The organism is Burkholderia sp. BCC0044 (assembly GCF_902832955.1).
Taxonomy (GTDB): domain Bacteria; phylum Pseudomonadota; class Gammaproteobacteria; order Burkholderiales; family Burkholderiaceae; genus Burkholderia.
The window spans coordinates 172,148-227,521 of sequence record NZ_CADFDO010000002.1; the positions used below are offsets into that span (position 1 = coordinate 172,148).

Sequence of the window (55,374 nt, forward strand, 5' to 3'; positions counted from 1 at the left end):
CGTTCGACACGAGATTGCGCACGATGCGTTCGATCAGCACCGGATCCGAGTGAACCACCGCGCGGCACGGGATGCGCGTCAGCGCGATGCCCTTGGTCCGCGCATCGAGCAGGCAGTCGTTGCAGACGTATTCGAGCACGGTATCGATCGCGAACGGCCGGCAGCGCGCTTCGACGCTGCCGGCGTCGAGCCGCGACAGGTCGAGCAGCGCGGCGAACAGACGGCCGAGCGCATCCGACGAGCGCTCGATGCGCTCGACGAGCCGCTGCCCTTCCGGCGGCAGCGGGATGCCGTGCAGTGCGCCGATCAGCAGATTCAGCGCATGCGCGGACTGGCGGAGATCGTGACTGGCCGCCGCGAGGAATTGCGATTTCGCGAGATTGGCTTCATCGGCGAGCTTCCGCTGGCACCGGAGATCGATGGCGAGCCGCTCGATCCGTTCATTCTGCATTTGCAGATCGTCCGCGGTGCGTTCCGCACTGAAACGCAGCCGGATGTTTTGCGTTGCGGCGCGGTTCGCCTGCCGCCCGAGATAGCCGACCACGCAGGCGATCAGCAGCATCATCGGCGCGGTGGCCTGCTGGATCGCATTCGGCGAAACGAGCGCGGCGCCGATGGTCGGGAGGGTGGCCGGCAGCAGAAAGGCGATGAACGCCGGGAAGTACGTACTGAGCCCCGGGATCGCGCCGGCCACCATGCTGAAGGTCGCGAGGATCACGAGGCTCGCGATCCCGAAGTCGGCGCCCGTCGCGAGATGAATCGATGCCCATCCCCAGCCCATGCCGGCGGCCGTGCTGAAGGCCAGCAGCCAGCGGGCCCAGCGTTGCCAGTGATCGACGGACGTCGGCGACCGGCGGTAAAGGCGCGACAGGAAAAACTGGCCCGCCGAACACGCCGCGATGTAGATCATCCACGCAGGGCCGGACACGGGGGCCGGCTGGCCGAGCGCGTCGATCGAGAGGGTCGCGGAAACGGCAAGCAGCGTCCCGCCGATCACGTAGGGCGTGACGGCGTCGTAGACGATCCTGACCTGCTCGGAGGCTATCTGGTCCTGCGACTGCATGTGCGCTCACTGAGATCACGGCGGACTGCTGCGGGGAGTATCGGCGTGCCCGGCACAGGCGCGTATTCCCGTAGCACAAGCATAGTCGCTGCGAGCACGGAGACGCCGTATTTTTTTCTGAAGCCGGAAAAATATACGGACTGCGAATTGATCGGCAACCGCGGTGTTCAATGTGTTCGTATCGGGTTGCATTGTGTTTCGGTGGTGTTCAATCCGTTACACGGATCCCGGCGGGCGGCGCGGACCGGTCGACGGGCTCGCGCATCGCTGACCGGCGGCGACGAACCGCGCACGCCGGCGTTCACGCATGCAACGCCAGCCCCTTCACCGCCTTGTCGACGGCCTTCTTCGGCCCGTGCAACGCCAGGCCGACCAGATCGGGATTGTCCGCATCCTCGGCGCGAAACGCCGCGCGGTTGGCCGCATCGTGCCCGGTCGAAAACATCGCGCGCACGTAGGGCACGATCGTCAGTTCGCGCGACAGCGCCTGCCGGTGCGCGGCCTGCAATCCGTTCAAGTCGGCCGCGAACACCAGCATCGGCTGGCCGAGCATCCGGCCGTAGCGGCGGCCGGCCGCATCCTCGTAAGGCTCGCCGAGTGCGTCGGGCGCGCCGGCCGCGACGCCCGTCGCGAGAAATGCGACGACATTGAGTTTCTGCCACGCGGCGAGATCGTCGCGCACGATCAGCGCTACTTTGGTATCGAACATGCTTGCTCCTGGTTGGAGCGCCCATGATCGGACGTCGTGCGCGATCAGTCTGGAACGTTTGTGCAGAGTTGTCGGTACGCGGCCGGCGTGATCCGGTACGCACGGCGGAACCAGCGGCCGAGGTGGCTCTGGTCGGCGAAGCCGACGTCCGCCGCCGCCTGCGCGGGCGTGCGGCCGGCGGCCAGCAGCTTGCGCGCGGCGCGCAGCCGCAAGCGCACGAGGTATGCGTGCGGCGACGTGCCGAACGCGCGCTGGAACATCCGCGTCAGCCGGAACCGGTCGATGCCGGCGACGCTCGCGAGTTCGTCGAGGCCGATGTTGCCGTCCATGTGCTCGTGCAGCAGGTCGCGCACGCGTGCGATCGCGGGCGGCACGACGCTGCTTTCCAGCGTGAGCGGGCCGCCTAGCTGGCTGCCGAGCCGCGTCAGCAGACGATCGAGCGTCTGGTCGCGCGCGAGCCGGCCTTCGTCGTCGTGGATCGCGAAGAAGGCGTTCCGGATCGCGTCGACGAGGCTGCGATCGTCGACGAGCGTATGGCCGAACGTGGCTTCGACGCCGCCGAGGCCCGGCAGGTCGAGCCGGCGCGCGGCGCGCTCGACCCATGCTTGCGGCAGGTACAGCATCCCGTACGTGAAGCCGCCGGCTTCGGGCGCGTGGCCGTCGTGCATCGCGCCCGGCTCGATCAGGATCGCGCGGCCCGGCACGCTCGTATGCAGCGAGCGGTGACACTGGAAGCGCTGCACGCCCTGTTCGGTGAAGCCGACGAGCATGTCGTCGTGATCGTGCGCATCGTACGCATGGCCGTTGAAATGCGCGTGCAGGCTTTCGATGCCGGTTTCCGCATCGCGGCGCGCGACGAGCCAGTGGTCGGTCGTGCCGACGACCTTGGCGCCTGTCGTCATCGGGTGCCTCGTATGTCGTCGTCGCGTGACGGAACGGGGTGGCTGGTGGCGGCACGGGGAAGGCGAGTGCGATTCATGATTCGCTCACCGTCGCCTGTTCGTCGCGCGCATATTGAGCGGGCGGTCGGCCGACATGCCGCGCGAACGCGACGCTGAAGGTGCTCGCCGAGCTGTAACCGACGCGTGCCGCGATTTCCGCGATGCGGCCTTCGTTGCGGCGGAGCAGATCCTTCGCGAGCGCCATGCGCCACGTGAGCAGGTATTCCATCGGCGCGACGCCGACCGCGCGGCTGAAGCGCTCGAAGAACGTCGAGCGCGACAGCGCGGCTTCCTTCGCGAGTTCGACGATCGTCCACGGGTGCGCGGGGCGTTCGTGCATCCGGCGCAGCGCTGCCGCGAGCCGGCTGTCGGCCAGCCCGCGCACGAGGCCGGGCGATGCGTGCGTGCCGGTCGTGAATCGCATCGCCTCGATCAGCAGCACTTCCAGCAGGCGCGCCAGCACGATCTCGCGGGCAGGCCGCTGCGCGCGCGATTCGTCGCGCACCAGTTGCACGAGCGTCGTCAGCCGCGGCTCGCCGCGCACGTGCACGAAGCGGGGCAGCAGCGACACGAGCAGCGCCGCGTCGGGCGAACCGAAGCTGCAGTTGCCGGCCATCATGCGCGTGTCGACCGGGTTCGCGGGGTCGCCGATCCGGTATTCGCCGTGCTCGAGCATGACCGGCGGCGCGGTGTCGACGCCCGGCGGCGGCGGTTCGAGGCTCGACATCGCGACGCCGTAAGCCGCCGGAATCAGCATGAAATCGCCGGCCAGCAGCTCGATCGGCGCGTGCCCGTCGATCGCGATCCGGCAGCCGCCGTCGAGGACCGCGCAATAGAACGGCTCGCCGGCGACCGTGCGATTGATCGCCCACGGGCTCGCGCCGCGCACGTACTTCGCGTATCGCGCGCCGGGTTGCAGCAGCGTCACGACTTCGGTCAACGGGTCGATCATTGCCGGACTCTCGCAAAAGAAAAGCGGATTGTCGATTGTAGCGAATACGGCTCCCGCCATCTATCGTACGAACACATGCTCAACACACCCGAGGAGTTCGCATGAAGACCGTACTGATCACCGGCTGTTCTTCCGGCTTCGGCCTCGAAATCGCGCGGTATTTTCTGGCGCGTGACTGGCAGGTCGTCGCGACGATGCGCAAGTCGACCGACGACGTGCTGCCGCCGTCGGCGCGTTTGCGCGTGCTGCCGCTCGACGTGACGGACGCGGACAGCATCCGCGCCGCGATCGACGCCGCCGGCCCGATCGACGTGCTCGTCAACAACGCGGGCTTCGGCGCGGCCGCGCCGGCCGAACTCACGCCGCTCGACACGGTGCGCGCGCTGTTCGACACCAACACGATCGGCACGATCGCGGTGACGCAGGCCGTGCTGCCGCAGTTTCGCGCGCGCGGCGCCGGCGTGGTCGTGAACGTCACGTCGAGCGTCACGCTGAAGGCGCTGCCGCTGGTCAGCGCGTATCGCGCGAGCAAGGCGGCGGTGAATGCCTATACCGAATCGATGGCGGCCGAGCTCGAACCGTTCGGCGTGCGCGCGCATCTCGTGCTGCCGGGCCGCGCGCCCGACACGCGTTTCGCGGACAACGCACGGGGCAACATGCACGGCTTCGAGCACGAAGCGTATGCGGACTTCGTCGGCAAGGCCGTCGCGCGGATGCTCGATGCGTCGGGGCCGATCACGCACGCGCAGGACGTCGCCGAAGCCGTGTGGCGCGCGGCGACCGATCCGTCGAGCCCGATGCGCATTCCGGCTGGCGCCGATGCGCAAGCGTGGGCGGCGGAAGCGGGTTGAACGAGAGGGAATCCGTCGCGCCGGCTGGTTGAACCGGTGCGACGGACCGAGTGGCGCGGTGAAGCGCGTTAAAGCGCGCGGCTAATCGCCTGCTCCAGCAGCGACAGGCCGAGGTCGATCTCTTCGTCGCTGACGGTCAGCGGCGGCGCGATCCGGAACACGCCGCCCATGCCAGGCAATTGCACGATGTTCATACTGAGCCCGAGATTCATGCACTCGCGCGTGATCTTCGCGCCGAGGCCGTCCGCCGGCTCCTTGGTGCGGCGATCCTTGACGATCTCGACGCCGAGCAGCAGCCCGCGCCCGCGGACGTCGCCGATGCAGTCGAAGCGCTCCATCAGGTCGAGCAGCCCGCGCCGCAGGCGGTCGCCCATCGTGGTCGCGCGCGCGACGAGGCCGTCGCGCTGCACGACGTCGAGCACGCGCAGGCCGACCGCCGCGGGCAGCGGGTCGGACACGTGCGTCGTGTAGAACAGGTAGCCGAGCTCGTGCGCACGTTCCTCGATGGCCGCGGACGTGACCATCGCCGCGAGCGGCAGCCCCGCGCCGAGCGTCTTCGACAGCGTCAGGATGTCGGGCGTCACGCCGTCGCGCTGGCACGCGAACATCGTGCCGGTGCGGCCGACGCCCGTTTGCGCCTCGTCAAGGATCAGCAGCATCCCGCGCGCCTCGCACTTGCGCTTGAGCGCGGCCATATAGCCTTCCGGCAGCTCGATGATCCCGCCCGAACTGAGGATCGGCTCCGCGATGAACGCGGCGAGGTTGCCGCTCGACTGGCGGTCGATCAGGTCGAACGCGTAGTCGAGTTCGGCGAGCGGGTCGTACGCGCCGTTGCGCTCGAAGCGCGGCCGGTACGCGAACGGCGCCGGAATCGCGAACGAGCCGACCGACGCCGGGCCGACGCCTTTGCGGCCCGCGCTGTACGTGGCCGACGCGGCGGCGCCCGTCATCCCGTGCCAAGACTGCGCGAAGCCGACGATCTCGTACTTGCCGGTGACGAGCTTCGCCATCCGGATCGCCGCCTCGTTCGACTCCGCGCCGGTGCTGAGCAGCAGCGCGCGGTCGAGCCCGGCGGGCGTGATGTCGGCGAGGCGCGTCGCGAGATCGACGACCGGCCGCGACAGCATCCCGCTGAACAGGTGATCGAGCTTGCCCGCGTATTCGCCGATGACGGACACGATCTCCGGATGACTGTGGCCGAGCACCGCGCTCATCTGGCCCGATGTGAAATCGAGGATCGCGCGGCCGTCGGCGTCGTAGACGAAGCTGCCTTTCGCGCGCTCGACGATCATCGGCTCGAACGTGCCGCCGTAGCGGACCAGGTGCTGCCTGGCGTTGCGCCAGAAGGTTGCGTCGTCGTTCAGGGACATCGGGCGTCTCCGGAGCAAAGGGCAGGGATCGCTTGCAGTCTAGGCGCGCGTCTGGTTTGATGGAAACGAATAGTTCTAATGCAAGCTAGAAAGGAGGCTAATACCTTGGCGCTTTCGCTCGAAATCGACCTGCTGCGCTCGTTCGTCGCGATCGCCGAGGTGCGCGCGCTGAGCCGTGCGGCCGCGCGCGTCGGCCGCACGCAATCCGCGCTCAGCCAGCAGATGAAGCGGCTCGAAGCGGCCGTCGACCAGCCGCTGTTCCAGCGTACCGGCCGCGGTGTGGTGCTCACGCATCCGGGCGAGCGGCTGCTCGTGCATGCGCAGCGCATCCTGAGGCTGCACGACGAGGCGATGGCCGACCTGTGCGGCACGGGGCTGTCGGGGACGATCCGGTTCGGCTGCCCGGACGATTACGCGGAAGTGTGGCTGCCGTCGCTGCTGCGGCAGTTTTCGAGCCAGCATCCGCAGGCGATCGTCGAAGTCGTCTGCGGGCCGACGCCGCGGCTCGTCGAACACCTGGAGAAGCGCGCGGTCGATCTGGCGATGATTTCCGTGCCGGACGACGGCGCGACCGACGACATCATTCGCCGCGAGCAACTGGTCTGGATCGGTTATCCGGGGCTCGAACCCGCGCATTTCGATCCGCTGCCGCTCGCGCTGTCCGACCGCGATACGCTCGATCACCTCGCGGCCTGCGACGCGTTGCATCGCGCCGGCCGCGACTATCGCGTCGCGTATGCGAGCAGCAGCCTCGCCGGGCTGATCGCGCTGGTGCGCTCGGGGCAGGCGTTCGCGGTGATGACGCAGACGGCCGTGCCGGCCGATCTCGCGATCGTCAACGGCGATCCGCACCTGCCGCCGTTGCCGGCTGTGGGCATTACGCTGCGGTTCGACCGGAAGCGGCCGTCGCACCTGACGGCTGCATTCGCCGACCATATCCGGCAGACGCTGCCGTTGCTTTGATGGTCGATGCGAATCAGTCGACCATCGACGACGCCGACACCTGTGTGCGGCCACGCCTGCCGGCGATCCGCGTCCGCATCGCGCACGCGGATCGCCGCCTGCATGCCCGACAGTTTCAGTTCGGTTTCCTGATATTCGTTGACCGGCTCGGACTCGGCGACGATGCCGCAGCCCGCGAACAGCGTCGAGCGCGCGATCGTCGTCGGGCGTCGCATCAACCGCGGCTCAACCGCCGCGCAGCCACCAACGCAACGGCAAGCAGCACCGCGACATACGCGGCGACGCCCGCCCACGCGCCGCGTTGCCAGAACGCGCCGCCGACCGAGCCGAGCACGCTCGACCCGACGTAGTAGGCCAGCAGATACAGCGAAGCCGCATGCCCCTTCGCGGCGCCCGCGAGTGCGCCGACCCAGCCGCTCGCGACCGAGTGCGCGACGAAGAAGCCGATCGTCACGAGCACGATGCCGACGACGATCGCGACGAGCGAGTGCGACAGCGTCAGCGCGAGGCCCGCCGCGAACACGACGATGCCGCTGACGAGGACCGGCGCCCGCCCGAGCCGATCGGCGAGTGCGCCGGCGCTCGATGACGACACCATCCCGAACAGGTACGCGCCGAAGATCAGCCCGCATGCGGTCGGGCTCAGGTTGAACGGCGCCGCCATGAGCCGGAACCCGGCGTAGTTGTAGATCGTCACGAACGCGCCCATCACGAGGAAGCCGAGCGCGAACACGAACGGCAGGCGCGCGTGGCGCAGTTGCGCATGCCACAGCCGCAGGTGGTGACGCAGCGTCAGGTCGGTGCGCTTCACGAAGCGTCGCGAGGCCGGCAGCAGCATCACGAACGCGAGCGCCACGAGCAGGTCGACGACGCCGATCGACAGCATCGCCGTGCGCCACGAGAAGTGCTCCTCGAGCGCGCTCATCCCGATCCGGCCGATCATGCCGCCGAACGCGGTTCCGCCGACATAGAGCCCCATCGAGAAGCCGAGCCCGTCGGCGGCGATTTCTTCCGCGAGATAGGCCATCGCCACCGCCGGTACGCCGCCCAGCGCGAAGCCTTCGAGCGCACGCCAGAGCAGCAGCAGGTGCCAGTTCGGCGACAGCGCGGCGAGCAGGTTGAACAGCGCGGCCAGCGTCATCGACGCGAACATCAGCCCGCGTCGCCCGACCCGCTCGGACAGCGCGCCGGCGCACAGGATCGACACCGCGAGCAGCCCGGTCGACAACGACAGCGACAGCGAACTCGACGCCGCGCCGACGTTGAACTCGCGGGCGAACGCGGGGAGCAGCGGCTGCACGCAGTACAGCAGCGAGAAAGTGGAAAAGCCGGCGAGGAACAGTGCGAACGCGATGCGCTTGTACGCGGCCGAGCGCGGCGACACGCCGGCCGGCAGCGCATCGGGCGCGCTGTTCTGCGTGCCGGGGACGGAGGGGGAAATCGAAGCGGAGGACATGGAGGCACTCGATGTGCGACGGAATACACGAATTCTTGCGCACGGTCATGTATATGTCCAATATATGAAATGAACCGCAGCAATATGTTTCAACACTGGCTGACAAGCCAGCCCGACTCACACCGCGAGGTCACGTCACGTATGGAACTCCGGCATCTCCGCTACTTTCTGGCCGTCGCGGCCGCATCGAATTTCACGAAGGCCGCCGACGCGCTCGGCATCGGCCAGCCGCCGTTGAGCCAGCAGATCAAGGCGCTCGAGAACGAACTGGGCGTGGAACTGTTCAAGCGAACCGCGCGCGGCGCCGAGCTGACGCTGGCAGGCGAGGTCTTCGCGGAAGAGGCGCGGCGCGTGCTCGACGATGCCGAGCGCGCGGCACGGGCGGCCAGGCGCGCCGCGCGCGGGGAAACCGGGCATCTGCGGGTCGGCTTCACCGGGACGGCCGCGTTCAATCCGAAAGTGTCGGATCTGATTCGCCGCTTTCGCGAGGCGTTTCCGGATGCAGAGCTGACGTTTCAGGAAGCGACGTCGGGCGTGCTGCTGGAGGCGCTGGAGGCCGGGCGCCTCGACGTCGTGATCGTGCGGCCCGAGCGCCGCGTGGCCGCGACGCTGCGGGTATCCGATTGGGACGAGGAGCCGATGTTCGTCGCGCTGCCCGTCGCGCATCGGCTCGCGCAGCGTCGGCGCATCGATCTGGCGGAACTCGCCGACGAGTCGTTCGTGCAGGTGCCGCGCGCGGCCGGCGCCGCGCTGTTCGACGATATCGTCGCCGCGTGCAAGGCTGCCGGGTTCGAGCCGCGCATGGGGCAACCGGCGCCGCAGATCGCGTCCGCGGTGACGCTGGTGGCGGCCGGCCTCGGCGTGTCGGTCGTGCCGAAGGCGATCACGCAGGTGCAGGTGCCCGGGGTCGTGTACCGGCCGTTCGCGGGCAACCGGTTTCGCGCCAGGCTCGCGATTGCGTCGCGCTGCGACGAGCCGTCCGCGGTGGTGCGGAATTTTCTGCTGCTCGCGTAGCGGACAACAAAAAACCCGCGAAGCCGTGTGCTGTCGCGGGTTTCGGAAATGCTGGAATGCGAGGAAAACGCATCTGGTGCCGACGGCGAGACTCGAACTCGCACAGCTTTCGCCACTACCCCCTCAAGATAGCGTGTCTACCAATTTCACCACGTCGGCACTGCAAGGGGCGCAATTCTAACGTCACCTTTCGCGTTTGTGAAGGGGGTATGACAAGGTCGTGTACTGACATGCAATCGATCCCGGTAGAATTCGTCCGATCGACCCGACGGGTCCCCGCAACCGCCACCCGTTTTCTCCCCGTGACCCACACCCTCGAACAACTGCAGGCCGGACAACTGTCGGGCGCGCGGCAACTCAAGCTCGCGTGCGGATTGACCGAATTTCCGCGCGAGATCTTCGATCTGGCCGACACGCTCGAAGTGCTCGACCTGACCGGCAACGCGCTGTCCGCGCTGCCGGACGACCTGCCGCGGCTGCATCGCCTGCGCATCCTGTTCGCATCGGGCAACCGCTTCACCGCCTTCCCCGACGTGCTCGGCGCGTGCGAACGACTCGACATGATCGGCTTCAAGGCGAACCGGATCCGCACCGTGCCGCGCGGCGCGCTGCCGCGTGCGCTGCGCTGGCTGATCCTGACCGACAACGCAATCGACGAACTGCCGCCCGATATCGGCGACTGTGCGCGGTTGCAGAAGCTCATGCTTGCCGGCAATCAGCTGCGTGCACTACCCGCGGAAATGGCCGCGTGCCGCGCGCTGGAATTGGTGCGCCTGTCGGCGAACCGGCTGGACGCGCTGCCCGACTGGCTGCTGCACCTGCCGCGTCTCGCGTGGCTCGCCGTTGCCGGCAATCCGTTCGGCGCGGCGCCGGAGGCCGCGGCATCCGCCGGGCCGGACGTGACGGAGATCGATTGGGCCGAGCTTTCATGTGAACGGAAACTGGGCGAAGGCGCGTCGGGTGTCATTTATCGCGCGCAGTGGCATGCGGAGCCCCAGTCGCCGCGGACGGTCGCGGTCAAGCTGTTCAAGGGCGCGGTGACGAGCGACGGCCTGCCCGATTGCGAAATGGCCGCGTGCCTGCATGCCGGCCGTCATCCGAACCTGATTCCGGTGATCGGCAAGCTGCGCGGGCATCCGGACGGCACGCACGGCCTCGTGATGGAGCAGGTCGATCCCGCGCTGACGAACCTCGCCGGGCCGCCGAGCTTCGCGTCGTGCACGCGCGATGTCTATGCCGCCGATGCGACATTCGAGCCGGCGCAGGCATTGCGGATCGCGCACGGCATCGCGTCGGTCGCCGGCCATCTGCACGCGCGCGGCATCATGCACGGCGACCTGTATGCGCACAACATCCTGCACGACGGCGCAGGCGGCGCGTTGCTCGGGGATTTCGGCGCGGCGTCGCTGTACGACGTGAACGAGCGCACGCGCGGCGCGAGGTTCGAGCGGCTCGAAGTGCGCGCGTTCGGCTATCTGCTCGGCGAGTTGCTCGAGCGCTGCGAACCGCACGCCGGCGCGCTCGATGCGCTGGCGGCGGCGTGCGTGAACGAGGACGTCGACGCACGGCCGTCGTTCGACGAGATCACGGCCGCGCTGGCCGCTCGCATGGGCTGACGGGTGGCGCGGCTTACGCCTGCCGCGCGGTCAGCAGCTTGATGCCGAGCCCGACGAACAGCAGCCCGCTCGCACGCTTGAGCGCGCGCACCGCACGGCTCATGCCGACGCCGCGATGCAGGCGGCGCACGCCGGCCGAATAGACGCTGTGAACGACCAGGACCGTGCACGCGATCGTCGCGTACATCACGACGAACTGCAGCGCGAGCGGGCGGTCGTGCACGATGAACTGCGGCATGAACGCGGAGAGAAAGATCATCGTCTTCGGATTGCTGCCCGACACGAACAGCGCTTCGCGGAACAGCTTCCGGCGATCGGGCACGGCGATCTCCGCCGCGCCGCTCGATGCGGCGGCCTTGCGGTCGCCGCGCAACTGCCGGATACCCAGGAAGATCAGGTACGCGGCGCCGATCACCTTCATCGCGACGAACAGCGGCGGCATCGCGGCCAGCACCGCGCCGACGCCGAGCGCGACGAGCACCACCACCACGCCCTGCGCGACGAGGTTGCCGGCGATCGTCGCGGCGGTGCCGTGCGCGCCGTAGCGCACCGTGTTGCGGAGCACGAGCAGCACGTTGGGCCCCGGCGACAGCGTCGTGGCGAGATAGGCTGCGGCAAACAGCATCCAGGTCTGAATGGACATGCGGCGCTCCGAGAGGCGGTTCCGGCGGTTGGGATGAAGCGATGATGGCACGCCAATAAGGGCGCGGGCCGCCGCCGGAACCGTGCGGTCGCGACGCGTCAGCGCGCGTCGCGCATGCAGTACGCGGGAATCGACGGCGGCGTATCGATGGCGGCCGGCCGCGTCATCCACGCGATCCATGCGGCCCATAACCCGCAGGCGAGCAGTACCGCGACATTCAGCGGCGTCCGGTAGCGGACGATCAGGTCGGCCAGTGGCAGGCGGTTTTTCAAGTGCGTCTCCTTCGGTCGTGAGGCCGGCGGCGTTACTGGCCGGCGTAGGTCGGCGCCTTCGCGTCGCAGGTCACGGGCACGGTCGAGCCGTCCGCGAAGTGCAGCCGGAGCGGCACCTTTGCACCGGGCGCGACGGCCTTGCGCGGCTCCTCCAGCATCACGTGATAGCTCTTCGGCTTGAACGTCAGCGTGCCGTGTGCGGGCACGACGACCGAGTCGACGTGAACCATCTTCGCGGTGCTGCCGCTCGTCTGCGTTTCATGCACCATCGCCATCCCGTATGCGGGCGTGTCGATACCGGTCAGCGTCGCGGGCGCATCGCCGTCGTTCTTCAGCGTGAAATAGCCGGAAGACGGCACCGTCGCCGGCATCGTGCGGATCCAGCACGCATCGGCCTGGATGGCGGGCGCGGCGAACGTGGCGGACGCGTGCAGCGCCAGCGCCAAGAGCAGGGCGGTCGGAATCGAGCGTTTCATCGTTTTTTCTCCTTATCGGGTGCGATGCCGAGGGCATCGATGCGAATGCGATCGGCACGAAGCGCCGATGCGCATCGCGTGCGTGACATGCGTTACTTCAGCGTGAATGCGTAGCGGCCGTGCGTGCGATGGCCGTCGCTGGCCACCGCGATCCACGCGACCGTGTAGGTGCCGGGCTTCAGGCTCGCCAGTGCGACGTGCATCCGCTTCCGGTTGCCGGCGTCGACGGCCGATTTCCCGTCGACGACCGATTGCCCTTGGCTGTCGGTCACGGCGATCGAGCTGAACGCGGGCTCGAGCGCCTCGCCGAAATCGATCGTGACCGCGTGCGGCGCGCTCGACAGCGTGGCGTTGGCGGCCGGGTCCTGCGTTTTCGGGAGCGCATGCGCATACGCGGCGTGGATGACGACGAAGCCGAGTGCGGCGAGTGCGCCGCGAACGAAAGTGACGGTTTTCATGGCTGGATGAGCGAGTGACGAATCGGATGGAAAAGACGGATTCGACGGACGGCCGCGCGAGCGGCATCGAGGTCGGCGGCGCTCGGCGCGGACGTGCGAGGCCGGACATTCGCATGCGGGCGAATGCCGGCACGGCAATCCGAACCGGTGGCGGCCAACCGTGCGCCCGGCACGACGCCGTGCGCAGCAGGGTGAGACATGATCGTCCTTCGAAACGTGACACGTCGCGCACGCGGGCAGCGTGCGCGGGCTGCACGGATGCGCTACGGCATCACGTGCAATGACGACGGATCAGGACGCGAATGGCGGGGCGCGCGGTTGCGCGGCCGTGAGCGGCAGCGCGCGGCGCAGGCTTTCGAAGCGGGTTGCCGCGCGATGCTCGATCGTGTGCACGTGGGCCGCGAACGTCAGTTCGGGGGCGGGCAGCGCGGGCGTATGGGCAAGCAGGCTGCAGTAGCCGCATGCCTGCAGATGGGCCTGCAGGCTTTTCGTCGGCGCATCGGCGGAGCGGTCGCCGGCAGCCGGCGCGGCCGAACAGTAGCCGGCCAGCAGCGCGTCGACGCGCCCCTGCGCGGTCAGCGCCTGCGAGATCGTCGGCGCGAGCGCCGTCATCAGGATGGCGAGCATCCCGATCAGACTGCCGATCTTCCGGAGACGACGACTCAGCATGCGATGCGCGGCGGCGGGTGGACGACGATGCGGGCGATTATGCCACGCACGTCGGTTCGCCGGTCGGCACCGACGTGCGGCGTAGCGGCGCGCTATGCATGCAGCGCCAGGTACTTCGCGATCAGCGTCATCTGCGCGGCCCAGCCCTGGTCGTTCATGTCGCGCGCCGTCGCGCGACGCGCCTCGATCAACTGGTCGAAACCCGTTTCGGTGACCGTAAGCAGCGTGCCGCCGGCTTGCGCCGCGAGCGTGAAGGTGACGAGCGTCATCGGCTCGGACGCGTAATCGAAATCCGGATCGATCGCGAACGGATGCCAGCGAAAAGAGAACAGTTGCTGCGGCTCGATGCGGTCGACGACGATTTCGAACACAGTGCCCGCGTAGGGCTCCTGCGCCTTGGCGACGTCGTCGTCGACGCGGGTCGGCGTGATGCGGCCGAACAGCGGCTGGCCGGCCTCGAACGGGCCGTCGAACGACACGCCGAACCACTGGCCGAATTCGCCGGAATTGCTCACGGCTGCCCACACGCGGTCGGGCGACGCGGCGAGCAATGTCTGTTTTTCGATGCGATCGGTTTGCTGGACCATCATGATCTCCATGCAGGATCGAGCGTTGCAGGACGACGCGCGCGGCCGCACGCCGCGTCTAGTCGAGCATGACCGCGTCGGGCACGTCGAGCACGAGGTCCGACGTCGCGACGGCCACGCACGGCAGCGTATAGCCGTCGGCCTTTTCGTCGCGGCTGAGCCCCGGCCATTCGATCGTGTAGCGTACGCTGCCGCTGACGATCCGGCAAAGGCAGCTTCGGCACGTGCCGTTGCGGCACGAGCGCGGCAGCGACACGCGCGCGAACGCGGCGGCTTCGAGCACGGTCAGCGCATCGGGCGCGTCGAAGGTCGCGCCGAGCGGCTCGATGCGCACGACGGGCGGGTGGTCTGGATCGGTCATGACTGAAGCGGGCGGTGGTTCGGCGGCAACGCGCCAAGCATACCCGAAGCCGCCGCGGCGGCCGACGGCCGCCAGCCGTGGGCGTCAGTGCCGCCGCAGATACCGGTACACGGTATTGCGGGCGAGGCCGAGCTCGCGCGCGGCCGCCGATACGTTGCCGCCATGCCGCGCGAGCACCGCATCGATCATCGCGGCCTGATGGCTTTGCAGCGTCGTGCCTTCGCGCTTGCCGGCCGGCGTGGCTGCTTCCGGCATAGCCGGCGCATCGTCGCAGTCGAGCCAGAAATCGTCGGGCAGATGCGCGAGCGTGATCTCGGCTTCGTCTTCGGCGAGCATGCCGGCCGTGCGCAGCACGTTGGTCATCTGCCGCAGGTTGCCGGGCCAGCGGTGGCGGGCGAACGCGTCGAGCACGTCGGCCGCGAGACGGCGCGGCATCGGCTCGCTGCGTGCGAGCCGCGCGAGGATCCGCTCGACGAGCGCCGGCAGGTCGGTGCGTGCGGCGAGCGCCGGCAGCGTGACCGCGAGCCCGTTGATCCGGTAGAACAGATCCTCGCGGAACGTGCCCTCCGCGATCATCGCGCGCAGGTCGCGGTGGGTCGCGCACACCACCCGCACGTCGACCGGCACCGCGCGTGCGCCGCCGAGCGGCATCACCGCGCGCTCCTGCAGCACGCGCATCAGCCGCACCTGCTGCGCGAGCGGCATGTCGCCGATTTCGTCGAGAAACAGCGTGCCGCCGTCGGCCTGCGCGATCTTGCCGGGGCTGCCGCGCTTGCGCGCGCCCGTGAACGCGCCGTCTTCATAGCCGAACAGCTCGGCCTCGATCAGCGAATCGGGCAGCGCCGCGCAGTTGACCGCGACGAACGGGCCGTCCGCACGCGGCGACGCCTGGTGCAGCGCGCGGGCGAGCCATTCCTTGCCGGTGCCGGTCTGGCCGAGGATCAGCAGCGGCAGGTCGCGCCCGCGGATCTTCGCGACGCGTTCCAGGACGGCGGCCATGCGTGCGTCGCCGGTGTCGAGCGTCGCGAACGTGATCGCGTCGGGGTCCGGCGCACGCACGCGCGCAGCCGGTGCGGGCGGCGTGACCGCGACGGTCGTTTTCTGCGCTTCGGGGAATTCGCAGCGGGCGAGCACGCGCACGCCGGTCGACAGCGTGAGGCGGAACGTGGCGCCCGGCGCGCGCGCGGCTTGCTGCGCGAGCTGGCCGAAGCGCATGCCGAACAACGCGTCGCTGGCCTGATGCTGCAGCGCGTCGAACGATGCGCCGAGCTGGAATTGCGCGCTGCGGTTCGCGGCGATCAGCCCGCCGTCGGGGCCGAATGCGACGAGCCCGGCGAACAGCGAATCGACGCAATCCTCGTGGGCGTGAAAGCGCAGCCGCAACGCTTCGCCGCACTGGTTCGCGAACAGGTGGTTCTCGATCAGCTGCGCGGACATCCGCACGAGCGCGAGCGTATGCGGGCTGGCGCCGCGCGGGTCGCCGCTCACGTCGAGCGTGCCGAGCGTGCGGCCGAACGGATCGACGATCGGCGCGCACGCGCAGGTGAGGATGTGGTTCGCGCGCAGGAAGTGCTCGGACCCGTGCACGACCACGGCCTGGCCCGACGCGAGCGCGGTGCCGATCGCGTTGGTGCCGCGTGCGCCTTCGGCCCACGACACGCCGTTGCACAGCGCGACGCGGTTGGCTTTCTCGATGAAGTCGGCGTCGCCGATGCTGTGCAGGATCACGCCGTCGGCGTCGGTCAGCAGCACGAGGCTTTGCGTCTCGGCGATCTGCGCGTGGAGATCCTCCATCACCGGGCGGGCGTGCGAGAACAGCGTGTGGTTCGTGTCGAGCAGTGCGCGCAGCGCGACGCGCGACAGCGGCGCGAAATCGGGGCGTTCGTGCGCGCGCAGGCCGACCGCGGTCGAACGCGCATGCGCCTGCGCGAGCAGGTCGGTACGCCCCGCGGTGGCGGGCAGCACGAAGGGTTGCGGCATGGTGTGTCTCCTGTTCCCGGGGCCGTCGGGCGACCGGATCGGAATCGGCGGCGGAGTGCGTCTCCGCTCGCGGCGCACCATTCGGCGCGACAGCCGTCCGTCCGGGCACGCATCATCATACAAGCGCCACGTGCGATGCGCGACTGCCAACAAAATCCCCTTGCTTTTAAGCGCCCGCCTGCAATGATGGAAATGGAGCACGCACGCGCCGTGTTCCGCAGTGCAACATGCATGCGACGCGACATGCATCCGTTCGGGAGACGCATCATGGTTCGAGCGGAACTGAGAGTCGTGCTGGCGGCCATCGCCACGTTCATCATGCTGGGCGGCATTGCCGTGGCGATCCACGGATTGCTGTTCGATCTGACCGATGCGGTGAGATACGGGGCGGCCGCGATCGCGGTGGGCGTCACGACCGCCGCGATCGCGCTCAACGTCTGGCCGACCGATCCGCACTGACGCCGTTTTCCGGTTGTCCGAAACGGTGCCGGATGCCGCGCAGATCAGACGAAATGCGCGTCGGAACGACGCACACCGAAATTTTTGTGTCCCGCGCGAAACCGTCTAAAGTGGAATTCAACCGGCATGCATCGACCGCGCCACACTCCGCGGCCGGGGCCTCCGCCGGCGAGCCCGCGTACATTTCGTCCGGCCGGTAGCGGACGACGGACGCGGTCATTCGTTTTCTACCGGTCGGGGCGGCTCTTATGCAGATCCATTTCACGAACGAGAAGCCTGAGTATTCGGGGCGTGACCTGATGCTGGCGTTCACGGCACTGGTCAATGGCGAGCGCGTCCAATGTCAGATCACCGCCGAGGCGCTGGAAGACCACTTCGGCGCGGCATCGCCGCGCTTCGAGGACATGGTCGGCGCATTCGACCAGCACCGCGAGCGCATCGAGGCGGCCGCACGGCGCCTGCTGTCGGAAACGCGTGCCCAATGCGTGACGCTGCGCAGCGGCTACGTGCGTTTCTACGAGGCCAACTGGCGCTGACGACACGACGCCCGTCCGGCGGCGCGCGCCCGGGGCGCGGCGCACGCGAAGACGTTGCCTTTCTCGCAATGCCGTTCGGTGGGCCGGGCGGCATTTTCGTATGCGGGCGGTGCGGGATGGCCTGCGCGTCGGCACGGTCAGGCGCGTCGATTCGTGAGGATCGCGGAACAATCGCGCGAAAACGAAAACGCCACCCGAAGGTGGCGTTTTTTCATTTCATCGTGCCGTGCGGCGACGTACTTCGCTCACTCGCTGCCGAGATAGAAGAAGCGGAACAGGAACACGGCCGCGATGATCCAGACGATCGGCTTGACCGTGCGCGCCTGGCCCGTCAGCAGCTTGAGGCCGCCGTACGCGATGAAGCCGAACGCGACGCCGTTCGCGATCGAGTACGTGAACGGCATCAGCAGCGCGGTCAGCGCGGCCGGCACGGCTTCGGTCGCATCGTCCCACGGCACCTCGACCATCTCGCGCAGCATCAGGCACGACACGTACAGCAGCGCGGGCGCGGTTGCGTAGGCCGGCACGACGCCGGCGAGCGGCGCGATGAACAGGCATGCGAGGAACAGCACCGCGACGGTGATCGCCGTCACGCCGGTGCGGCCGCCGGCCTGCACGCCCGATGCGCTTTCGATATACGCGGTGGTCGACGACGTGCCGAGCACCGAGCCCGCGACGATCGCCGTGCTGTCGGCGAGCAGCGCCTTGTTCAGGCGGTTCATCTTGCCTTCGACCAGCAGGCCCGCGCGATTCGCGACGCCCATCAGCGTGCCCGTCGCGTCGAACAGCTCGACGAGGAAGAACACGAGGATCACGTTGATGATGCCGGTCGACAGCGCGGCGCCGATGTCGAGCTTGAACAGCGTCGCATCGATCGACGGCGGCGCGGAGAACACGCCGTGGAACTGGTTGCCGGCGAAGAAGAACGACAGGATCGTCACGCCGATGATGCCGATCAGGATCGCGCCGCGCACGCGCAGGTGGTCGAGCGTGACGATCGTGAAGAAGCCGACGATCGCGAGGATCGTCTCGTGCTTGTGCAGGTCGCCGAGCGTGACGAGCGTGGCCGGGTTGCCGACGATCACGCCGGACGTCTTCAGCGAGATGATGCCGAGGAACAGGCCGATACCGGCGGTAATGGAAATCCGTAGCGATTTCGGAATGCCGTTGACGATCGCCTCGCGCACGCGGAACAGCGTGACGAGCAGGAACAGGCAGCCGGAGATGAACACCGCGCCGAGCGCGGCCTGCCACGTGAAGCCCATCCCCTTGACGACCGTGTACGCGAAATACGCGTTCAGGCCCATGCCGGGCGCGCAGGCGATCGGGTAGTTCGCGTACAGCCCCATGATGATCGACGCCAGCGCCGCGACGAGGCAGGTCGCGACGAACACGGATTCCTTCGGCATGCCCGCGTCGCCGAGGATCGCGGGGTTGACGAAGATGATGTAGGCCATCGTCAGGAACGTGGTGACGCCCGCGAGTATTTCGGTGCGGAAATCGGTGCCGGCTTCAGCGAAGCCGAAATACCGCTTGATGGATTCCATGAAGGCGTTTCTCCGGTCGGGTTGTCGTGTTGATTGTTGTGCCGAATTGTTGTACAGGCAGCGCGGCCGGCTAACTGTAACCAGCCACTATTGTCCGGCTATCGGCGGATTGTAATAGCGCGGATAGCTCGGACGATATAGTTGGAGGGCACGATCGGTTGCCTGCGCGCGAACGGTCCGGCACCCCGCCCGTGCGGCGAAGGCGCGCATTTTACCGGTTCGCGCGGCACGGGCCGGCAGAAACGGCAGAAACGGGGGAAACGAGCGGAAGGGGCGTGGGGCAGGCGGGCGAGACCGACCGATGCGCGCGCAACGCGGCCGATGCGTGCGCAACGGCACGCCGGCTGCGCCTCGTGTAGCCGGCGCGCGACGACATGCGACTGAAACGGCGCGCCCGCATGCTGCACGAACACGGTGCAGGCGGCGCGTTGGCGGAACGCACGCACGTATGCCGCCGGTGCGGATACACGACGCCGCAACGACGTGCGGCGGCCAATCGTCAGTCCAGGCGGTCGCAGGGATCGGGCTATCGTGCGCCGAAGCCGTCCCGTCCGCAACTGTCATTTCGCGATGCGGGGGCGACTGTGGTTTCTGTGTAAAAGATTGCAAGACCCCATCGCGTAAACCGGCAAGTCTTTCTAGGATAGATACACCGCGCATGCACACGCCGGCCGGTCATTGCCGACGCGGGGGAGTCGCAGTCCGTGCAGGCCAGGCGGTGAATGGCGGTCAAGGCCGTTGCGCGTTCGGGCAGGCACGGCCGATTGCGATTGCCCGATGCGGGTTCGTCCGTAATCACGGAGGTCAGCATGTTGAACTGGATCAGCCGTTGGGCGATGCGACACGCCCCCACGCCGGAAAAAACCGCCGCGTCGATGCTCGTGACGGCGCGCATGGAACTGTTCGCAGCCGAACAGCGCGTCATCGATGCGAAATTACAGGCGGATTACTGGCGCACACGTGTGTCATTCCTCGAGGAGGTGCAGAAGCAGGGCATCGATCCGTGGGTGACCTCGCAGGCCGCGCAACGCCCCGACCTCGATTCCACTCCACGAAGCACGGGCCCGCGTCTCGCCGCCAGCACCTGATGCACCTGCTGCTGCATCCCGTCGCTGCGCACGGCGCGCGATCGCTCGCGGCACGCAGTGGCGTGCCGCGTCTTTCGATGCGCACCTGCGGCGCGTTGCGCCGCGGGTGCGCCCATTTCCGGTCGCGGCCGTTCCGCGTGTCGCGTGCATGACGCGTGCGAAACGGCACGCCGCTCATCCGCTGCTTCTCCCTATCCCGACGAGCAAACGTTGCACTTGCGCGAGCATGCGCCTGACGCGTTCGCCGCGCCGCACGTACGCGGTCGTGATCGTCGCTTCGGCCGACCGGTCGGCATCGGTGCCGAGCCAGATGCGCTCGCCGCGCGCGATGCGCAGCACGTCGCCGGGCCGCACCCAGTAATCGTCGACGCCCGGCGGGCGCGTGATCCACAGCGCCGCGCCGTGCGCGCGGATTTCCGCATCCTGCGGCGCGCGCCAGGTCATCGTCGTACGCGGCGCGACCGCGAAACGGATCACGACGGTCGGTAACGCGATCGTGCCGGCATGGCGCCGATCGCGGCGTTCAAACAGCGGGCTTGCCTGGTCCATCGTCTTCTCCATTCAGTGAGCCGGACGGATGACGCGCACCAGAACAAAAAGGCCTCATCCGTTTCCGGCGAGGCCTTGTGTGACATGCGGTACTGCTCGATTGCTAACGCACAAGCGCCTCCCGTGATCCATTCTTTCGAATGTTCACCGGGCAATGAATCGCGATGGCGATGAGCTTGAACGTAGGCATGCGAATGATTTTGTTGTCGGCGTGCGGCGTTGTCAACGACTATTTTCGAGATATGCGCGGGCGATGCGTCGCCGCGCGCGTGCGGCGTTTCATGATGGCGTTGCGCACCGGGATCGCGGGCGCGGCGATGCGTGCGACATGCGCGACTTCGACGTCACCCGCTCAGCCGGTCGCGCATCCACGCGAGCGCACGCGCAAGCCATGGATCGCGCTGCATCGCGTAGACGGTCGTGATCGACGCTTCGGCGGGTTGGTCGTCGCCGGTGCCGATCCACACGCGATCGCCGCGCTGCACGCGCAGCACGTCGCCGGCGCGCAGCCAGTAATCGTCGATGCTGCCGAGCCGCGTGATCCACAGCGTGGCGTCGTGTACGCGGATCTCGGCGTCGTGCTGCGCGCGCCACGTCAGCGTCTTGCGCGGCGCGACCATGAAATGCAATTCGATGCTCGGCAATGCGATCGTATCGGTGCGGCACCGATCGGGGCAGACAACCAGCCGGCTTGCTTGGTCCATCGTCATCTCCATCCGTTGAGCCGGGCGGGATGACGCGCACCAAAACAAAAGGCCCCATCCGTTTCCGGCGAGGCCTTGTGACATGCGTGACTGAATCTCGATGCTAACGCACAAGCGCCTTCGGTGATCGCCGCGGGTGGGCGTTCACTCGGTTTTTATGCGCGATGGCGACGGGCTTGAGCATGAGCATGCGAACGAGTGTGTCGTGGCCGCGCAGCGATGTCAACGGAAATGTCGCACCTGCTGCATCCCGTCGCCGCGCACGGCGGGCGATGCGCGCATTTCTTCGAGCAGGTTCAGTCGTTCAGCAACGTTTCGATGGCGGGTGCGGAAACCGCACCCGACGTCATGCGGCCGTTCGCGTTGAACAGGGTCGGCGTGCCGCGCAGGCCCAACGCAAGGCCGAGCGAGCGGATCGGCGCGAGCGGCGCGGCACACGTGCCGGCGGCAGGTGGCACGTTGTCGATCATCCACGCTTTCCACGCCGCATTCCGGTCATTCGCGCACCAGACGCCGCGCGCATGCGCGGCGGCCTGCGGATGGAGTCCCTCGAGCGGGTAGAGGAAGGTGTGGATGGTCACGTTGTCGATCCGTTCAAGCGTGCGCTCCAGTCTTTTGCAATGGGAACAATCCGGATCGGAGAACACGTAAAGCGTGCGCTTGCCGTTGCCGCGGACCGTCTTGATCGCGTGGTCGCGCGCCATCGACGCCAGAATCCGGCCGGTGTCGCGCTCCGCGATGCGGGTGCCGGGGGGAAGCGTGATCGCGCCGCCGGAAGACGCCGCGGACGCGCCGTGACTTGCCGGTGCGGGCGCCGCGTTCAGGATGGAGGGGAGGCTCGCGAGCAGGCTCGAAAGCACGGCCCACTGGAGCAGCGTTCGTTTGGTCATGTCGATTCGGTATGCGAATACTGTGGAAGATCCGCACACCACGCGACAAACGAGTGCGCGTCCGGTTCGGAGCAAGCCGTGAGCGAGTCGGTGATGCCCGGCCGACCGGGCATCACGCCGGCTTGTTCGGGCGCGGCGCGGCGCTCAATGGCTGGCTGCTTCCGTGCTCGCCTCGGCGCTGGACTGCTGCTGGGCAGCGGACGCGTCGTGGTGAGGGTCGTCGCAGGCCACGGCGGTGCCGCTGACGGCGAATGCCGCGGCGAGAGCAAGTATGAGTCGGGATGCGTCCATTAGATAATCTCCGGTTTCGATGGGTGGGAAAGCCTTTTCGGGTGACACAAGGCGTTCGGGATTCGTATTGTGTCTACGCCGCATCGATGCAACCAACTTCCTGAAAAGAATCTCAATACGCGGGTGCTTTCGGCTCCTTTCCCGCTGGCGCGCAACCTCGAAAAAAAGCCTCGACCGTTTCCGGCGAGGCCTTGTGTGAGGGGCGGCGGTACTGCTCGGCGCGCTAACGCACCCGCGCCACCGATGACGCACCGTTTCGTGCGTGTGCCCGGCGATGGATCGCGATGGCGATGGCGATGGCGATGGCGATGAGCGCGAACGCGGGCATGCGAGCGAGCGCGTCGCCGCGCGGGGGTGACGTCGACGACAGTTTTCGATGCGGGCGCGGGTTACGCGTCGCGTTGCGCGAGGCCGTTCACGAGCAGTTCGGACAGCAGGCCCGTCATCCCTTCCGGGTGCGTGGCCGCGCGTGCCTTCAACTGTTCGACCAGCTCGGCGTTGAGCTTGCACGCGAACGGCACGAGGCCCTGCTCCTGGTCGAGCTTGCGCTGCGCGCGGCGGTCCAGCTTGGCGGCATCGTCGGCGCCCTTGCCGAAACGCGCGGAGCCCGACTGTTTCATCGCGTGCGTCAGCTTGAGCGCCTTGTTCTTTTCGAGATCGGTTTTCTTCATGGCCATCGCGGCACCTCCGGGAAATTGAAGCCGCGATTGTACGCATTTCGGCGGACGCCGCCCGCCGAACCGGCCGGAAGCCCGGTCACGCGCCTTTCGTCGTGCCCCAGTTGCCGCCGTGCGCGGCCGCCTGCGCGGCCGGCGAGCGGGCGAGGTAGGCGAGCGCCTGCTCGGTCGAGCCTTCGTGGTGCGGCGTATAGCCCGGCTTGAAATAGCGCAGCGCCGCGCCGATCACCTTCCAGAACGACGGCAGGTGCCCGCGCCGCGAACCCTGCCACCACGCGAGCACGAAGCCCGGGTAGCGGCCGGCGTCCGGGTCGCGCCGGTACATGAACTTCGCGCCGGTCGTGATGTAGTAGAGCAGCAGCAGGATCACGAACGCCATGTGCACGCAGCGTTCCGGATAGGTGCCGCCCAGGTGCCGGTAGATGTCGAACGCGACGGTGCGGTGCTCGACTTCCTCGGCGCCGTGCCAGCGCAGCAGGTCGACCATCGTCGGGTCCGCTTTACCTTCGTCGAGGCCGTGCGCGTTGAGCACCCAGTTGCCGAGATAGCCGAAGAAATGCTCGAGCGACGCGATCACGGCCAGCTGCTGCCGCAGCCAGAAGCGCGTATGGCCGATTTTCAGCCCGAGCGGCTGCTCGCCCAGCACGCGCGTGAACAGCCGGTTGAGCTTCTGGGTGAACGGCTTCGTGTCGATGCCGTGGCGGTCGTAGTAGTGCTTCAGCACGCCGCCGTGCGAGCGCGAATGCACGGCCTCCTGCCGCAGGAAGCCTTCGGCTTCGTCGCGCAGCCGCGCATCGGCGATCAGCGGCAGCGCCTTGTTGTACACGCGGCAGAACCACAGCTCGCCTTCCGGGAACAGCAGGTTCAGCGTGTTGATGATGTGCGTGCTGCCGGGATCGTTCGGCACCCAGGTAATCGGCGTGTCGCTGAAGTCGAACTTCACGTGCCGGGCCCTGATCTTGTGGTAGTCGGCGGTATCGGTCATGTTGTCTCCCTGTGCGGCGTCGTGCGCCGTCAATGCGATGCCATGCTGACGCGGGCGATCATCCGGCCCAGCCACGGCATGAAGCGGCCGACGAAGCGCAGCGCGTGCGCTTCGCCGCCGACCGCGACGACGGGACGGTTGCGCAGCACGCCGTCCACCATCGCCTGCGCGACGGTTTCCGGTTTCAGGCCGCGCATCTGGTACAGCTTCGTCGCGCGCTTGCGCAGCCGCGCTTCGTCCTGGGCGTTGGCGCCCGCGTAGTGCGTCGACGCCATGATTCCTGTCTCCGCGAAACCGGGGCACACGGCCGTCACGCCGATGCCTTGCTCCGCCAGTTCCGCGCGCATGCATTCGCTGAGCATCAGCACCGCGGCCTTCGTCGTCGCATACGCGGGCAGGTCGCGGGACGGCCCGAACGCGGCGGCCGACGCGGTATTGACGATGTGCCCGCCGGTCCCGCGCGCGGCCATCTGCTGCGCGAACAGCCGCGAGCCGTGGATCACGCCCCACAGGTTCACGTGCAGGATGCGCTCCCAGTGCCGCGTGCTCGTGTCGAGGATGCCGCCGGCCATGCCGATGCCCGCGTTGTTGATCACGACGTCCGCGCCGCCGAGTTCGCTGCCGACCCACGCCGCGAGCGCTTCCATCTCGTCGGCGGACCCGACGTCGACGCGTTTCGCATGGGCCTGCGCGCCGGTCAGCCCGATCAGCAGCGCGGTGCGTTCGGCGCTCGCGAGATCGATGTCGCAGGCGACGATCGTTGCGCCTTCGCGTGCGAAGGCCAGCGCCGCGCAGCGGCCGATCCCGCTGCCCGCGCCGGTGACGACCGCGACCTTGCCGCTGAAGCGCCCGCTGGTGGCGCGGCGGCGCGCGTTCGCGAGCGCGGGCGGTTCGTCGCCGGATTCGACCGCGTCGATCAATTGCCCGGCAAGATCCGCGAAGCGCGCGGGATCGGCGAGCGGCAGCCAGTGGCCGGCCGCGACTTCGCGGCGGTAGTACTGCGGCACCCAGCGCGACAGGTTCTCGGACAGCGCGGGGCTCACGTATTTGTCGCCGAGCGGCACGATCGTCTGCACCGGTGCATGCGCGTAGCGTTCGCGCGGCGCGAACAGGCAGCGGATGAAGTTCGCGCGATACAGGCGCACGCCGCGCGCGCCGTCGTCGGCCTGGGTCGGGCGCGGCGCGGCGGGTGTTTTTTCGAGCCGGCGCAGCAGGCCCGGCCACGCGCGGCCGAGCCACAGCCGCCAGCCGAGCTCGGGGAGGAACGGCAGATGGAACAGGTATACGTACCACGACCGCACGAGCTGGCCGCCGAGCTTGGCCAGCGACGCGGGCGTCGGGCGCAGCACGCGTTCGCGCAGCCAGAAGCCGACGTGGTCGAGGCACGGCCCCGAGCACGACGTGTACGACGCGATGCGGCCGGCGAGACGCGGATCGGTGACGAATTCCCAGCCCTGGATCGACCCCCAGTCGTGCGCGACCAGGTGCACCGCGCGCCCCGGGCAGAGCGCATCGATCACCGCGACGAAATCGTCGGTCAGCTTCGCGAGGTGGTAGTCGGCCGTGCGCGTCGGCACGCCCGACAGGCCCGCGCCGCGTACGTCGTACGCGATCACGTAGTGCTGGCGCGCGAGCAGCGGCGCGACGTGCTGCCAGACGCTGCTGTCGTCGGGATAGCCGTGCACCAGCACGACCGGCGAGCGGGCCGGGTCGCCCCAGGTCCTGACCGCGAGCGTCAGGTCGCCGGAGGCGACCGCCGTTTCGCTGTGAACCGATTCGAACAGGGCCAGCGGCGCTTCGTCGGAAAGAGGCTGCATCGTGAGTCCGTCGTTCAGGGAGTCGGGAGGGGGAGCGGGTGGGTCAGGCGGCGGCCGGCACGGTCGAGACCGCGTGCGCGCGCTCGGCCTGGCGGCGCTGCCAGCGGCGCACGTGCGGCAGGTCGTCGTCGAGCCAGTACGCGTCGTCGTCGGTGATCACGAGCAGTTCCTCGAATTTCGCGCCGACGCCGGCGAAGCCGAGATGCGGCTCGACGGCCCACAGGCCCGGCACGGGCGCATGCTCGGAGCGGCGGTCGATCGACCACAGCGGCGACCAGCCTTGCTGCTTCGCCGCGCGGCCCTGGTCGAGCAGCAGGTTGCGCGTCGCGTTCAGCCCGAACCGCGCGACGAAGCGCGGCTTCGACAGCTTGTGGATCTTCGCGACGCGATGCGCGAGCACCTTGAACGGATAGGCCTTGTGACGCGGCTCGACGCCCTGGCGGCGGCACAACGCGTCGACTTCCTGCGCGACGTCCGCCATCGAGCGGCGCGCCTTCACGAGCCGCACGATCATGTCCCGATGGTCCATCAGGTCGTCCTGCAACTGCTCGAGGATCGGGTTGCGGCCGAGGCAGTGCGCGTAGCCGACGTCGGCGACGATGCCGTCGAGCACCGGCGCGACGTCGAGGATCACCGGCATGTCGGTTTCGAGCTGGCGGTTGCTCGGGAAGAACGCGAGATTGAAGCCGCCCATGTGCCTGAGGCCCGAGAAGCCCTCGAACGCGGTGCGATCGCCGAACCACGCGAACGGCTTGTGCAGCCAGTCGTGCACGCCGTGGTCCTGCAGCCATTCGGTCAAGAGGCGCGCGGCTTCCTTCTCGGTGATGCCGGGGTAGAGCATCGCGCCGACGGTTTCGACGCAGCGGTAAGCAAGCTGCTGGACCGCGCGGAATTGCGGCAGCTCGTCGAGGTGAACTTCCGGCAGCGGATGGTGGGCGGTCATGATGCGTCTCCATGTGTCGGCCCGCGTCTGCTTGTCGGCGCGATGCGGGTCCTGGGCAAGGCTGGGGCGCTGATCCGGAACGCATCCGCCGTGATCCTGAGGCGAATTATTCAGTCAGCATTTAATGTGCCATTGAGTAATGTAATAATCATAGCCGGTTCGACGTCGTGCGCCAGCCCCCGGAGATGAGGGCTTCTCCTAATGAAGGGCCGAAATGGAGGGGAAGCTCTAGATTTCCGGCGGTCGGGGCCGGATGGCCCTCGCTGCGCATGCGTCTCGAGCGGCGGAAGCGGGCCGGGGAGCGCCGCGCGGGGTCCGCGCGGGCCTGTGGATGTCGCGCCGGATCAACTCCCCGTCGTGTCTCGGCGCGACGCTGTCAAATTGCCGAAATAATTTCGTCACATCATCCGCCCCGATTCGAAGCCTTTGCGGCTTCGCGAGGCCGGTGTGCCGCGCGTCGCGCGGGGCAGCGACCGAAGCCGATTCGACATTTCAACGGAGAGACCATGCAACGCCGCCAGTTCATGAACACCCTTGCCGCGGCGACCGCCGCGACGCCGCTGATGCTCAAGGCCGGCGTCGCCGGCGCGACGAGCGCCACCGTGCCGGACGCGCTGGACCCGGGCCGCTGGTCGCCGTTCAACGCCGCGCGCCTGCAGGCGGTGCTCGACCGGCACGGCATCAAGAGCGCGCGCTACGACGCAAAGCGCCGCCCGTATGCGGTGTTCGACTGGGACAACACCTGCATCATGAACGACTGCGAAGAGGCGTTGCTGATGTACCAGATCAACCATCTGCAGTACAAGCTGACGCCGGACGAATTCGTCGCCGTGATGTGGAAGGACGTGCCGAAGGGCGCGTTCATGAAGGACTACACGACCGTCGACGGCAAGCCGGTGACGATGGAGGATCTCGCCGCCGACGTCGAGTCCGACTACCGCTGGCTCCATGCGAACTACAAGGGCCTCGGCGGCGACAAGAGCCTCGACGAGATCCGCGAAACCGACCCGTTCAAGGATTTCCGCGCGAAGCTGTACTTCATGTACGACGCGATCTGCGATACGCACCCGCTCGAAGTCGGCTACAAGTGGATCATCTACTTCTACCAGAACATGACGACCGCCGAGCTGCAGGCGATGGCGGAAGCGTCGAACAACTACGGGATCGGCGACGCGCTGCGCAAGGTCCGCTACGAAAGCCCGAAGACGCTGCCGGGCAAGGCCGGCGTGGTGGCCGATACGCATTTCCACGGGATCCGCATTCACGAGGAAATCCGTGCGGTGATGCATACGCTGCGTGCGAACGGCATCGACGTGTACGTGAGCACCGCGTCGCTCGACGACGTCGTGCGCGTGTTCGCCGGCAATCCGAACTATGGCTACGGCGTGCCGCCCGAGAACGTGATCGGGCTGCGTCTCGACATGCAGGACGGCAAGTACACGAGCACCTATCCGGCCGGCTGGCATTTCAACTGGGGGCCGGGCAAGACGGTGGGCATCCGCAACGTCCTCGCGTCGAAGAAGGGCTACGGCCCGCTGCTGGTGTTCGGCGACAGCGACGGCGACGCGTGGATGCTGCGCGATTTCAAGGACACCGCGGCCGGCGTGATCGTCAACCGGATGAAGAAGGGCGAGATCGGCGCGGACAGCAAGCTCGCGGCCGAACAGATCGGCAACCCGGACGCGCGCTTCCTGCTGCAGGGGCGCGACGAGCACACGGGGCTGATGATTCCGGACGAGAAGTCGATCAAGTACGGCAAGGCCGAGCGCAAGCTGCTGGCCTGACGCGGGCGGGGCGGGGCGGGGCCGGGCCGCCGGGCGCCGGCGCCACGGCCCCCCATCGGTATCGGTCCGCGGCGTCGTGCGGGCCGGTGCACGCGGGTCTCAGGGCTCGCGCGACGGGCCCAGCCGATCCAGCAACGCCCCCAGCAGATCGACCGGCAGCGGAAACACGATCGTCGAATTCTTGTCCGCCGCGATCGTCGTCAGCGTCTGCAGGTAGCGCAACTGCATCGCCTGCGGCTGCAGCGCGAGCCGCTGCGCGGCCTGCAGCAGTTTCTCCGACGCCTGCAATTCGCCTTCCGCGTGAATCACCTTCGCGCGCCGCTCGCGTTCGGCCTCCGCCTGCCGCGCGATCGCGCGGATCATCGTCTCGTTCAGGTCGACGTGCTTGATCTCGACCGTCGACACCTTGATTCCCCACGCATCGGTCTGCGCGTCGAGCGTCTTCTGGATGTCCGCGTTCAATTGCTCGCGCTCGGCGAGCAGCGCGTCGAGTTCGTGCTTGCCGAGCACCGCGCGCAGCGTCGTCTGCGCGAGCTGGCTCGTCGCCTCGAAGAAGCGCGCGACCTGGATCACGGCCTTCTCGGGATCGACGACGCGGAAATACACGACCGCATTGACCTTCACCGACACGTTGTCGCGCGTGATCACGTCCTGCGCCGGCACGTCGAACACGACGGTGCGCAAGTCGATTCGCACGACCTGCTGGACGATCGGGATGATCAGCACCAGCCCCGGGCCCTTCACCTTCCAGAACCGGCCGAGCATGAACACGACGCCGCGTTCGTATTCGCGAAAGATGCGGATCGACGATGCGACGAGCACCACGACGAAGACGACCAGGACGCTGCTGAAGCCGAACGTGTAACCGATCATGAAGGTTCTCCCTGGGGATGGGCGGGGGCGGGCGCGTCGTAGAGCGGCGCGACCGTCAGCGTCAGCCCGTGGCGGCCGGTGACGCGCACGCGGCAGCCGGCGGCCAGCGGCGTGCTGCTCGCCACGCGCCAGCGCTCGCCGTGCACGCGCGCCCAGCCGGCGGCCGACGGCGCCGCGCCGGCCGCGCCCCGCGGCTGGTCGGGCTGCAACCCGTCGTCGAGCACTTCGCCGATGCTGCCGAGCATCGCCTCGGCGCCCGTCACGACCGGACGGCGGCGCGCGCGCAGCGCGACGCTCGACACGCCCGCGACGAGCAGCCCGCCGCCGAGCGCGAGGCTCGCGATCACGGGCCACGGAATCCCGTAGCCGGGCACGTCGGTGTCGATCAGCATCAGCGCGCCGATCGTGAACGCGACGATTCCGCCGAACCCGAGCACGCCGAAGGTCGGCAGGAACGCCTCGGCGACGAGGCAGCCGAGCCCGAGCAGCACGAGGCCGAGGCCCGCATAGCTGATCGGCAGCAACTGCATCGCGAACAGCCCGACCAGCAGGCAGATCGTGCCGGCGACGCCCGGCAGCACGAAACCGGGGTTCGCGAATTCGAAGAAGAGGCCGTAGATGCCGATCGTCAGCAGGATCAGCGCGACGTTCGGATCGGCGATGATCGCGAGGAAGCGGCTGCGCCAGTCGGGCGCGAGCACGACGAGCGGCGCGTGCGCGGTCGCGAGATGCAGCGTGCCGGCGGTCGTCGTCACCGCGCGGCCGTCGAGCTGGCGCGCGAGATCGGCCGGGTCCTGCGCGATCAGGTCGACCACATGTTGCGCGCGCGCCTCGTTCGCCGACAGGCTCACGGCCTCGCGCACCGCGCGCTCGGCCCATTCGGCATTGCGCCCGCGCAACTGCGCGAGGCCGCGGATGTAGGCGGACGCATCCTGGATCGCCTTGCGAATCTCGGTCGATTGCGTATCGGTCGGCAGCGCGGGAGCCGTGTCGGATACGCCAGACGCGCCCGATGCACCCGATGCACCCGATGCACCGGTCGGGCGCGGCGCAGCCGGATTCGCGCCCGGCGGCGCGGCGCCGCCGATGCCGAACTGTACGGGCGACGCCGCGCCGAGATTGGTGCCGGGCGCCATCGCCGCGACGTGGCTCGCATAGACGATGTAGGTGCCCGCGCTCGCGGCCCGCGCGCCGCCCGGCGCGACGAACGCGGCGACCGGCACCGGCGAGCCGAGGATGGCCTTGATGATCTGCCGCATCGACGTATCGAGGCCGCCGGGCGTGTCGAGCTGGAGGATCGCGAGCGGCGCGTGCTCGCGGGCTGCACGGTCGAGCGAACGCACGATGAAATCGGCGCTGGCCGGGCCGATCGCGCCGTTGACGGGAATCACGACGACCGGATGCGCGGCGGGCGCGTCGGCCGATGGCGGCGCGGCGAGCGCCGCGCATACGACGAGCAGCGCCGCGAACAGCGCGGCGCGCGCGACCCGCGCGGACAGCGGGTGACGGGGGCGGCCGTCGGGCGCGGCAGGCGCCGGCGGCGGCTCATGACGGTGAAAACGCATCGGGGCGTCCGGGCGGCGCACGGCCGCGTGCCGTCCGGCTCGCGAAAAGGGCGTGGGCCCGATGCTTGAAGATTAGGCGGTTTCGGCGGAAAGCGCGAAGGTGCGGCCGCGCCGGCCGGCGTCAGCCTGCGCCGCCGCCGCGCGCGAGCACTTCGTCGCGATAGTCGGCCGGGCTGCGCCCGCTCCATTTGCGGAACGCGCGGTAGAACGCGCTCGGCTCCGCGAACCCGGTCGCGGCCGCGACGTCGGCGATCGTGCGGGCCGGGTCGGCCAGCGCCTCGAACGCGAGATCGCGCCGCAGCGTGTCCTTGATCGACTGGTACGCGTGGCCTTCCTGGTGCAGCTTGCGGCGCAGCGTGGCCTCGGCCACGTGCAGCCGCGCGGCCATCCCGCCCGCGCCCGGCCACGCGGCCGGCGGCATCCCGCGCAGCACCGCGCGCACGCGCTGTGCGAGCGCGTTCGGGTTGCGGTACTTGACGATGAAGCTGGCCGGCGCGTTGCGCAGAAACGTCTTCAGCGTCTTCGCGTTTTGCACGACCGGCAGCGTCGCGAATTCGGGATCGAAATCGACATACGAATCGGGCTCGTTGAAACGCATGTCGTCGCAGAACATCGACGGGTATTCGTGGTCGGCGGGTGGCGTATCGCAGCGGAAGCTCGCATGCAGCAGCGGAATGCGCCGGCCGATCAGCCAGCAGGTGAGCCCGTACACGATGATGAAATAGGTCGCGTACGTGAACATCGCGGGCGTCGCGCCGTTGTTGCGGTGCACGAAACGCAACCGCACGCGCTGCGGGTTCGCGTCGAGCTCCGCGTGGAGATCGTCGAGCACGCAGTGCATGAAGTTCACCGCGCGCGCCATCGCGTGCAGCCCGTCGCGCGCGGACAGCGCGGCCTGGCTCATCGCGATGAAGCTGCCGCTGCGCATCGGATGGCGATCCTGCCCGAAAAACTCGTCGTCGAGCGTGCGCGCGATCGCGTTCCACAGCGCGCCGTATTGCTGCGCGGACACGCGTGCGCGCGGCTGCCCGAGCAGCGCCGGCGCGATGCCGGCCTGCGCGAGCAGCGGCTCGGCCGCGACGCCGCGCCGCGTGGCGAGCGCGACGCTGTACGCGACGAGGCTGATCGCGACGGTTCCCTTGTCTTCCTGCTTCATCGGTGTCGCCGGTGTGGCAAAAACGCTCAGTGTAAATGAGCGACGCGAGCATCGAACAGTCGCGCGCGCTTGCCTACACTTGTTGCATCGAAACGCAAGGACGGTCGCGCCCGGCGGCCGCGGGAGACTGCAGCACCATGGACGAGCTTTACACCGAAGACCAGCGGATGATCCGCGACGCCGCGCGCGCCTTTGCCACCGAAATGCTGGCGCCCAACGCTGCGCAGTGGGACCACGATGCGCACCTGCCCGACGCGATCGTCGCGCAGCTCGGCGAACTCGGCCTGCTCGGGATGATCGTGCCGCAGGAACTGGGCGGCTCGTATACGGATTACGTCGCGTATGCGCTGGCGATGGAGGAAGTCGCGGCCGGCGACGCCGCGTGCGCGACGATGATGAGCGTGCACAACTCGGTCGGCTGCGGGCCGATCCTCGGCTTCGGCACGCCCGCGCAGAAGGATCGCTGGCTGGCCGACATGGCGGCCGGCCGCGTGATCGGCGCGTTCTGCCTGACCGAGCCGCATGCGGGCTCCGAGGCGAACAACCTGCGCACGCGGGCCGAACTGCGCGACGGCAAGTGGGTGCTGAACGGCGCGAAGCAGTTCGTGACCAACGGCCAGCGCGCCGGCGTCGCGATCGTTTTTGCCATGACGGACCCGGAAGCCGGCAAGCGCGGCATTTCCGCGTTCCTGGTGCCGACCGACACGCCGGGCTTCATCGTCGGCAAGCCCGAGAAGAAGATGGGCATCCGCGCGTCGGACACGTGCCCGATCACGTTCGAGAACTGCGCGATTCCCGAAGAGAACCTGCTCGGCAATCGCGGCGAAGGGCTGAAGATCGCGCTGTCGAACCTCGAGGGCGGGCGCATCGGCATCGCCGCGCAGGCGCTCGGCATCGCGCGCGCCGCGTTCGACAAGGCGCGCCGCTATGCGGGCGAGCGCGTGCAGTTCGGCAAGCCGATCGCCGAGCATCAGGCGATCCAGCAGAAGCTCGCCGACATGGCCGTGCAGATCAACGCCGCGCGCCTGCTCGTGCATCACGCGGCGAAACTGCGCACGGCCGGGCTGCCGTGTCTGTCGGAAGCGTCGCAGGCGAAGCTGTTCGCGTCCGAGATGGCCGAGCGCGTGTGTTCGGATGCGATCCAGATTCACGGCGGCTACGGCTACCTGGTCGACTACGAAGTCGAGCGTCATTATCGCGACGCGCGCATCACGCAGATTTACGAAGGCACCAGCGAAGTGCAGCGGATGGTGATCGCGCGGCAGCTGTGAGCCGCGGCGCGCTCCGATCCGGCATCACGCAATCGAACGAGCAGGCGCACGACGCAGGCACGAGGGCAGCGCGGCGAACGCGGCACGCAACGACGTGACCGTGCGCCGTGCAACACGGAACGGCAGCCTGTGCCGCAGCACCGGCGCCGGTTGACCGCTGGGCATGGAGACTGGACGGAGACACACATGACGGTACAGGCATTCCTGGACGCACGCGACTTCCTGCTGCGCCATCGCACCGACTACGACACCGCGTATCGCGATTTCGCATGGCCGGTGCTCGATGCGTTCAACTGGGCGCTCGACTACTTCGACCCGATGGCGCGCGGCAACGACCAGCCCGCGCTGTGGATCGTCGACGCGGCGACCGGCACCGGCGATCCGTACTCGTTCGCGCAGATGTCCGAGCGTTCGTCGCGTGTCGCGAACTGGCTGCGCTCGATCGGCGTCGTGCGCGGCGACCGCATTCTGCTGATGCTGCCGAACCGGGTCGAGCTGTGGGACGCGATGCTGGCCGCGATGAAGCTCGGCGCGATCGTGCTGCCCGCCACCACGCAACTGTCGCCCGACGACGTGCGCGACCGCGTGCAGATCGGCGGCGCGACCTATGCGATCGTCGACGAAAACGAAACCGCGAAGTTCGAGCAGGCCGGCCTCGGCCTCAAGCAGAAAATCGTCGCCGGCGCGCCGCGCGCAGGCTGGCTCGCGATGAACGACGGCTACGCGGCGAGCGCCGCGTTCGCGCCGGACGCCGTCACGCACGCAAACGACCCGATGCTGCTGTACTTCACGTCGGGCACGACGTCGAAGCCGAAGCTCGTCGAGCATACGCACCGCACCTATCCGGTCGGCCATCTGTCGACGATGTACTGGGTCGGCCTGCAACCGGGCGACATCCACTGGAACATCAGCTCGCCGGGCTGGGCGAAGCACGCATGGAGCTGTTTCTTCGCGCCGTGGAATGCGCAGGCGTGCGTGTTCGCGTTCAACTATGCGCGCTTCGAGCCGAAGGTCGTGCTCGATGCGCTCGTCAAATACCGGGTGACGACGCTGTGCGCGCCGCCGACCGTATGGCGCATGCTCGTGCAGCAGCCGCTCGCGTCGTTCGATGTGAAGCTGCGCGAGATCGTCGGCGCGGGCGAGCCGCTGAATCCCGAGATCATCGAGCGCGTGAAGAAAGCGTGGGACATCTCGATTCGCGACGGCTACGGTCAGACCGAGACGACCTGCCTGATCGGCAATTCGCCGGGCCAGCCGGTGGTCGCGGGCTCGATGGGCCGGCCGCTGCCCGGCTACCGGATCGCGCTGCTCGATCCGGACGGCGCGCCGGTGACCGAAGGCGAAGTCGCGCTGCCGATCGGCGATGACGTCACGCGTCCGGTCGGGCTGATGAAAGGCTATGCGAACAATCCCGACGCGACGGCCTACGCGATGCGCGACGGCCACTACCGCACGTCGGACATCGCGATGCGCCGCGACGACGGCTACTACGTGTACATCGGCCGTGCGGACGACGTGTTCAAGTCGTCCGACTACCGGCTGAGCCCGTTCGAACTCGAAAGCGTACTGATCGAGCATCCGGCGATCGCGGAAGCGGCCGTCGTGCCGAGCCCGGACCCGGTGCGGCTGTCGGTGCCGAAGACCTTCATCACGCTGCGCCAGGGCTATGAAGAAAGCCCGGCGCTCGCGCTGGAGATCTTCCGTTTCTCGCGCGAGAAGCTCGCGCCGTACAAGCGCATCCGCCGGCTGCAATTCGCGGAACTGCCGAAGACGATCTCGGGGAAGATCCGCCGCGTCGAGTTGCGCCGCCGCGAGATCGAGCGCGGCGACGATGCGACCGAGCGCATGCCCGGCGAGTACTGGGAAGAGGATTTCGCCAACGAACTGAAATGACCGGCTGCGGGCCGCCCTAGCCGCATTTTTCGGCGTGCCGTCCGCAGCCACACTGAACCGAACCGGCCGCGCGTTGCCTGACGCCACGCGGCTCACTGCAAGGAGAAAACGCTGATGAACGCGAATCCGACGCCCCGTACGGGGCAAGACGTGCCGACGGTCAAGCTGCTGATCGACGGCGCTTTCGTCGAGTCCGCCACGAGCGAGTGGCGCGACATCGTCAACCCGGCGACGCAGCAGGTGCTCGCACGCGTGCCGTTCGCGACCGTCGCGGAAGTCGACGCGGCCGTGCAGGCCGCGCACGCCGCGTATGCGACGTGGAAGAACACGCCGATCGCCGCGCGCATGCGCATCATGCTGAAGTTCCAGGACCTGGTGCGCGCGAACCAGCAGCGCATCGCGAAGACGCTGACGGCCGAGCAGGGCAAGACGATTCCCGACGCCGAAGGCGACATCTTCCGCGGCCTCGAAGTGGTCGAGCACGCATGCTCGATCGGCACGCTGCAGCTCGGCGAATTCGCCGAGAACGTCGCGGGCGGCGTCGACACCTACACGCTGCGCCAGCCGCTCGGCGTGTGCGCCGGCATCACGCCGTTCAATTTCCCCGCGATGATTCCGCTGTGGATGTTCCCGATGGCGATCGTGTGCGGCAACACGTTCGTGCTGAAGCCGTCCGAGCAGGACCCGATGTCGACGATGGAGCTCGTCGAGCTCGCGCTCGAGGCCGGCGTACCGAAAGGCGTGCTGAACGTCGTGCACGGCGGCAAGGAAGTCGTCGATGCGATCTGCACGCATCCGCTCGTGAAGGCGATCTCGTTCGTCGGTTCGACCGCAGTCGGCACGCACGTGTACAACCTCGGCGGCCAGCACGGCAAGCGCGTGCAGTCGATGATGGGCGCGAAGAACCACGCGATCGTGCTGCCCGACGCGAACCGCGAGCAGGCGATCAACGCGCTCGTCGGCGCGGGCTTCGGCGCGGCCGGCCAGCGCTGCATGGCGACGTCGGTGGTCGTGCTGGTCGGCAACGCGCGCGAATGGCTGCCCGATATCGTCGCGAAGGCGAAGACGCTGAAGGTCAATGCGGGTGCGGAAGCGGGCACCGACGTCGGCCCGGTCGTGTCGCGCGGCGCGAAGGCGCGGATTCTGTCGCTGATCGACATGGGCATCAAGGAAGGCGCGAAGCTCGAACTCGACGGTCGCGACGTGAAGGTCGCGGGCTTCGAGGAAGGCAACTTCATCGGCCCGACGATCTTCTCCGGCGTGACGACCGACATGTCGATCTACACGCACGAAATCTTCGGGCCGGTGCTGGTCGTGATGGAGGTCGACACGCTCGACGAAGCGATCGCACTCGTCAACGCGAACCCGATGGGCAACGGCGTGGGCATCTTCACGCAGAGCGGCGCGGCCGCGCGCAAGTTCCAGAGCGAGATCGACGTCGGCCAGGTCGGCATCAACATTCCGATTCCGGTGCCCGTGCCGTTCTTCAGCTTCACCGGTTCGCGCGGCTCGAAGCTCGGCGATCTCGGCCCGTACGGCAAGCAGGTCGTGCAGTTCTATACGCAGACGAAGACGGTCACCGCGCGCTGGTTCGACGACGACACGACGGCCGGCCCGGTGAACACGACGATCCGGCTGCATTGAGCCGCGGAGGACACCAACATGAAAATCGGATTTATCGGCCTCGGCCACATGGGCGCGCCGATGGCGCTGAACCTGCTGAAAGCCGGCCACGACGTGCACGCGTTCGACCTGAGCGCCGACGCGTTGCGCGCGCTGCAGGACGCCGGCGCGCAGGTGGCAGCTTCCCCGCGCGAGGCGGCGTCGGGCGCGACGTTCGTGATCACGATGCTGCCGGCCGCGCCGCACGTGCGCTCGGTGCTGTCCGGCGAGAACGGCGTGCTGGCCGGCCTCGGCGCGGGCGCGACCGTGATCGATTCGAGCACGATCGACCCGGCGAGCGCGCAGGCGTTCGGCGCGCTGGTGCGCGAGCACGGCGGCGCGTTCGTCGATGCGCCGGTGTCGGGCGGCACCGGCGGCGCGGCGGCCGGCACGCTGACCTTCATGGTCGGCGGCACAGAGGCGGATTTCGAGCGCGTGAAGCCCGTGCTCGCCGGCATGGGCAAGAACATCGTCCATTGCGGCGCGACCGGGATGGGGCAGGTCGCGAAGGTCTGCAACAACCTCGTGCTCGGCATCTCGATGGCGGCGGTGTCGGAGGCGATGTCGCTCGGCGTCGCGCTCGGCATCGACCCGAAGGTGCTGGCCGGCATCGTCAACACGTCGACGGGCCGCTGCTGGAGTTCGGACACCTACAACCCGTATCCGGGCGTGATCGAGACCGCGCCGTCGTCGCGCGGCTACTCGGGCGGCTTCGGCACCGACCTGATGCTGAAGGATCTCGGCCTCGCGAACGACGCGGCGAAGCAGGCGCGCCAGCCCGTCTATCTCGGCGCGCTCGCGCAGCAGCTGTACCAGACGATGAGCAGCCGCGGCGACGGCCAGCTCGATTTCTCGGCGGTGATCCGCCTGTATCAACCGGCCACGAAGAAGGACGCGTGATGATCGAACTCGACTACGTCGACGATGGCGCGATCGCGTGCGCGACGCTCAAGCGTCCGCCCGCGAATGCCTTTACCGCCGACGGGCTGCGGCAATTGCAGCAAACCGTCGCGGAACTGAATGCGAACCCGCGCGTGCGCGCGCTGGTGATCACCGGCGACGGCCCGAAATTCTTCAGCGCGGGCGCCGACCTCAACACGTTCGCCGACGGCGATCGCGCGGTCGCGCGTGCGATGGCGGCACGCTTCGGCGCGGCGTTCGAGGCGCTGCACGACGCGCGCATCGTGACGATCGCGGCGATCAACGGCTATGCGATGGGCGGCGGCCTCGAATGCGCGCTCGCGTGCGACCTGCGCATTGCCGAGACGCATGCGCAGATGGCGCTGCCCGAACCGTCGGTCGGCCTGCTGCCGTGCGGGCTCGGCACGCAGACGCTGCCCTGGCTCGTCGGCGAAGGCTGGGCGAAGAAGATCATCCTGACCGGCGCGCGCGTCGACGCAGCCACCGCGCTGCGGATCGGCCTCGTCGAGGACGTGGTGGAAAGCGGCGCCGCGCGCGATGCGGCGCTCGCGCTGGCCCGCAACGTCGCGCGGCAGAGCCCGCACGCGGTCGCCTACAGCAAGGAGCTGATCGGCCTCGCGCGCCGCGGCGTGCCGCGCGGCGCGGCGCTCGCGGTCGAGCGCGAACGCTTCGTCGACCTGTTCGACACGGCCGATCCGCGCGAAGGCGTGGCGGCGTTTCTGGGCAAGCGCGCGCCGCAATGGCATACCGATGGAGAGCCGCAACGATGAGCACGCCGATGACGAATCACGACGCACTCGCGGAGCATGCGCCCGAGGTGCTGTTTCGCGTGGTGAACCGCGTGGCGCTGATCACGCTGAACCGGCCGGCCGCGCTCAACGCGCTGTCGTACGCGATGATCGGCGAACTCGTGGCGCTGTTCGAGCGCTGCCGCCATGACGACCAGATCGTCGCGGTCGTGTTGCGCGGCGCGGGCGAGAAGGGGTTCTGCGCGGGCGGCGACGTGCGTGCGTTGTACAGGATGGTCGCGCAGCGCGAAACCTGGCTGCCGTTCTTCGTCGACGAATACCGGCTCGACTACGCGATCCACACGTTCCCGAAGCCGGTGGTCGCGCTGATGGACGGCGTGACGATGGGCGGCGGCATGGGCCTCGCGCAGGGCGCGGCGCTGCGCGTCGCGACCGAGCGCAGCAAGATCGCGATGCCGGAAACGCGCATCGGCCTCGTGCCCGACGTGGGCGCGACGCATTTCCTGTCGCGCATGCCGGCCGAACTCGAACTGTACGTGGGGCTGACCGGCGCGATGCTGTCGGGCGCCGACGCGCTGAGCGCGAAGCTCGCGGACCTGTGCGTGCCGTCCGCGTGGCTCGACACGTTCGAGACGCGCATCGAAAGCGTCAAGTGGGACGGCGATGCGCTGCCGTTGCTGCGCAAGGTGTTCGAGCCGCCGTGCAACGTGGTGCCGCATGCGGCGCTCGACAGCCAGATGCCGTGGATCGTCCGCCACTTCGACAAGCGCTCGACCGTCGAGCGGATCGTCGCGACGCTCACGCAGGAGCTGGCGCGCGACGAACTCGCGCGCGAGCACCGCCAATGGCTGCAGGCGACGCTCGATGCGCTCGCGAGCCATTCGCCGACGATGCTCGCCGTGACGCGCGAGGCGCTGCTGCGCGGCCGGCAGATGACGCTCGCCGAATCGTTCCGGATGGAGCTCGGCATCGTCGCGCGGGCGATCGAGGAAGGCGATTTCTGCGAAGGCGTGCGCGCACATCTCGTCGACAAGGATCGCAAGCCGCGCTGGGCGCCCGCGTCGCTCGTCGAGCTGCGCGCCGAACGCGTGCGGCATTTCCTGACGTCGCCGTGGAAGCTGTTCGCGCATCCGCTCGCCGATCTCGGCGCGGCGTGATCTTTGCGTGACGGCCCGACGCGCCGCGCGCGCGTCGGCTTCAACTCGTCTCAGCGCGCGTCGTCCGGGCGCTCGATCATCGGCGGCACCGCCTGCGCGAGCGCGTCGATCACGCAGCGCGTCTTGCGCGGCAGGTAGCGCGTTTTCGGCCAGATCGCGTGAATGTCGCCTTCGCAGACGAAGCAGCGATCGAGCACGACCACCATCTCCCCGCGCTTCACGTATTGGTCGAGCAGCCAGCTCGGCACCCATGCGATCCCGAACCCGGCCGCACCGGCCGCGGCGATCGCCTGCACGTCGTCGAAACTCAGTTGATGCGGCATGTCGATCCGCACCGTCGAGCCGTCCGGCGCGCGCAGGTCCCACGGCTGGACCACGCCCGAACGTGAATACGCGATCGTCCGGTGATGCTTCAGGTCGTCGAGCGTCTTCGGCATCCCGTAGCGCGCCAGATACGACGGCGCCGCGCCGAGGCTGCCGTACTGCGTGCCGAGCCGCCGCACCGCGAGGCTCGTGCTGTCCGCGAGCGTGCCGATCCGCACCGCGAGATCGATGCCTTCCTCGACGAGATCGACGAAACGGTCGGTGATCGACACGTCGATCCGCAGGTGCGGGTAAGTGCGCGCGAGGTCGAGCACGATCGGCGTCACGCAGTGGTGCCCGAACGCGAGCGGCACGCTCAGCCGCAGCTTGCCGCGCGCCTCGTGGCGGCCGCAGTCTAGATCGGCTTCCGCCGCTTCCAGCTCCGCCAGCGCGCGCACGCAGCGGTCGTAGTACGCCTGGCCGTCGTCGGTCAGGCTCTGGCTGCGTGTCGTGCGTTGCAGCAGCCGTGCGCCGAGCCGCTTCTCCAGACGCGCGATCGCCTTGCCGACCGCCGAGCGCGTCATGTCGAGCCGCTCCGCGGCCAGCGCGAAGCTGCCCGATTCCACGACCTGGACGAAGGTCGTTACGCCGTCGAGTCTGTCGGTCATCGTGAGTTGCGTGTTGCGTCGATTGGGGCCTGGGATTCCCCAGTGCATGGAAATGCATGCGTCAATGGGGAGGTGAATTCTCACTATAGTACCGATTCCCGCTCAGCGTGCGTCGCCGGCCGCACGCGGCGAATCCCACTGACCTGGAGGCGCGCGGCCTGTCGCCGGGCCGCCGCGCAAATACGCATGACGCTATCCGACTCCCGCAGGAATGCGGTCGCGCTCGCGGCCGTCTGTCTCACGTCGCTGATGTTCGGCCTCGAGATTTCGAGCGTGCCGGTGATCCTGCCGACGCTCGAACACGTGCTGCATGGCGATTTCAACGGCATGCAGTGGATCATGAACGCGTACACGATCGCGTGTACGACGGTGCTGATGGCCGCCGGCACCCTCGCGGACCGGTTCGGCCGCAAGCGCGTGTACGTGATCGGCACCGTGCTGTTCGGCGCGACGTCGCTGCTGTGCGGGCTCGCGCCGAACGTGCCGGTGCTCGTCGCGGGCCGGCTGCTGCAGGGCGCGAGCGGCGGCGCGATGCTGATCTGCCAGATCGCCGTGCTGTCGCACCAGTTTCGCGAGGGCCGCGAGCGCGGCCGCGCGTTCGGGATCTGGGGAATGGTGTTCGGCATCGGGCTCGGGTTCGGGCCGATCGTCGGCGGTGCGATCGTCGCGCTGGCGAGCTGGCCGTGGGTGTTCCTCGTCCATGCGCCGCTCGCGGCCGTCGCGCTCGTGCTGATCGGCGGCGCGGTGCAGGAGTCGCGCGATCCGCATGCGGGCACGCTCGACGTCGCGGGCATCGTCACGCTGTCGCTCGCGGTGCTCGGTCTTGCCTTTTACATCACCCAAAGCGCCGAACTCGGGCTCACGAGCGCGGCCGGCCTCGGCGTGCTCGGTGCGACCGTGCTCGCGGTGATTGGCTTCGTCATCGCGGAGCGCGCCAGCGCGCGGCCGATGTTCGACTTCTCGGTATTCCGGATCCGCGCGTTCACCGGTGCGATCTTCGGCTCGATGGGGATGAACTTCAGCTTCTGGCCGTTCATGATCTACCTGCCGATCTGGTTCCAGGTCGCGCTCGGCTACGACAGTGTGACGGCCGGCCTCGCGTTGCTCGCGTACACGCTGCCGACGCTGATCGCGCCGCCGTTCGGCGAACGGCTCGCGCTGCGCTACGGGCCCGGCGTCGTGATTCCGAGCGGCCTGTTCACGATCGCGGCCGGTTTCGTGCTGATGCGGCTCGGCAGCGCGGCCGACCCTGCGAGCTGGCTGACGATGCTGCCGGGCTGCGTGATCGCAGGCGTCGGGCTCGGGCTGACCAACACGCCCGTCACCAACACGACGACGGGCGCGGTGCCGAGTGCGCGGGCCGGGATGGCGTCGGGCATCGACATGAGCGCGCGGATGATCTCGCTGGCGCTGAATATCGCGACGATGGGCTTCGTGCTCGTGGCGGGGATCGTCGCGAGCCTGAAGGGCGGGCCGGCGGGTGCGATCGGCGACGCGGCGCTGCGCAGGCTCGCGCAGGAGATCGCATCGGGCCGCACCGACGGGCTGCAGGCGCTTGCGCCGGCGCTCGCGCAGGCGGACCCGAGCGGCGCGGCGTTGCACGCGGCGCTCGTGCATGGCTTCGGCTGGGTGATGGTGTACGGCGCGGCGGGCGTGGCCGTGCTCGCGACCGCGAGCGCGGTGGCGTTCGCGCCGGCGCGGCGCGGGGCGACCGTGTGCGAATGACGCGGCCGGCGCGCAGCGTGACGCGTGGCGTGTGATGGCCGGTCAGGAGGTCCCGCCGCCGAGCGCGCGGTACAGCTTCATCTGGTTGTTGAGGCGGTTCAGGCGTGTCAGTTCGTCGGCGCTTTGCGCGCTCCTCAGCACCTGCTGCTGGTCGAGCCACGGCTGCACGGCGGTTGCGCCGGCCGCGAAGCGCGCGGCGGCCAGCCGTTCGGCGCGCTGCGCCTGGGCGAGCGACAGCGCGCGCTGTTCGGCTTCGCGTTCGAGCTGCACGCGCGCCGACAGCGCGTTCTCGACTTCCGCGAGCGCCGTGTAGAGCCGCTGGCGGAACCCAACGACAGCTTCCTCGTACTGCGACTTCGACACCCTGATCTGCAACTGCATCGTGTTCCACTGAATGAACGGCAGCGCGAGGCCGAGCCCGAGCGTGCCGACCGGGTTCGTCAGCACGCGCTCGAGGCTCGTACTCGACGTGCCGGCGCTGCCGGTCAGCGTGAAGGTCGGATAGAAGCTCGTGCGCGTCGCATCGACCTGCGCGAGCGACTCGCGCAGCCGGAATTCCGCCGCCCGCAGGTCGGGGCGCCGGCCGAGCAGGCTGGCCGGCAGGCCGGCCGCCACGTCGGGCGGCGCGGCGTCGGGCAGCGCCGCCGGCTCGGCCGCGCGCTGCTGCGGCGGCCGGTCGAACAGGATCGCGAGCGCGTGGCGGTTCTCGGTGCGCTGCTGGATCAGCTGCGTCTGCGCGGCGCGTTGCGCGGCGAGGCTCTGTTCGGCCTGCGCGAGGTCGAGCCCCGACACGGCGCCGGCCGTGTGCCGCGACCGCACGAGCGCGAGCGTGCGCTCCGCATACGCGATGTTCGCGTCGCCGAGCGCGATCTGCCGGTTCAGATAGCCGAGCTGCCAGTACAGCGCCGCGGTCGTGCCGATCAGCGACAGCCGCGCGGCCTCGAGATCGGCGGCCGTCGCGTCGGCTTCCCAGTGCGCGGCGTCGCGCAGCGCGGCTAGCCGGCCCCACAGGTCGATTTCGTAGCTGAGCGAACCGTTGACGCCGCTCGCGCGGCTCGTCCGGTGCGTGTCGAGCGTGCGCGACACGGCGCCGTTCGCGCCGAGCGTCACGTTCGGCGTCAGGTTCGTATCGACGAGCCCGGCCTGCAACTGCGCGCGATACACGCGGATCGCCGCGATCGCGAGGTCGTTGTTGACGCGCAGCGCGTCGTCGATCAGCGCGTCGAGTTGCGGATCGCCGAAGCTGCGCCACCAGTCGCGCGTGGCGGCCGGCGCGTCGGCCGCGACCGGCGCGGCCCAGTTCGCGGGCATCGCGACGGCCGGCAGCGGATCGTGGCGCGCGCCCGCGCAGCCGGCGAGCAGCGCGGCCGCGCACGCGAATGCGCCGAGACGGTGAAGCGGGGAGGAATGCGTGATGGCCATGTTTCGTCAGTCGCGCGCGAGCGCATCGATTGGATCGAGCCGCGACGCGTTGCGCGCGGGCATGAACCCGAAAATCACACCGGTGAGCGTCGAGCACACGAACGCGGTCACGATCGCGCCTGCGGAGAACACCATCTTCCACTGCGCGACGAACATCGAGAACAGCGCGCCGAGCCCGAACGACAGCGCGATGCCGATCGTGCCGCCGAGCAGGCACACGAGCACGGCCTCGACGAGGAACTGCTGCAGGATGTCCGACTGGCGCGCGCCGACCGCCATCCGGATGCCGATCTCGCGCGTACGCTCGGTGACCGACACCAGCATGATGTTCATCACGCCGATCCCGCCGACGACGAGCGAGATCACCGCGATCAGCGACAGCAGCAGCGTCAGCGACTGGCCGGTCTTCTCGACGGTCTTGACCACGCTGTCCATGTTGTACGTGAAGAAGTCCTTGCGGCCGTGGCGCTGGGTCATCAGCTTCTCGAGGCTCTTCTCGGCCGCGGCGCTCGGCTGCCCGTCGCGCACACGCACGGTGATGCTGTCGAGATAGCGCTGGCCGAACAGGCGCCCGCTCGCGGTCGTGTACGGCACCCACACGTTCAGGCTTTTCACGCTGCCGAATGCGCTTTTCTTGTCGGCGGTCACGCCGATCACGACGCACGGCACGTTGTCGGCCAGGATCACTTCGCCGACCGGATTGCGCGTCGCGCCGAACAGCTTGCGGCGCGTGTTCTGGTCGATCACCGCGACCTGCGCCTGGCGGCGCACCGCATCGTCGTCGAACGGGACGCCGAGCGCGAAACGCATCCCGCGCGTCTGGAAGTAGCTGTCGCCGACGCCGCTCACGAGCGCGTGGACGTCGACGTTGCGGTAGCGCAGCAGCAGCGTGCGCGATGTTTCGGGCGTCGCGCTGTCGACGTACGGCTGCTCGGCGAGCGCGGCGACGTCGGCGGGCACGAGCGTCTGGATCGTGTCCGCGCGGCTGTCGCCCCAGTCGGTGCCCGGATAGAGGCTGATCGTATTGGTGCCGATGCTGCCGATCTCTTCGAGCATGTAGCGCTTCGCCCCTTCGCCGACCGCGACGATCGACACCACCGACGTGATGCCGATGATGATGCCGAGCATCGTCAGCAGCGTGCGCAGTCGGTGCGATACGAGCGCGATCCACGCCATCCGGCACGCTTCGGCGAAACGGCCGGTGCCGGCGGCGAAGCGGCCGGCGGGCGGGGCGATGTCGGTGTCGGTGTCGGCGCTGGCGGGCGGCGGTGCATCTTTGGAAGGCGGTGCGAACGGCGTGTCGGTTGCCGTTTCGGGCGTTGCTGCCGTCGCGGCCGCGCCGACGCTAGATTCCGCGAGCGCTTCCGCGTAATGGCGGTTCGGCCGGTCGGCGACGATCTCGCCGTCGCTGATCTCGATGATGCGCCGCGCATGGCGCGCCACGGCCTTGTCGTGCGTGACGATCACGATCGTATGGCCGAGCGCGTTCAGCTCGTGCAGGATGCGGATCACGTCCTGGCCGCTTTTCGTGTCGAGCGCGCCGGTCGGTTCGTCCGCGAGGATCACCTGGCCGCCGTTCATCAGCGCGCGTGCAATGCTCACGCGCTGCTGCTGGCCGCCGGACAGTTGCCCGGGCCGGTGATGCGCGCGATCCGCGAGCCCCAGCCGCGCGAGCAACGCGCGGGCGCGTGCGTGCCGTTCGGCGCGCGGGGTGCCCGCGTAGATCGCCGGCATTTCGAGGTTCGCGACCGCGTCGACGTGCGGCAGCAGGTGATAGCGCTGGAACACGAAGCCGAAGTGCTCGCGGCGCAGCTGTGCGAGCTCGTCGCTGTCGAGGATGTGCGTGTCGCGACCGCCGACCGTATACGTGCCTTCGGTCGGATGATCGAGGCAGCCGAGGATGTTCATCAGCGTCGACTTGCCGGAGCCCGACGCGCCGACGATCGCGACGATCTCGCCCGCGTCGATCGACAGGTTCACGTTGTTCAGCACGACGACATCCTTGTCGCCGGCCGGGAAGCGTCGCGTGACGGCAGCGAGTTTCAGCAGGGGCTGGCGCGTCGTCATACCGCGTCCGACAGCGGGACGTGCTCGTCCGCCGACGCTTCGCCGATCACCACGCGCTCGCCGTCCTTCAGGCCGGCCAGCACTTCGACGCGCACGTTGTTGTTGATGCCGATGCGGATAGGGCGCGTTTCCGTGCCGCCGTCGGCGCGCAGCACGCGTACCGCGACGGTGCCGTCCTTGCGCTTCTCGCCGAGCGCGGTGGCCGGGATGATCAGCGCGTTGCGGGCGTTGCCGAGCACGATGTTGACCTGCGCGGTCATCGCAATGCGCAGCCGGTGCTCGGGATTCGGCACGTCGAACAGCGCGTTGTAGAACACCGCGGCATTCGGCTTCGCGCCGCCTCCGCCGAGCGGGCTTTGTGCGTCGGCGTAGTTCTGCGGCGCCGGTTCGATCGCGCGCAGCTTGCCGTAATGACGCTTGTCCGGTTCGCCGAGGCTCGTGAAATACGCGGTCTGGCCGGCGCTCACGCGAACCACGTCCGCTTCCGACACCTGCGCCTTCACGGTCATCGTGTCGAGATTCGCGAGCTTCAGGATCACCGGCGCCTGCTGCTGCGCGATCACGGTCTGTCCTTCCTGCGTGACGATCGCGACGACCTGGCCGTCGATCGGCGCGACGATGCGCGTGTAGCCGAGGTTGGCCTGCGCGGTCTCGATCTGGATGCGGGCCGAACGGATCTGCGCGGCGAGCGACGCGAGGGTCGCGCGCTGCACGTCGAGCGTCGCCTTCGCGGCCTCGAACGATTCGCGCGACGTCGCGTCGTCGGGCAGCATCGCCTGCTGGCGGCGGAACGCGAGTTCGGCCTGCGTCAGTTGCGCGGCCGCCGATTGCTGCTGCGCGCGCAGGCTTTCTTCGCTGGCGCGCGCCTGGCGCAGCGCGTTTTCCGAGATCACGGGATCGATCTCGGCGAGCCACTGGCCCTTCGTGACCTTGTCGCCGAGCTTCACCTTCAGCGTCTTCAACTGCCCCGACACCTGCGCGCCGACGTCGACCTGCCTGAACGCTTGCAGCGCGCCGGTCGCGAGCACCGCGTTCTCGAGATCGCCGCGCGTGACGGGCGCGGACAGGTACTGCGGATGCTTGTTTGGTGTGGCTATCGTTATTGCTACAACAGCGGTGGCAATGGCGGCACCGCTGATGGCCAGCACGGTGAGCCGGCGGCGGATCTTCTTATTCATGAGAATACATACGGCATGGATGAGTCGGGCGTCGGCGGCGTGGGCGGCCAATCAGGGTGGTCCTGCAATCGTGGCATGCAGTGCAGATCGATACAGGAGTCGGATGGATACCGCGCGGCGGTGCAGGTTCGGGTCAGGCGGCCATGATAATTGAGGTAATTTCGTGAATTCGTGTAGGAATTGTGCTGAATTGTGCCGGCAGTTCTACGGGGGGCTGCCGAGCTCTGTCGGTGTTTCAATTCATGGAATGGCAGGTCAATACAAGGGTACGGAGAGGATCGTCATCCGGGCTCAATCCACGCTACCGTGATCGCGGAATGACCCTTCAAACTTCAGGGGCGGGATGGGGTTCTAGGCTCAACGTGGTTATTGCGATCAATCTTGTCAGACAAGTCTTTCCCGGAAATAAATCCCGCGACTCTTTCCCCGGAAGGCAGGAACGTGGTGGGTGTTCCCTTGATGTTGAGCTTCTTTCCCAGTGAAAGGAGTTCTTTCGTGATGGTGGACTGGCAACGCTTGCGGGGGACGGTGGTTTTCCCTCTTTCGACCCATTGCTTCCATGCTTGGAGTCGGTTGTCGGCGCACAGAATGACTTCGGATTTGATGATGGAGTCGGTAGAAAGAATTGGATACAGAAAAATGTATACGGTTGCGTTGGGAACCTTGCCTAGCTCGGGACTCATTTTCTTGCAAAACGAGCAGTTCGGATCGAAGAATGTAGCAATCACGCGCTCTCCGGTTCCATTTTTCTGTTTGATGGCGTATTGGAATGGAAGGTCATTGATGTTTATGCTGTTAATCTTGTTGAGTTGTGTTTCTGTTATGTTTTCCTGGCTGTTGGTGTCGAACAGGCTGCCGATAATAATGTGCGATGCCGATGAATTGCTGTAGAAAATTTGGGAATTTGCAGTGACCTCATACAGTCCGTCGATTTTTGACGGGACAACGTGCTCTATCTTCAGTTCGGGGAGCTTGGCTTGCAATTTTCGTTGCAAGTTCGCTTCTACATCGGCGGCAGCTGCTTCGGTGTGCGCTGTTGCGAGCGCAATTGTAAATAGTGATGTCAGGAGGGGCTTTAGATTATTCGGCATGACGTGTGGAAGATGAAATTTTCACATCTGAGGAATGGCGATGTCAGGAACTTGCAATTCGTATCTGTGTTTGCGTGATGCTGACTTCAGCTTGTTTCTCGATGATGCCATTCAAGAAGAATTTCTCGAGTCGATGATAGAGAAAAATGTCTCCCGGAAAATCATGTCCTTCCGAGTGGATTGTTTCTATTATGCGCAATACTACTATCGGCGTGGGCTCCCACTTCCTGGTCATGGAATTGATGATGTATTCATCGAAATCCGTAGATCGGAATGATTGAATTTTTCCAATTTCGTTGATCATTCTGAAATCGGCATTTTCCTCAACCAGGGAACCCCATTCTGTGATATAGGGACTGACATCGTTCGATTTTATTTCAACTGCATTGCCGAGAAGCTCGGCGAGATCGAAGAAATTCTCCGCAGCCGGATGGATGCACTTTTCTGAGACCGAAATCAACAGGAAATCGTGTGGAGTATCATGACTTATCCAGTGTATGAAATTCGCGTATTCGATTGATGATAAGGGATTTACCCATGCGCATATTTTGATCGACTCGTGGGTGGGGATGATGGGGGTGTCGATAGTCAAGTCGTTTGGGATATATCCAAAAATATCGGAAAACCACGCCGACAGTGTCGAGATGTTGCGTTCTTTGAGAGGGCCGAGGTGCCAGTTTCCGCCAATAAGAACATGTGACCCCATCAACTGCCCTTCCGAAATTGCGGATGCGATGACGTTGGACGTGATGTCCGAGAATGATGCGTGGATCAAATTTTGGTAATCGTTGTTTCGGAGCATTGGTATGCCTTGATTTTGGGTAGAAATTTCAACCTCGTCGCGAGCGAACGGTGAATTTTGGCTCGGTTGACCGCCATCGACATAATTACTCGCGACGAAGCACATCACTGTCGTTATACGGCACAACCGCTGATCATCGGCCACCATCCATTCGAGCGATTGCAGTTATTCAAGCAATCTGCGCATCGTGTCATGCCAGCCGTGCCACCGGGTCTGCTGCCGTATCGCTGAATGCACATTGTGTAGAAAACAGAGCAACTTGTGAATGCTCGTTGATTGGAAGTGTTCGGGCCCTCGAGGATTTTGCTCGCAAGCCCGTCGGCTGCAGCACTGCCAGGATGAAGCAAGGCAATGACGATGCCAAAGGTGACTGCAGCCGATCTGGTGGCCTTTCGAGTGAAGAAGCGTTGCTTGGAATGCATCGAAACCTCCTTTGTGGCGGGTTGAGGAAAGACAATGACTGCTTGATGCAACGGGTATGTTTTTGAGATTTATTTGCCGATTTCAATTTAGTATTCCTGTGTTTGATAGATTAATTTTTCGATCGGTGGTTTTTCAAGGATTTATTTTTTTGAGATAATCAAATTGTTGCCGATTGTCATTTTTGTTAAATTTGCCAAATCGGACTGGTTGGCGTTTGCCAATTGCAATCCGAGTTGACTCGGAATTCTCGCGAGCGGCAGGGCCAAGGGGTTTCGCTTATCCGGGGCAGGAAATTGGAGCGCCGTTGGGGAATGGCGTGGATGTTGTGTCCGGTCCGGTAAAAGCAGCGGGCGGACTGCCCGGAGGAGGCGAAGGCATCGAACAGATGGCGTTCGCGTAGGGGTGTATGGTAGGGAAGGCGGGCAGATATGTAGCCCGTCCGTGCTGGTGCCGAATGCGACGCGCGGCGGCTTTGCCAGTCGTGTCAGTCGAACATGGCTTCCGGGTGGAGGGGTTCGCGCGCCGCTAGTGACTACGGATGTACCGAACAGTCGGCGACGGGTACGACAACAGGATGCCTCGCGCTAGCGCCGTGCCGCGCGCTTACGCGCGGCGTCCGCCTGCGTCGATCCTGCGCTGCGTGTCGGCGTCGACGATCTCGCGGATCGCGCTGAACAGCGGTGCGACGTCGGTGTAGCGCCGGCCGTAGCCGAGATTGAACGCATAGTCGAAATCGGGCGGGTTGCTGCCCTGGTTGTGCTGCAGGATCGTTTCGAGCTTGTCGAGCGCTTTCGCCGCGCGGGCTTCCGGCGACGCAGCCGCCTCGTATTCGTCCCACAGCGCGACGATCTCGTCGCGCACCGCGCGGTCGAGCGACGCGGTCAGCGTCAGCAGGTCGTCGCGTTCATGCGCGCTCTTGTCAGGGTGCGCGGCCTGCTCGATCGCGGGGATGTCGCCGTGCAGCGCCTCGCCGAGGTCGTGGACGACGCACAGTTTCAGCAGCTTCAGCGTGTCGACGTCGGGCAGCGCATCGGCGAACACGAGCGCCATCAGGCACAGCCGCCAGCTGTGCTCGGCCGCGCTTTCCGCGCGTCCGGCCGACGTGTAGCCGCTGCGCAGTACGTCCTTCAGGCGTTCGGCTTCGCGCAGGAAAGCGAGCCGCGCGCGGATCGTATCGGGATTCATGGTCCGTCCTTGCGATGAGCCGTCAAGCGTACGCCCGCCGGCCGCGCTGCGTCCACGCATGAAATATGCGCGGCGCGTCAGTGCGCGTCGAGCGTTTCCACGAGCCGCACGGCCGAGCCGTCGGATAGCGTCATCCGCGTCCACCGGCATCGGCTGCCGCGAATCGGCACGACGCGCGACGCATTCGCGCCGGTGTCGAACTCGACGCTCGGCGGCCCCGCGCGATCGTGCCAGCCGAGCGGGTCGAGCGCGGCTTCCATGCGCACGATTTCCGGCGTCGCGTAGCGCCACAGCGACGTGCCGAGCAGCATCGAAAGCGGCTGCGCGAACTCGGCCGCGCGCGCCGGCGAACTGGCGAGCAGACGGTGCGTGAGGTCGCAGACAAGATGCATGCGGCCCGCGCTGCCGGCGATCAGCCGCGCGAGCGCGCGGTCGCCCGCCGAATCGATGCGCGCGGCGAGCAGCCGTTCGGCCGTCGCGCGCTCGTCGGGCGACATCTGCTGGAGGCCGGCCTCCCAGCGCGAGATCGTCGATTGCGCGACGCCGAACAGGTCGGCCGCATGGCTTTGCTTCACGCGGTGCAGTGCGCGCCAGCGCTTGAGTTGCGGGCCGAGCGGGGACGGATGAAGCGGTGAGGCGGTCATGACGATGCTCCTGTTGGGACCGTACCGTGCGCGCCGTGACAGCGCCGTTACATGATCCGGATGCCGCCGTTTGCCTGGATCGCAATGGCCGCGAACGGCACGAGCACGATGCCGCCCAGCACGAGTACGCCGTCGGCGGCCACCGTGATCGGCGTGGCGAGAATCCGCAGACCCATGCCGACGACGGACGGCGATTCCACGATGTAGACCGAGTACGGGCGGTTGAACGGTTGCGCGGCCGCCTTGTCCTTCTCGACGAAGCCTTCGGTCGAGTAGCGCTTGCCGTCGATGTCGCCTTCGAGCACGAGGCCGGCCGGCTCGCTGGCGAAGCCGTCGGCGGAGGCGGCCCGTCGATCGTCGTCCGACGCGTCTTTCGGCAGCACGATCCGGTAATGCCCGGTGACGCCGCCGCCGCTCGCATGAAAGCCCTCGAATGTCGTGCGTACCGATTTCCGATAGCCGGACAGCAGGACCGGCCGCAATCGGGCCGGCAGATCGAAGATGTAATGGTAGCGCGTGCCGAGGACGACCAGTTTCTTGCCGTCCTCGGTCATCATGAATGCGGATACGTGTTCGCTGTACGCGTCGTTCTTGTACAGCTTCGGCGTGAAGCAGCCCGACAGTGCGAGGCTGCTCGCGGCGAAGCCGGCGGCCAGCAGGCGCCGGCGCGTGATGGATGTGCTCATTTCTTGTTGTCCCGTCTGTGCGGTTCGGTTGGGTGGCTTTCGCCCTCGGAAGCCGGATTCTCGCGTATCCGCCGCACGTTGTCGAACCCGAACCTTCCCGCGGCAGCGGGCAGCCGCACCCATCCTCGCTCTATCGAAAACGTTTTCGCGACGCTTTCAACCGGTCCCGCCATATCTTATTATTCGGCGAGAGCGGCGCGTGCCGGCCGACACGACAGGGAACGCGAGGCCGCGCGTGTCCCAAAAAGATACGAGGGCGCAATGGTACGACTGGTATTGCTGCTGCTGGGCATCGAATATCTGCGCACCCGCTGGCGCGGGTTGACCGTGCTCGGCTGGCTGTGGGTCGTCGCGGGCGTCGGTATTTTCGTCGACGCGCTCGACGGCGCGCTGCATTTTCCGATCGAGCTGTTCGCGTGGCTGTTCCTGATCGAAGGGCTCGCGACGCTCGCGGTGGCCGGCAGCGGGGTCGGCGGGCAGCGCATCCTGCGCTACGTGAAGGGCATCGCGGTCGTGGTGGCCGCGGGGCTCGTGTTTGCCGGCCATCATCACGGCCACTTCCTGCTGTCGATGATCTTCGGCACGCTGTTTCTCGTCGACGGGCTGCTGCAGTGCACGTCCGCGTGGATGGTGCGCTATCGCCGCTGGCACGTCGCGTTCGCGTGGGGCGTCGTCGAGATCCTGCTGGCGATCTTTTTCTTCCAGCCGTACCCGACGCACTACGTCGGCACCGTGCCGTACTGCCTCGGCCTGCTGCTGATGTTCGGCGGGATGCACATGCTGAGTCTCGCCGCACGTGTGCGGCGGCTGACGCGCAATCCGGCGTTCGCGACGTCGCCCGCGCCGGCGCTTGCGCCGGATCTCGACGATGCGCCGGACCTGCCGCAATTCACGCAATCCGAATGGGACGGCCCGCCGGCCGACGGCGAGCGGGCGCTCACCGTGCACGTATGGACACCGACCGGCACGTCGAAGGCCGAGGCGCAGCGCTATCCGCTGATCGACCGCTATATCGCGGCGGTGGACGTCAATGGCGTGATCTCGACCGGCCATGCGGCGCTGGAATCGCCGGAGGGCATCTACATCAGCCTGTATCCGGGCGTCGAGATCGATCGTTCTCCGGACGAATTCACGCGCATCCTGCGCGCAACGCGCGAGAACGACGTGCCCGGCCTGTTCCAGCCCGACTACGCGACCGAGTCGACAGCGTGGTGCCCGTCGACCGTGCGCGTGCGCATTCGCAACTACGATCCGGCCAAGCTCGATGCGTTCTGGTCGTCGTACCGGCAGAACACGACGTACAACCTCACGCACCGCAACTGCTCGAGCACCGTGTCGAATGCGCTCGAGGCCGCGCTCGACGGCGCGGTGTGGCGGCTGAAGGGCGCGCGCGCCGGGTGGGGCGCGTTCGTGCGGCTGCTGCTCACGCCCGAGCTGTGGGTGGCCGCGCAGATCCGCAAGCGCGCGGTGACGATGGCATGGACGCCCGGGCTCACGCTCGACTATGCGCGCGCGCTCAGCATGCTCGCCGATCCGCGTCCGTTCGCGTGGTGGAAGGTCGCGCGCTCGGCGGTGAGCGCGATCATGGCGTCGCGCCGCGCGTGGCGCGAGCAGGACAGTGCGGCGCTGTCGCCTGGCGGATCGGAGGCTGCGTCGATGAAGTGAAACGCGTGGCGCCGGATGAGGGCCCGGCATCACAAGGGGCGCCGCCGTGCGGCCCGGCGAGATTGCCCGCGATAAAAACCCCACGGACGACGACGATGAACGAGACGAGAGCGTTCCGCATCCTGACTCCCGCCGCGCTGACGCTGGTGCTGGCGCTGGCGAGCGCCGGCTTCGCGCAGGCGGACACGGACGACGTACTGCGCATGAGCAACGACGTGTACCGGATGTCGGTGTCGTTCTGCTCGAACGTCGCGGCCGCCGAGAAGATCGCGTGCCAGGGCGACATGATCGCCGCGGGCAGCCGGATTGTCGCGGCGATCGGCGGCCTGCCGCCGGCTTCCGCCACGGCGATCGACGAAGGCGCGCGCAACCAGCTGCCGCCGGCCGAGCGCGACGGGCTCGTGCCCGTCGAGCCGGCCGCGATCGACAAGGACGACACGCTGGCCGGCCTCGCCGGCATGGTGCGCCTGTGCGACGTGTACGAACCGGAACCGGCGTCGCGCGCGCGGCACCATGCGGCGTTGCAGCAGAAGGCGCCCGATGTCGCACCGCGTGTCGAGGCGTTGCTGGCCGATCCGTCGACGGCCGCGCGCCGGCGCGTCAGCGTCGGCGTGTGGCAGATTCTCGCGCTCGAGGGCCCCGAAGCGTCGGCGCGCGCGTGCACGCAGCTCGGCACCTGAGCGAATCGCGCATTCTTTCGTGCACCTTCACATTCGTGCCACGTTGCGGCAGCAACAATCGCGGGCAGACATTCGACAATCTTGCGGCGCATCCCGCGACCGCAAGCCTTTTCCGAGGAAACACGCCATGCTCAAGACGCTCGCCCGCGCCGCTGCCGCACTCGCCGTCGCTTCCGTTTCGCTGCACGCCGCCGCGCAGACCAGCTACGACTACCTGTTGCTCGCCGCATCGTGGGAGCCCGGCTTCTGCGCGTCGCACGACACGCCGGAATGCACGAACCTCGCCGGCTCGTATGCGGCGACGAGCCTGTCGCTGCACGGGCTGTGGCCGAACCGCTACGACGGCAACCAGCCGTTCTACTGCGGCGTGCCGCAGAACGACATCGACCTCGACAACGCGCACCAGTGGTGCAGCATGGACGCGTACCCGATCAGCAGCGCGACGCGCAACACGCTGTCGACGTATATGCCGGGCGTTGCATCGTGTCTCGACAAGCACGAGTGGTTCAAGCACGGCACCTGCTCGAATTCGGCGACGCCCGATGCGTACTGGAACCAGGCGTCGGGCATGATCAGCCGCTTGGGCAACACGTCGTTCAACGCGTTCCTGCAGGCGAACGCGGGCAAGACGGTCACGCGTAACCAGTTGCTGTCGGCGTTCGAAGGCGCGTTCGGCAGCAACACGCGCAGCGCGGTGTCGCTGAAATGCACGAAGACAAATGGCGTGAGCTACTTCACCGAAGCATGGATCGCGGTGAAGACGAATGCGACCGCGCAGTTTCCGAGCGCCGCGTCGCTCGTGACGGACGGCAATACGCAGGGTACGTGCCCGACGTCGGGGGTGTTTATCGCGAAGTGAGGGGACGCGGGTGACGTGCGCGATGTCGCGCACGTCGCGGGCGGTCCGGGCATTCGGGGATGTCGGGCGCGTCGTTGA

53 protein-coding genes, 1 tRNA gene and 1 pseudogene (1 of these 55 running past the window's edge) are annotated in these 55,374 nt (G+C 67.6%); 18 read left to right on the top strand and 37 right to left on the bottom strand.

The genetic code is table 11. From position 1 onward, the window contains the following. The 4 genes from HWX14_RS09395 to HWX14_RS09410 form a co-directional block, all read right to left on the bottom strand. Positions 1–1,063 carry the 5' portion of a hybrid sensor histidine kinase/response regulator gene (locus HWX14_RS09395; protein WP_175882478.1) on the bottom strand. The gene continues 764 nt to the left of window position 1, outside the view, so the window shows 1,063 of its 1,827 coding nt (coding positions 1–1,063); it begins with the start codon at positions 1,061–1,063; its stop codon lies beyond the left edge, outside the window. 301 nt (positions 1,064–1,364) lie between these two features. Beyond that, positions 1,365–1,772, bottom strand: coding sequence for a DUF2000 domain-containing protein (locus tag HWX14_RS09400; RefSeq protein ID WP_175882479.1), 408 nt, complete (start codon positions 1,770–1,772; stop codon positions 1,365–1,367). A 44-nt stretch (positions 1,773–1,816) separates the two neighbouring features. Continuing rightward, the gene (locus tag HWX14_RS09405; protein WP_175882480.1) at positions 1,817–2,674 is read right to left on the bottom strand and encodes an AraC family transcriptional regulator; all 858 of its coding nucleotides are present in this window, start codon (positions 2,672–2,674) and stop codon (positions 1,817–1,819) included. Between the two features lie 73 nt (positions 2,675–2,747). Continuing rightward, a complete protein-coding gene (locus HWX14_RS09410; protein ID WP_175882481.1) occupies positions 2,748–3,725 on the bottom strand; it encodes an AraC family transcriptional regulator in 978 nt (325 codons plus the stop codon). A 41-nt stretch (positions 3,726–3,766) separates the two neighbouring features. Here HWX14_RS09410 and HWX14_RS09415 point away from each other — a divergent pair, with 41 nt between their 5' ends. Next, positions 3,767–4,516 carry an SDR family oxidoreductase gene (locus HWX14_RS09415; RefSeq protein ID WP_175882482.1) on the top strand — a complete coding sequence of 250 codons (750 nt, stop codon included), beginning with the start codon at positions 3,767–3,769 and terminating at the stop codon, positions 4,514–4,516. Between the two features lie 68 nt (positions 4,517–4,584). Here HWX14_RS09415 and HWX14_RS09420 read toward each other — a convergent pair whose 3' ends face one another. Next, positions 4,585–5,886: an aspartate aminotransferase family protein gene (locus tag HWX14_RS09420; RefSeq protein WP_175882483.1), complete on the bottom strand. Its 1,302-nt coding sequence runs from the start codon at positions 5,884–5,886 to the stop codon at positions 4,585–4,587. Between the two features lie 78 nt (positions 5,887–5,964). Here HWX14_RS09420 and HWX14_RS09425 point away from each other — a divergent pair, with 78 nt between their 5' ends. Beyond that, the gene (locus HWX14_RS09425; RefSeq protein WP_175882484.1) at positions 5,965–6,849 is read left to right on the top strand and encodes a LysR family transcriptional regulator; all 885 of its coding nucleotides are present in this window, start codon (positions 5,965–5,967) and stop codon (positions 6,847–6,849) included. A 13-nt stretch (positions 6,850–6,862) separates the two neighbouring features. On the opposite strand, the pseudogene HWX14_RS36725 reads toward HWX14_RS09425, so the two are convergent. Both HWX14_RS36725 and HWX14_RS09430 read right to left on the bottom strand, forming a co-directional pair. After that, positions 6,863–7,031, bottom strand: a pseudogene (locus tag HWX14_RS36725) (salicylate biosynthesis isochorismate synthase); the annotation flags it as partial. A gap of 32 nt (positions 7,032–7,063) precedes the next feature. Further along, the gene (locus HWX14_RS09430; RefSeq protein WP_175882485.1) at positions 7,064–8,305 is read right to left on the bottom strand and encodes an MFS transporter; all 1,242 of its coding nucleotides are present in this window, start codon (positions 8,303–8,305) and stop codon (positions 7,064–7,066) included. A 141-nt stretch (positions 8,306–8,446) separates the two neighbouring features. Here HWX14_RS09430 and HWX14_RS09435 point away from each other — a divergent pair, with 141 nt between their 5' ends. Then, a complete protein-coding gene (locus HWX14_RS09435) occupies positions 8,447–9,319 on the top strand; it encodes a LysR family transcriptional regulator (protein WP_175882486.1) in 873 nt (290 codons plus the stop codon). A gap of 74 nt (positions 9,320–9,393) precedes the next feature. On the opposite strand, the gene HWX14_RS09440 is transcribed toward HWX14_RS09435, so the two are convergent. After that, positions 9,394–9,478, bottom strand: a tRNA-Leu gene (locus HWX14_RS09440). Positions 9,479–9,621: 143 nt separating this feature from the next. Here HWX14_RS09440 and HWX14_RS09445 point away from each other — a divergent pair. Then, on the top strand, positions 9,622–10,935 hold the full coding sequence (locus HWX14_RS09445) for a leucine-rich repeat-containing protein kinase family protein (RefSeq protein WP_175882487.1): 1,314 nt from the start codon (positions 9,622–9,624) through the stop codon (positions 10,933–10,935). A 13-nt stretch (positions 10,936–10,948) separates the two neighbouring features. Here HWX14_RS09445 and HWX14_RS09450 read toward each other — a convergent pair whose 3' ends face one another. The 8 genes from HWX14_RS09450 to HWX14_RS09485 all read right to left on the bottom strand — a co-directional run bounded on the left by HWX14_RS09450 (position 10,949) and on the right by HWX14_RS09485 (position 16,381). Beyond that, a complete protein-coding gene (locus HWX14_RS09450; protein ID WP_175882488.1) occupies positions 10,949–11,578 on the bottom strand; it encodes a LysE family translocator in 630 nt (209 codons plus the stop codon). 98 nt (positions 11,579–11,676) lie between these two features. After that, the gene (locus HWX14_RS09455) at positions 11,677–11,850 is read right to left on the bottom strand and encodes a hypothetical protein (RefSeq protein WP_175882489.1); all 174 of its coding nucleotides are present in this window, start codon (positions 11,848–11,850) and stop codon (positions 11,677–11,679) included. 32 nt (positions 11,851–11,882) lie between these two features. After that, on the bottom strand, positions 11,883–12,326 hold the full coding sequence (locus tag HWX14_RS09460) for a copper chaperone PCu(A)C (RefSeq protein ID WP_175882490.1): 444 nt from the start codon (positions 12,324–12,326) through the stop codon (positions 11,883–11,885). Positions 12,327–12,418: 92 nt separating this feature from the next. Further along, positions 12,419–12,784 (bottom strand): copper resistance protein CopC, encoded by a 366-nt coding sequence (locus HWX14_RS09465; protein ID WP_175882491.1) that lies wholly within the window; start codon positions 12,782–12,784, stop codon positions 12,419–12,421. Positions 12,785–13,075: 291 nt separating this feature from the next. Next, positions 13,076–13,453, bottom strand: coding sequence for a DUF2946 domain-containing protein (locus HWX14_RS09470; RefSeq protein WP_175882492.1), 378 nt, complete (start codon positions 13,451–13,453; stop codon positions 13,076–13,078). Between the two features lie 92 nt (positions 13,454–13,545). Continuing rightward, complete coding sequence (locus HWX14_RS09475; protein WP_175883540.1) at positions 13,546–14,040, bottom strand: SRPBCC family protein; 495 nt, start codon at positions 14,038–14,040, stop codon at positions 13,546–13,548. A gap of 58 nt (positions 14,041–14,098) precedes the next feature. Further along, on the bottom strand, positions 14,099–14,401 hold the full coding sequence (locus HWX14_RS09480; protein WP_175882493.1) for a 2Fe-2S iron-sulfur cluster-binding protein: 303 nt from the start codon (positions 14,399–14,401) through the stop codon (positions 14,099–14,101). An 84-nt stretch (positions 14,402–14,485) separates the two neighbouring features. Continuing rightward, the gene (locus HWX14_RS09485; RefSeq protein WP_175882494.1) at positions 14,486–16,381 is read right to left on the bottom strand and encodes a sigma-54-dependent Fis family transcriptional regulator; all 1,896 of its coding nucleotides are present in this window, start codon (positions 16,379–16,381) and stop codon (positions 14,486–14,488) included. A gap of 183 nt (positions 16,382–16,564) precedes the next feature. On the opposite strand from HWX14_RS09485, the gene HWX14_RS09490 reads away from it, so the two are divergent. Next, positions 16,565–16,840 carry a DUF2964 family protein gene (locus tag HWX14_RS09490; protein ID WP_023477572.1) on the top strand — a complete coding sequence of 92 codons (276 nt, stop codon included), beginning with the start codon at positions 16,565–16,567 and terminating at the stop codon, positions 16,838–16,840. A gap of 248 nt (positions 16,841–17,088) precedes the next feature. After that, positions 17,089–17,376: a DUF1488 domain-containing protein gene (locus HWX14_RS09495; protein WP_006480750.1), complete on the top strand. Its 288-nt coding sequence runs from the start codon at positions 17,089–17,091 to the stop codon at positions 17,374–17,376. Positions 17,377–17,621: 245 nt separating this feature from the next. Here HWX14_RS09495 and HWX14_RS09500 read toward each other — a convergent pair whose 3' ends face one another. Beyond that, positions 17,622–18,923 (bottom strand): NCS2 family permease, encoded by a 1,302-nt coding sequence (locus tag HWX14_RS09500; RefSeq protein ID WP_174385246.1) that lies wholly within the window; start codon positions 18,921–18,923, stop codon positions 17,622–17,624. Positions 18,924–19,732: 809 nt separating this feature from the next. Here HWX14_RS09500 and HWX14_RS09505 point away from each other — a divergent pair. Next, positions 19,733–20,011, top strand: coding sequence for a hypothetical protein (locus tag HWX14_RS09505; RefSeq protein WP_006480752.1), 279 nt, complete (start codon positions 19,733–19,735; stop codon positions 20,009–20,011). Between the two features lie 174 nt (positions 20,012–20,185). Here the strand turns inward: HWX14_RS09505 and HWX14_RS09510 are convergent, their stop codons facing one another. The 8 genes from HWX14_RS09510 to HWX14_RS09545 all read right to left on the bottom strand — a co-directional run bounded on the left by HWX14_RS09510 (position 20,186) and on the right by HWX14_RS09545 (position 26,867). Next, on the bottom strand, positions 20,186–20,560 hold the full coding sequence (locus HWX14_RS09510; RefSeq protein ID WP_175882495.1) for a DUF2917 domain-containing protein: 375 nt from the start codon (positions 20,558–20,560) through the stop codon (positions 20,186–20,188). Between the two features lie 344 nt (positions 20,561–20,904). Then, a complete protein-coding gene (locus HWX14_RS09515) occupies positions 20,905–21,264 on the bottom strand; it encodes a DUF2917 domain-containing protein (RefSeq protein ID WP_175882496.1) in 360 nt (119 codons plus the stop codon). A gap of 296 nt (positions 21,265–21,560) precedes the next feature. Next, entirely contained in the window at positions 21,561–22,154 is a 594-nt protein-coding gene (locus HWX14_RS09520; protein WP_175882497.1) for a DsbC family protein, read from the bottom strand. A 144-nt stretch (positions 22,155–22,298) separates the two neighbouring features. Continuing rightward, the gene (locus HWX14_RS09525; protein WP_175882498.1) at positions 22,299–22,445 is read right to left on the bottom strand and encodes a hypothetical protein; all 147 of its coding nucleotides are present in this window, start codon (positions 22,443–22,445) and stop codon (positions 22,299–22,301) included. A gap of 389 nt (positions 22,446–22,834) precedes the next feature. Beyond that, positions 22,835–23,122, bottom strand: a complete 288-nt coding sequence (locus HWX14_RS09530; RefSeq protein ID WP_043180204.1) for a hypothetical protein — start codon at positions 23,120–23,122, stop codon at positions 22,835–22,837. Between the two features lie 79 nt (positions 23,123–23,201). Next, positions 23,202–24,107 (bottom strand): metal-dependent hydrolase, encoded by a 906-nt coding sequence (locus HWX14_RS09535; protein ID WP_175882499.1) that lies wholly within the window; start codon positions 24,105–24,107, stop codon positions 23,202–23,204. Between the two features lie 29 nt (positions 24,108–24,136). Beyond that, the gene (locus HWX14_RS09540) at positions 24,137–25,924 is read right to left on the bottom strand and encodes an SDR family oxidoreductase (RefSeq protein WP_175882500.1); all 1,788 of its coding nucleotides are present in this window, start codon (positions 25,922–25,924) and stop codon (positions 24,137–24,139) included. A gap of 43 nt (positions 25,925–25,967) precedes the next feature. Then, on the bottom strand, positions 25,968–26,867 hold the full coding sequence (locus tag HWX14_RS09545) for a M24 family metallopeptidase (RefSeq protein WP_175882501.1): 900 nt from the start codon (positions 26,865–26,867) through the stop codon (positions 25,968–25,970). A gap of 506 nt (positions 26,868–27,373) precedes the next feature. Here HWX14_RS09545 and HWX14_RS09550 point away from each other — a divergent pair. Next, the gene (locus tag HWX14_RS09550; RefSeq protein WP_175882502.1) at positions 27,374–28,651 is read left to right on the top strand and encodes a haloacid dehalogenase-like hydrolase; all 1,278 of its coding nucleotides are present in this window, start codon (positions 27,374–27,376) and stop codon (positions 28,649–28,651) included. A gap of 99 nt (positions 28,652–28,750) precedes the next feature. Here HWX14_RS09550 and HWX14_RS09555 read toward each other — a convergent pair whose 3' ends face one another. The 3 genes from HWX14_RS09555 to HWX14_RS09565 all read right to left on the bottom strand — a co-directional run bounded on the left by HWX14_RS09555 (position 28,751) and on the right by HWX14_RS09565 (position 32,245). Next, positions 28,751–29,524 carry a slipin family protein gene (locus HWX14_RS09555; RefSeq protein ID WP_011694808.1) on the bottom strand — a complete coding sequence of 258 codons (774 nt, stop codon included), beginning with the start codon at positions 29,522–29,524 and terminating at the stop codon, positions 28,751–28,753. Next, positions 29,521–31,089 carry a nodulation protein NfeD gene (locus HWX14_RS09560; protein WP_175882503.1) on the bottom strand — a complete coding sequence of 523 codons (1,569 nt, stop codon included), beginning with the start codon at positions 31,087–31,089 and terminating at the stop codon, positions 29,521–29,523. The genes HWX14_RS09555 and HWX14_RS09560 overlap by 4 nt, the downstream gene beginning before the upstream one ends. A gap of 121 nt (positions 31,090–31,210) precedes the next feature. Then, positions 31,211–32,245, bottom strand: a complete 1,035-nt coding sequence (locus HWX14_RS09565; protein ID WP_175882504.1) for an AraC family transcriptional regulator — start codon at positions 32,243–32,245, stop codon at positions 31,211–31,213. Between the two features lie 137 nt (positions 32,246–32,382). On the opposite strand from HWX14_RS09565, the gene HWX14_RS09570 reads away from it, so the two are divergent. From HWX14_RS09570 to HWX14_RS09595, 6 genes are all read left to right on the top strand, one after another. After that, positions 32,383–33,516, top strand: coding sequence for an acyl-CoA dehydrogenase family protein (locus HWX14_RS09570; RefSeq protein ID WP_023477775.1), 1,134 nt, complete (start codon positions 32,383–32,385; stop codon positions 33,514–33,516). A gap of 186 nt (positions 33,517–33,702) precedes the next feature. Beyond that, entirely contained in the window at positions 33,703–35,409 is a 1,707-nt protein-coding gene (locus HWX14_RS09575; RefSeq protein WP_175882505.1) for an AMP-binding protein, read from the top strand. Positions 35,410–35,523: 114 nt separating this feature from the next. Further along, the gene (locus HWX14_RS09580) at positions 35,524–37,053 is read left to right on the top strand and encodes a CoA-acylating methylmalonate-semialdehyde dehydrogenase (protein WP_175882506.1); all 1,530 of its coding nucleotides are present in this window, start codon (positions 35,524–35,526) and stop codon (positions 37,051–37,053) included. 18 nt (positions 37,054–37,071) lie between these two features. Beyond that, on the top strand, positions 37,072–37,971 hold the full coding sequence (mmsB, locus tag HWX14_RS09585) for a 3-hydroxyisobutyrate dehydrogenase (RefSeq protein WP_175882507.1): 900 nt from the start codon (positions 37,072–37,074) through the stop codon (positions 37,969–37,971). After that, positions 37,971–38,762, top strand: coding sequence for an enoyl-CoA hydratase (locus HWX14_RS09590; protein WP_175882508.1), 792 nt, complete (start codon positions 37,971–37,973; stop codon positions 38,760–38,762). The genes mmsB and HWX14_RS09590 overlap by 1 nt, the downstream gene beginning before the upstream one ends. Continuing rightward, positions 38,759–39,898, top strand: coding sequence for an enoyl-CoA hydratase/isomerase family protein (locus tag HWX14_RS09595; protein WP_175882509.1), 1,140 nt, complete (start codon positions 38,759–38,761; stop codon positions 39,896–39,898). Before HWX14_RS09590 ends, HWX14_RS09595 begins: the two co-directional genes overlap by 4 nt. 50 nt (positions 39,899–39,948) lie before the next feature. On the opposite strand, the gene HWX14_RS09600 is transcribed toward HWX14_RS09595, so the two are convergent. Continuing rightward, complete coding sequence (locus HWX14_RS09600) at positions 39,949–40,869, bottom strand: LysR family transcriptional regulator (protein ID WP_175882510.1); 921 nt, start codon at positions 40,867–40,869, stop codon at positions 39,949–39,951. A 186-nt stretch (positions 40,870–41,055) separates the two neighbouring features. Here HWX14_RS09600 and HWX14_RS09605 point away from each other — a divergent pair, with 186 nt between their 5' ends. Continuing rightward, positions 41,056–42,594, top strand: coding sequence for an MFS transporter (locus tag HWX14_RS09605; protein WP_175882511.1), 1,539 nt, complete (start codon positions 41,056–41,058; stop codon positions 42,592–42,594). 42 nt (positions 42,595–42,636) lie between these two features. Here HWX14_RS09605 and HWX14_RS09610 read toward each other — a convergent pair whose 3' ends face one another. The 8 genes from HWX14_RS09610 to HWX14_RS09645 all read right to left on the bottom strand — a co-directional run bounded on the left by HWX14_RS09610 (position 42,637) and on the right by HWX14_RS09645 (position 52,092). Beyond that, on the bottom strand, positions 42,637–44,016 hold the full coding sequence (locus tag HWX14_RS09610; RefSeq protein WP_175882512.1) for an efflux transporter outer membrane subunit: 1,380 nt from the start codon (positions 44,014–44,016) through the stop codon (positions 42,637–42,639). A gap of 6 nt (positions 44,017–44,022) precedes the next feature. After that, positions 44,023–46,083, bottom strand: a complete 2,061-nt coding sequence (locus tag HWX14_RS09615) for a MacB family efflux pump subunit (RefSeq protein WP_175882513.1) — start codon at positions 46,081–46,083, stop codon at positions 44,023–44,025. Further along, positions 46,080–47,261 carry a macrolide transporter subunit MacA gene (gene macA, locus HWX14_RS09620; RefSeq protein WP_175882514.1) on the bottom strand — a complete coding sequence of 394 codons (1,182 nt, stop codon included), beginning with the start codon at positions 47,259–47,261 and terminating at the stop codon, positions 46,080–46,082. Before macA ends, HWX14_RS09615 begins: the two co-directional genes overlap by 4 nt. A gap of 332 nt (positions 47,262–47,593) precedes the next feature. Further along, entirely contained in the window at positions 47,594–48,352 is a 759-nt protein-coding gene (locus HWX14_RS09625; RefSeq protein WP_175882515.1) for a DsbC family protein, read from the bottom strand. 43 nt (positions 48,353–48,395) lie between these two features. Further along, on the bottom strand, positions 48,396–49,298 hold the full coding sequence (locus HWX14_RS09630) for a DUF3658 domain-containing protein (RefSeq protein WP_244130189.1): 903 nt from the start codon (positions 49,296–49,298) through the stop codon (positions 48,396–48,398). 882 nt (positions 49,299–50,180) lie between these two features. Further along, positions 50,181–50,762 carry an HD domain-containing protein gene (locus tag HWX14_RS09635; protein ID WP_175882516.1) on the bottom strand — a complete coding sequence of 194 codons (582 nt, stop codon included), beginning with the start codon at positions 50,760–50,762 and terminating at the stop codon, positions 50,181–50,183. Positions 50,763–50,839: 77 nt separating this feature from the next. Then, positions 50,840–51,406 (bottom strand): helix-turn-helix transcriptional regulator, encoded by a 567-nt coding sequence (locus tag HWX14_RS09640; RefSeq protein ID WP_175882517.1) that lies wholly within the window; start codon positions 51,404–51,406, stop codon positions 50,840–50,842. Between the two features lie 47 nt (positions 51,407–51,453). Further along, positions 51,454–52,092: a hypothetical protein gene (locus HWX14_RS09645; protein ID WP_175882518.1), complete on the bottom strand. Its 639-nt coding sequence runs from the start codon at positions 52,090–52,092 to the stop codon at positions 51,454–51,456. Positions 52,093–52,353: 261 nt separating this feature from the next. Here HWX14_RS09645 and HWX14_RS09650 point away from each other — a divergent pair, with 261 nt between their 5' ends. The 3 genes from HWX14_RS09650 (at position 52,354) to HWX14_RS09660 (ending at position 55,296) form a co-directional block, all read left to right on the top strand. Next, complete coding sequence (locus HWX14_RS09650; RefSeq protein WP_175882519.1) at positions 52,354–53,757, top strand: DUF308 domain-containing protein; 1,404 nt, start codon at positions 52,354–52,356, stop codon at positions 53,755–53,757. A 95-nt stretch (positions 53,758–53,852) separates the two neighbouring features. Then, entirely contained in the window at positions 53,853–54,437 is a 585-nt protein-coding gene (locus HWX14_RS09655) for a hypothetical protein (RefSeq protein WP_175882520.1), read from the top strand. Positions 54,438–54,564: 127 nt separating this feature from the next. Continuing rightward, complete coding sequence (locus HWX14_RS09660; RefSeq protein WP_006498851.1) at positions 54,565–55,296, top strand: ribonuclease T2; 732 nt, start codon at positions 54,565–54,567, stop codon at positions 55,294–55,296. Positions 55,297–55,374 lie beyond the last annotated feature (78 nt).

Bases quoted from the DNA above. Each gene is read 5' to 3' on its own strand.
- HWX14_RS09400 (WP_175882479.1), bottom strand. From the start codon at position 1,772: ATGTTCGATACCAAAGTAGCGCTGATCGTGCGCGACGATCTCGCCGCG.
- HWX14_RS09405 (WP_175882480.1), bottom strand. From the start codon at position 2,674: ATGACGACAGGCGCCAAGGTCGTCGGCACGACCGACCACTGGCTCGTC.
- HWX14_RS09410 (WP_175882481.1), bottom strand. From the start codon at position 3,725: ATGGCGGGAGCCGTATTCGCTACAATCGACAATCCGCTTTTCTTTTGC.
- HWX14_RS09415 (WP_175882482.1), top strand. From the start codon at position 3,767: ATGAAGACCGTACTGATCACCGGCTGTTCTTCCGGCTTCGGCCTCGAA.
- HWX14_RS09420 (WP_175882483.1), bottom strand. From the start codon at position 5,886: ATGTCCCTGAACGACGACGCAACCTTCTGGCGCAACGCCAGGCAGCAC.
- HWX14_RS09425 (WP_175882484.1), top strand. From the start codon at position 5,965: ATGCAAGCTAGAAAGGAGGCTAATACCTTGGCGCTTTCGCTCGAAATC.
- HWX14_RS09430 (WP_175882485.1), bottom strand. From the start codon at position 8,305: ATGTCCTCCGCTTCGATTTCCCCCTCCGTCCCCGGCACGCAGAACAGC.
- HWX14_RS09435 (WP_175882486.1), top strand. From the start codon at position 8,447: ATGGAACTCCGGCATCTCCGCTACTTTCTGGCCGTCGCGGCCGCATCG.
- HWX14_RS09450 (WP_175882488.1), bottom strand. From the start codon at position 11,578: ATGTCCATTCAGACCTGGATGCTGTTTGCCGCAGCCTATCTCGCCACG.
- HWX14_RS09460 (WP_175882490.1), bottom strand. From the start codon at position 12,326: ATGAAACGCTCGATTCCGACCGCCCTGCTCTTGGCGCTGGCGCTGCAC.
- HWX14_RS09465 (WP_175882491.1), bottom strand. From the start codon at position 12,784: ATGAAAACCGTCACTTTCGTTCGCGGCGCACTCGCCGCACTCGGCTTC.
- HWX14_RS09470 (WP_175882492.1), bottom strand. From the start codon at position 13,453: ATGCTGAGTCGTCGTCTCCGGAAGATCGGCAGTCTGATCGGGATGCTC.
- HWX14_RS09475 (WP_175883540.1), bottom strand. From the start codon at position 14,040: ATGGTCCAGCAAACCGATCGCATCGAAAAACAGACATTGCTCGCCGCG.
- HWX14_RS09480 (WP_175882493.1), bottom strand. From the start codon at position 14,401: ATGACCGATCCAGACCACCCGCCCGTCGTGCGCATCGAGCCGCTCGGC.
- HWX14_RS09485 (WP_175882494.1), bottom strand. From the start codon at position 16,381: ATGCCGCAACCCTTCGTGCTGCCCGCCACCGCGGGGCGTACCGACCTG.
- HWX14_RS09490 (WP_023477572.1), top strand. From the start codon at position 16,565: ATGATGGAAATGGAGCACGCACGCGCCGTGTTCCGCAGTGCAACATGC.
- HWX14_RS09495 (WP_006480750.1), top strand. From the start codon at position 17,089: ATGCAGATCCATTTCACGAACGAGAAGCCTGAGTATTCGGGGCGTGAC.
- HWX14_RS09500 (WP_174385246.1), bottom strand. From the start codon at position 18,923: ATGGAATCCATCAAGCGGTATTTCGGCTTCGCTGAAGCCGGCACCGAT.
- HWX14_RS09505 (WP_006480752.1), top strand. From the start codon at position 19,733: ATGTTGAACTGGATCAGCCGTTGGGCGATGCGACACGCCCCCACGCCG.
- HWX14_RS09510 (WP_175882495.1), bottom strand. From the start codon at position 20,560: ATGGACCAGGCAAGCCCGCTGTTTGAACGCCGCGATCGGCGCCATGCC.
- HWX14_RS09515 (WP_175882496.1), bottom strand. From the start codon at position 21,264: ATGGACCAAGCAAGCCGGCTGGTTGTCTGCCCCGATCGGTGCCGCACC.
- HWX14_RS09520 (WP_175882497.1), bottom strand. From the start codon at position 22,154: ATGACCAAACGAACGCTGCTCCAGTGGGCCGTGCTTTCGAGCCTGCTC.
- HWX14_RS09525 (WP_175882498.1), bottom strand. From the start codon at position 22,445: ATGGACGCATCCCGACTCATACTTGCTCTCGCCGCGGCATTCGCCGTC.
- HWX14_RS09530 (WP_043180204.1), bottom strand. From the start codon at position 23,122: ATGGCCATGAAGAAAACCGATCTCGAAAAGAACAAGGCGCTCAAGCTG.
- HWX14_RS09535 (WP_175882499.1), bottom strand. From the start codon at position 24,107: ATGACCGATACCGCCGACTACCACAAGATCAGGGCCCGGCACGTGAAG.
- HWX14_RS09540 (WP_175882500.1), bottom strand. From the start codon at position 25,924: ATGCAGCCTCTTTCCGACGAAGCGCCGCTGGCCCTGTTCGAATCGGTT.
- HWX14_RS09545 (WP_175882501.1), bottom strand. From the start codon at position 26,867: ATGACCGCCCACCATCCGCTGCCGGAAGTTCACCTCGACGAGCTGCCG.
- HWX14_RS09550 (WP_175882502.1), top strand. From the start codon at position 27,374: ATGCAACGCCGCCAGTTCATGAACACCCTTGCCGCGGCGACCGCCGCG.
- HWX14_RS09555 (WP_011694808.1), bottom strand. From the start codon at position 29,524: ATGATCGGTTACACGTTCGGCTTCAGCAGCGTCCTGGTCGTCTTCGTC.
- HWX14_RS09560 (WP_175882503.1), bottom strand. From the start codon at position 31,089: ATGCGTTTTCACCGTCATGAGCCGCCGCCGGCGCCTGCCGCGCCCGAC.
- HWX14_RS09565 (WP_175882504.1), bottom strand. From the start codon at position 32,245: ATGAAGCAGGAAGACAAGGGAACCGTCGCGATCAGCCTCGTCGCGTAC.
- HWX14_RS09570 (WP_023477775.1), top strand. From the start codon at position 32,383: ATGGACGAGCTTTACACCGAAGACCAGCGGATGATCCGCGACGCCGCG.
- HWX14_RS09575 (WP_175882505.1), top strand. From the start codon at position 33,703: ATGACGGTACAGGCATTCCTGGACGCACGCGACTTCCTGCTGCGCCAT.
- HWX14_RS09580 (WP_175882506.1), top strand. From the start codon at position 35,524: ATGAACGCGAATCCGACGCCCCGTACGGGGCAAGACGTGCCGACGGTC.
- mmsB (WP_175882507.1), top strand. From the start codon at position 37,072: ATGAAAATCGGATTTATCGGCCTCGGCCACATGGGCGCGCCGATGGCG.
- HWX14_RS09590 (WP_175882508.1), top strand. From the start codon at position 37,971: ATGATCGAACTCGACTACGTCGACGATGGCGCGATCGCGTGCGCGACG.
- HWX14_RS09595 (WP_175882509.1), top strand. From the start codon at position 38,759: ATGAGCACGCCGATGACGAATCACGACGCACTCGCGGAGCATGCGCCC.
- HWX14_RS09600 (WP_175882510.1), bottom strand. From the start codon at position 40,869: ATGACCGACAGACTCGACGGCGTAACGACCTTCGTCCAGGTCGTGGAA.
- HWX14_RS09605 (WP_175882511.1), top strand. From the start codon at position 41,056: ATGACGCTATCCGACTCCCGCAGGAATGCGGTCGCGCTCGCGGCCGTC.
- HWX14_RS09610 (WP_175882512.1), bottom strand. From the start codon at position 44,016: ATGGCCATCACGCATTCCTCCCCGCTTCACCGTCTCGGCGCATTCGCG.
- HWX14_RS09615 (WP_175882513.1), bottom strand. From the start codon at position 46,083: ATGACGACGCGCCAGCCCCTGCTGAAACTCGCTGCCGTCACGCGACGC.
- macA (WP_175882514.1), bottom strand. From the start codon at position 47,261: ATGAATAAGAAGATCCGCCGCCGGCTCACCGTGCTGGCCATCAGCGGT.
- HWX14_RS09625 (WP_175882515.1), bottom strand. From the start codon at position 48,352: ATGCCGAATAATCTAAAGCCCCTCCTGACATCACTATTTACAATTGCG.
- HWX14_RS09635 (WP_175882516.1), bottom strand. From the start codon at position 50,762: ATGAATCCCGATACGATCCGCGCGCGGCTCGCTTTCCTGCGCGAAGCC.
- HWX14_RS09640 (WP_175882517.1), bottom strand. From the start codon at position 51,406: ATGACCGCCTCACCGCTTCATCCGTCCCCGCTCGGCCCGCAACTCAAG.
- HWX14_RS09645 (WP_175882518.1), bottom strand. From the start codon at position 52,092: ATGAGCACATCCATCACGCGCCGGCGCCTGCTGGCCGCCGGCTTCGCC.
- HWX14_RS09650 (WP_175882519.1), top strand. From the start codon at position 52,354: ATGGTACGACTGGTATTGCTGCTGCTGGGCATCGAATATCTGCGCACC.
- HWX14_RS09655 (WP_175882520.1), top strand. From the start codon at position 53,853: ATGAACGAGACGAGAGCGTTCCGCATCCTGACTCCCGCCGCGCTGACG.
- HWX14_RS09660 (WP_006498851.1), top strand. From the start codon at position 54,565: ATGCTCAAGACGCTCGCCCGCGCCGCTGCCGCACTCGCCGTCGCTTCC.